Annotated in this window: 39 protein-coding genes and 1 pseudogene; 22 read left to right on the top strand and 18 right to left on the bottom strand. The window is 47.0% G+C overall.

Annotated features, from left to right (window positions below; genetic code table 11):
* Positions 1-198 precede the first annotated feature (198 nt).
* The 4 genes from ACCI51_RS17720 to ACCI51_RS17705 form a co-directional block, all read right to left on the bottom strand.
* On the bottom strand, positions 199-1,098 hold the full coding sequence (locus ACCI51_RS17720; RefSeq protein WP_371844750.1) for an alpha/beta hydrolase: 900 nt from the start codon (positions 1,096-1,098) through the stop codon (positions 199-201).
* 295 nt (positions 1,099-1,393) lie between these two features.
* Positions 1,394-1,723, bottom strand: a complete 330-nt coding sequence (locus ACCI51_RS17715) for a hypothetical protein (RefSeq protein ID WP_371844748.1) — start codon at positions 1,721-1,723, stop codon at positions 1,394-1,396.
* A gap of 203 nt (positions 1,724-1,926) precedes the next feature.
* Positions 1,927-2,220 carry a hypothetical protein gene (locus ACCI51_RS17710; protein ID WP_371844747.1) on the bottom strand — a complete coding sequence of 98 codons (294 nt, stop codon included), beginning with the start codon at positions 2,218-2,220 and terminating at the stop codon, positions 1,927-1,929.
* A 15-nt stretch (positions 2,221-2,235) separates the two neighbouring features.
* Positions 2,236-3,798, bottom strand: coding sequence for a VCBS domain-containing protein (locus ACCI51_RS17705; protein WP_371844746.1), 1,563 nt, complete (start codon positions 3,796-3,798; stop codon positions 2,236-2,238).
* 447 nt (positions 3,799-4,245) lie between these two features.
* Here ACCI51_RS17705 and ACCI51_RS17700 point away from each other — a divergent pair, with 447 nt between their 5' ends.
* The 14 genes from ACCI51_RS17700 to ACCI51_RS17635 all read left to right on the top strand — a co-directional run bounded on the left by ACCI51_RS17700 (position 4,246) and on the right by ACCI51_RS17635 (position 20,137).
* Positions 4,246-5,424 (top strand): hypothetical protein, encoded by a 1,179-nt coding sequence (locus ACCI51_RS17700; protein WP_371844744.1) that lies wholly within the window; start codon positions 4,246-4,248, stop codon positions 5,422-5,424.
* 7 nt (positions 5,425-5,431) lie between these two features.
* Complete coding sequence (locus ACCI51_RS17695; protein ID WP_371844743.1) at positions 5,432-5,770, top strand: hypothetical protein; 339 nt, start codon at positions 5,432-5,434, stop codon at positions 5,768-5,770.
* Between the two features lie 99 nt (positions 5,771-5,869).
* Positions 5,870-6,454, top strand: coding sequence for a sensor histidine kinase (locus tag ACCI51_RS17690; protein WP_371844751.1), 585 nt, complete (start codon positions 5,870-5,872; stop codon positions 6,452-6,454).
* Positions 6,442-7,203 carry a LytR/AlgR family response regulator transcription factor gene (locus ACCI51_RS17685; RefSeq protein ID WP_371844742.1) on the top strand — a complete coding sequence of 254 codons (762 nt, stop codon included), beginning with the start codon at positions 6,442-6,444 and terminating at the stop codon, positions 7,201-7,203. The genes ACCI51_RS17690 and ACCI51_RS17685 overlap by 13 nt, the downstream gene beginning before the upstream one ends.
* A 465-nt stretch (positions 7,204-7,668) precedes the next feature.
* Positions 7,669-8,730, top strand: coding sequence for an Ldh family oxidoreductase (locus ACCI51_RS17680; RefSeq protein WP_299586026.1), 1,062 nt, complete (start codon positions 7,669-7,671; stop codon positions 8,728-8,730).
* A 456-nt stretch (positions 8,731-9,186) separates the two neighbouring features.
* A complete protein-coding gene (locus ACCI51_RS17675) occupies positions 9,187-10,629 on the top strand; it encodes an amidase (RefSeq protein WP_371844741.1) in 1,443 nt (480 codons plus the stop codon).
* A complete protein-coding gene (locus ACCI51_RS17670) occupies positions 10,626-11,825 on the top strand; it encodes a pyridoxal phosphate-dependent aminotransferase (protein ID WP_299586020.1) in 1,200 nt (399 codons plus the stop codon). Before ACCI51_RS17675 ends, ACCI51_RS17670 begins: the two co-directional genes overlap by 4 nt.
* A 397-nt stretch (positions 11,826-12,222) precedes the next feature.
* Entirely contained in the window at positions 12,223-13,791 is a 1,569-nt protein-coding gene (locus ACCI51_RS17665) for an alkaline phosphatase D family protein (RefSeq protein ID WP_371844739.1), read from the top strand.
* Positions 13,792-14,764: 973 nt separating this feature from the next.
* Positions 14,765-15,118 carry a glutaredoxin family protein gene (locus ACCI51_RS17660; RefSeq protein WP_299586015.1) on the top strand — a complete coding sequence of 118 codons (354 nt, stop codon included), beginning with the start codon at positions 14,765-14,767 and terminating at the stop codon, positions 15,116-15,118.
* Positions 15,119-15,211: 93 nt separating this feature from the next.
* Positions 15,212-16,459 (top strand): gluzincin family metallopeptidase, encoded by a 1,248-nt coding sequence (locus tag ACCI51_RS17655; RefSeq protein WP_371844737.1) that lies wholly within the window; start codon positions 15,212-15,214, stop codon positions 16,457-16,459.
* A 342-nt stretch (positions 16,460-16,801) separates the two neighbouring features.
* Positions 16,802-17,413, top strand: coding sequence for a hypothetical protein (locus ACCI51_RS17650; protein ID WP_371844735.1), 612 nt, complete (start codon positions 16,802-16,804; stop codon positions 17,411-17,413).
* Positions 17,414-17,446: 33 nt separating this feature from the next.
* Positions 17,447-18,130 carry an ABC transporter ATP-binding protein gene (locus ACCI51_RS17645; protein ID WP_371844734.1) on the top strand — a complete coding sequence of 228 codons (684 nt, stop codon included), beginning with the start codon at positions 17,447-17,449 and terminating at the stop codon, positions 18,128-18,130.
* Complete coding sequence (locus ACCI51_RS17640) at positions 18,118-19,332, top strand: ABC transporter permease (RefSeq protein WP_371844733.1); 1,215 nt, start codon at positions 18,118-18,120, stop codon at positions 19,330-19,332. The genes ACCI51_RS17645 and ACCI51_RS17640 overlap by 13 nt, the downstream gene beginning before the upstream one ends.
* Entirely contained in the window at positions 19,325-20,137 is an 813-nt protein-coding gene (locus ACCI51_RS17635; RefSeq protein ID WP_371844732.1) for an outer membrane lipoprotein-sorting protein, read from the top strand. The genes ACCI51_RS17640 and ACCI51_RS17635 overlap by 8 nt, the downstream gene beginning before the upstream one ends.
* An 18-nt stretch (positions 20,138-20,155) precedes the next feature.
* Here ACCI51_RS17635 and ACCI51_RS17630 read toward each other — a convergent pair whose 3' ends face one another.
* Complete coding sequence (locus tag ACCI51_RS17630) at positions 20,156-21,175, bottom strand: tRNA dihydrouridine synthase (protein WP_371844731.1); 1,020 nt, start codon at positions 21,173-21,175, stop codon at positions 20,156-20,158.
* A gap of 574 nt (positions 21,176-21,749) precedes the next feature.
* On the opposite strand from ACCI51_RS17630, the gene ACCI51_RS17625 reads away from it, so the two are divergent.
* The 4 genes from ACCI51_RS17625 (at position 21,750) to ACCI51_RS17610 (ending at position 25,813) form a co-directional block, all read left to right on the top strand.
* Positions 21,750-21,983 (top strand): OadG family protein, encoded by a 234-nt coding sequence (locus tag ACCI51_RS17625; protein WP_371844730.1) that lies wholly within the window; start codon positions 21,750-21,752, stop codon positions 21,981-21,983.
* A 56-nt stretch (positions 21,984-22,039) separates the two neighbouring features.
* Positions 22,040-23,830, top strand: a complete 1,791-nt coding sequence (oadA, locus tag ACCI51_RS17620; RefSeq protein WP_371844729.1) for a sodium-extruding oxaloacetate decarboxylase subunit alpha — start codon at positions 22,040-22,042, stop codon at positions 23,828-23,830.
* A 19-nt stretch (positions 23,831-23,849) separates the two neighbouring features.
* A complete protein-coding gene (locus ACCI51_RS17615; RefSeq protein WP_371844728.1) occupies positions 23,850-25,166 on the top strand; it encodes a sodium ion-translocating decarboxylase subunit beta in 1,317 nt (438 codons plus the stop codon).
* 185 nt (positions 25,167-25,351) lie between these two features.
* On the top strand, positions 25,352-25,813 hold the full coding sequence (locus ACCI51_RS17610; protein WP_371844727.1) for a hypothetical protein: 462 nt from the start codon (positions 25,352-25,354) through the stop codon (positions 25,811-25,813).
* Positions 25,814-25,928: 115 nt separating this feature from the next.
* Here ACCI51_RS17610 and ACCI51_RS17605 read toward each other — a convergent pair whose 3' ends face one another.
* From ACCI51_RS17605 to ACCI51_RS17565, 9 genes and pseudogenes are all read right to left on the bottom strand, one after another.
* Positions 25,929-26,654, bottom strand: coding sequence for a YoaK family protein (locus ACCI51_RS17605; RefSeq protein WP_371844726.1), 726 nt, complete (start codon positions 26,652-26,654; stop codon positions 25,929-25,931).
* Between the two features lie 75 nt (positions 26,655-26,729).
* Positions 26,730-27,785 (bottom strand): NAD(P)-dependent alcohol dehydrogenase, encoded by a 1,056-nt coding sequence (locus tag ACCI51_RS17600; protein WP_371844725.1) that lies wholly within the window; start codon positions 27,783-27,785, stop codon positions 26,730-26,732.
* 355 nt (positions 27,786-28,140) lie between these two features.
* Positions 28,141-28,650 (bottom strand): hypothetical protein, encoded by a 510-nt coding sequence (locus ACCI51_RS17595; protein WP_371844724.1) that lies wholly within the window; start codon positions 28,648-28,650, stop codon positions 28,141-28,143.
* Between the two features lie 517 nt (positions 28,651-29,167).
* Positions 29,168-30,120 (bottom strand): annotated as a pseudogene (locus ACCI51_RS17590) (IS30 family transposase).
* A 202-nt stretch (positions 30,121-30,322) separates the two neighbouring features.
* Positions 30,323-30,835 (bottom strand): hypothetical protein, encoded by a 513-nt coding sequence (locus tag ACCI51_RS17585; RefSeq protein ID WP_371844723.1) that lies wholly within the window; start codon positions 30,833-30,835, stop codon positions 30,323-30,325.
* An 898-nt stretch (positions 30,836-31,733) separates the two neighbouring features.
* Positions 31,734-32,255, bottom strand: coding sequence for a hypothetical protein (locus ACCI51_RS17580; RefSeq protein ID WP_299585981.1), 522 nt, complete (start codon positions 32,253-32,255; stop codon positions 31,734-31,736).
* Between the two features lie 984 nt (positions 32,256-33,239).
* A complete protein-coding gene (locus ACCI51_RS17575; RefSeq protein WP_371844722.1) occupies positions 33,240-33,761 on the bottom strand; it encodes a hypothetical protein in 522 nt (173 codons plus the stop codon).
* Between the two features lie 1,019 nt (positions 33,762-34,780).
* Positions 34,781-35,320, bottom strand: coding sequence for a hypothetical protein (locus tag ACCI51_RS17570; RefSeq protein WP_371844721.1), 540 nt, complete (start codon positions 35,318-35,320; stop codon positions 34,781-34,783).
* A gap of 1,330 nt (positions 35,321-36,650) precedes the next feature.
* Positions 36,651-37,190 (bottom strand): hypothetical protein, encoded by a 540-nt coding sequence (locus tag ACCI51_RS17565; RefSeq protein WP_371844720.1) that lies wholly within the window; start codon positions 37,188-37,190, stop codon positions 36,651-36,653.
* A 455-nt stretch (positions 37,191-37,645) separates the two neighbouring features.
* On the opposite strand from ACCI51_RS17565, the gene ACCI51_RS17560 reads away from it, so the two are divergent.
* Positions 37,646-37,780: a hypothetical protein gene (locus tag ACCI51_RS17560; RefSeq protein ID WP_371844719.1), complete on the top strand. Its 135-nt coding sequence runs from the start codon at positions 37,646-37,648 to the stop codon at positions 37,778-37,780.
* A 575-nt stretch (positions 37,781-38,355) separates the two neighbouring features.
* On the opposite strand, the gene ACCI51_RS17555 is transcribed toward ACCI51_RS17560, so the two are convergent.
* The 3 genes from ACCI51_RS17555 to ACCI51_RS17545 form a co-directional block, all read right to left on the bottom strand.
* Positions 38,356-38,895, bottom strand: a complete 540-nt coding sequence (locus tag ACCI51_RS17555; protein ID WP_299585971.1) for a hypothetical protein — start codon at positions 38,893-38,895, stop codon at positions 38,356-38,358.
* A 462-nt stretch (positions 38,896-39,357) separates the two neighbouring features.
* A complete protein-coding gene (locus ACCI51_RS17550; protein ID WP_371844717.1) occupies positions 39,358-40,053 on the bottom strand; it encodes a type 1 glutamine amidotransferase in 696 nt (231 codons plus the stop codon).
* 1 nt (position 40,054) lies between these two features.
* Positions 40,055-40,702 carry a hypothetical protein gene (locus tag ACCI51_RS17545; protein ID WP_371844716.1) on the bottom strand — a complete coding sequence of 216 codons (648 nt, stop codon included), beginning with the start codon at positions 40,700-40,702 and terminating at the stop codon, positions 40,055-40,057.
* Positions 40,703-40,839: 137 nt separating this feature from the next.
* On the opposite strand from ACCI51_RS17545, the gene ACCI51_RS17540 reads away from it, so the two are divergent.
* Positions 40,840-41,721: a LysR family transcriptional regulator gene (locus ACCI51_RS17540; protein WP_371844715.1), complete on the top strand. Its 882-nt coding sequence runs from the start codon at positions 40,840-40,842 to the stop codon at positions 41,719-41,721.
* A gap of 43 nt (positions 41,722-41,764) precedes the next feature.
* Here ACCI51_RS17540 and ACCI51_RS17535 read toward each other — a convergent pair whose 3' ends face one another.
* A complete protein-coding gene (locus ACCI51_RS17535; protein WP_371844713.1) occupies positions 41,765-42,385 on the bottom strand; it encodes a hypothetical protein in 621 nt (206 codons plus the stop codon).
* A gap of 238 nt (positions 42,386-42,623) precedes the next feature.
* Between ACCI51_RS17535 and djlA the strand changes: the two genes are divergently transcribed.
* Both djlA and ACCI51_RS17525 read left to right on the top strand, forming a co-directional pair.
* Complete coding sequence (gene djlA / locus ACCI51_RS17530) at positions 42,624-43,406, top strand: co-chaperone DjlA (protein ID WP_371844711.1); 783 nt, start codon at positions 42,624-42,626, stop codon at positions 43,404-43,406.
* Between the two features lie 238 nt (positions 43,407-43,644).
* The gene (locus tag ACCI51_RS17525; protein WP_299585956.1) at positions 43,645-43,953 is read left to right on the top strand and encodes a BolA family protein; all 309 of its coding nucleotides are present in this window, start codon (positions 43,645-43,647) and stop codon (positions 43,951-43,953) included.
* Positions 43,954-44,123: the final 170 nt, after the last annotated feature.

The following is a 44,123-nucleotide window of genomic DNA, read 5'->3' as shown; positions in this document are numbered from 1 at the left end:
GCTAAAAAGCAAAGTGCTTTCTCACATGAGAATGTTACAAAAGAAACCTGCGCGTGTAGCATCCTACTTCCGGCATGAATCGATTAAATATGCAGCATAATAGAACTATTTGTCCGCCGAGTTAATAGTGCTAGATAGCAAGTAAGACCAGTAGTCAGGGCCCTGTAGCACTTCTCTGCTATAAGGCTCCATGATTGGTCAAAAAGAATACTTCCGTGGTAGCACTTTGGCTTTAAAAACCTGCTCAATCCCCTTGTCATAACCAGGGTTTACTACCGTATCATGGTTTTCGCCCTTAATGACTCGCCTGCGTAGAGTTAGATTTTCATAGTTACGGGACTTGAGTCGTTGGGCCAGGTCTCTGAAGTCCTGAACGCCACATACCTCTCCTTCCTCTAGGCAGACCTCCTCTCCTCCGATAAACATATACACACTCTTGGGTAGGTCGGCCTGACGTTCGGCGTAGGCGAACTCACTTTCGAGAATTTGCTTATCGGCCCACCAGATGCTCGGGCTTCCGATCACATAGCGATCAAAGCTATCGGTGTGAGAGAAAAGGGCATGTAGGGCTAAGAGTCCGCCGAGGGAGTGGCCAGCCAGCGTTTCGTCATTCTCATCACCCATAAAGGAGTTGTTAATGAATGGTTTAAGCTCGTTCTCCAAAAATTCTAGAAATTGATTGGCTCCTCCACCTAACGTGTTCCCCCGGATCTCTCCCGGTACTGGAGTAAAATCTGTTAAACGCAAAGTGAAGTTGGGGGTATCTAGGGGATGTGAGATGCCTACAAGAATAACTGGCGGGAGCTTGGTCTTACCTTGTTCATCTGGGACTTGTTCATGGATTAAGTTTGGTGCCACCATAGGGAAATTCATATAACCATCGGTCATATAAATCACTGGATATTTGGTGCTCTCTTCAGGGTTAAAAGAGAGAGGCAGTAGCACATCAATAACGAACCCTCGCCCCAGTAAATCAGAGTGAAAGTTGTAGGATAGAATGCCTTGGCGAGTAAACGTTCTGGGTTCAGCGGTGCCGGCTTGTACCAGCTGGGCTGCCAGAACAATTAAGATGGTCAGCAATACTTTAATTATTTTCATTTTGATCCCTTAATGAGCCACCCCTAGGTGTGCCCAGCCGCGTTATATGGCGGTCAAGACTGACAAGCCTATCAGATCGGGTGCGAAGTTATCTACCTTGAGTTTTGCCTGCGGTTGTAAAGATAAGTATATAGATCTGAGGGGGGAGTTGTGAGGGATAAACACTAAGGATGACTGGCGTAAATGGTATTTTTGTCGTCCCTATGTCTTGTGAAAATAGTTGATCACTATAACCAATGCACTACTAAAGTCTCAAGGGAGATAAACCTTCTCCCTTGAGAGTATCTATCTGTGATTAGTCTCTAATCATAATGGAACTCAGCTGGATTTTGCCCTCAATGCATTCGTAGTAACTAAAGTTAACTGAGGTTTTGGACATATAGGCAGAGAGTAGAAAAGAGACTTTGGTGTCATAAATTTCAGTGTCATCACTAACTAGCACAAAAGTCCTAGTGTCAGGGCATACCACTTCGGTATTGATGTTTTCAAAACCTTTTAGCCTAATGTTCACTCCCCAGCTGTGAACCTTGAGGGAGTCGATCCGTGCTTCCCCCGTCCAGGCGGCTTGGCCAGAGAAAGGGATAAACAGGACGACTCCCAGAATGATTGATATCAATTTTTTCATTCGCCACTCCCTGGTATTTACATCGCCAACGATTAAGGTTGGCAGTTTCCTTGGTGCAACTTATCAAAGAATAGCAAAGACCGGACGTCTTATTATTGTGTATGGAGCAAGGACTCTTTTCGTGTGGTTTTTTGTGCAGCCAGGGCTAGCTTGACGAATCCAGTGCCCTGGCGCTTTTTTTTAAATGGTCGGACTACCTAGATTTATTCTTCGAGGTGAATCCTCTGGGATTCCCTGATTCGAATTCTACGATTTTCATGCTTGTCCCCACGAATTCGGACTCGCTCACCAGATTTCATGCCTTTATCTTTGGCTTCCTTGGAATCTATAAAATAATATTTTCCTGTGGTCTCATCTTTAATAGAAAATCGGTGATCAATCTTTCCGGTTTGGAAATTTTCCGAAATTTCTTCCTCGAGTATACCGGTCACTGTTTCTTCCCCGTAGGCATAGGCTGCCAGGAAGAAAGTGGCTAATAAGATGGTTAGATATCTCATGTTTATACCTTCCTTTTAGTTGGAATGATTGACCGAAATCGTAGCGGTCTTATTGGTGCTGTCTCTGGAAATAAATTCAATAGTGATACCGGCAGAGGTGTCCGTGAAAGTACTTCCCGGTTCTTCCAGAGTTGCCACCTGGTTTGCTGTTCTGTCTTGAAGGTAATGTATCGTAACCTGATTGGCCTGCTGGGGTCGTGGATTTAAGGTGTTGTGGGCAATATGGTATTCCACAAAATAATGATTTCCCCCATTCGCACTGCCGCTGCTCTCTACTTTTAGGAGTTGTGGTAGGTTACTATTCAGTTCGCCGGCAGTCAGCTCGATAGCCTGCACTTGGATTTCTGAGGGGTTTCCTAGTGATCTGGCTATAGTCGTCGTATAGCCTGGGAATTTGTTATACCACCCCATGTAGTCCCTGTGGGCGCTACCAAATAAACGGGATTCCCAGCTGTTGCCCATAAAAACGGCACTGGCCCCGTATTCGCTTTCGCCACGATCGTTGGTATCCCCATCGTTGTTATCATCGTTGCCTGCGTGACCCAAGCCAATATTGTGTCCAAGCTCATGGCCCAAGATTAATTGATCGCTATCGGCGGTGATGATGCTCCAGCGGCCATTGACTGCGGCTACTCCAGAGCCAATTAATCCCGCTCGATAGGCGGCGTCTGGAAATATAAATACTCTGTGACGCCAATCACCCAGGTCCACTGGGCGATTATTGGCATCGACAAAATTGCTCTCAATCCAGGCTGTTGCATTATCTCGCCAAGTGTAACCACCATCGGAATATTGACCATCCTGCGAGTTTCCGGCACGTGCTTGCGCACTATCCAAGCTTAATATACCGCCATTTTGACTATCTGGAATGCTATATACAAAACAGTCAATCGAGCTTTCTTCCTTGTTTTCTTCGCCATAACAGTACTGTGCCAGGGTGTTGTTGTTACTTAGGTGGCGCTGAAATTTCAGTTGCCCCAGAGAGTTTTCTTTATAGGCGTTATCGAGAGAGTCTATATCGTTAAAGGTCATATTCGCGAGATCGGAAATACTGACGTCATCGGTAACGGAGGCATCTGAAAAATTGACTAGAACAAATACAATGCTGTTTTGAGTGGCCTCTACAGTCTGAATCGAAAAATTCACTGAGAGTCGATCACCATTGCTCAGGGGAAAGGTAAGGGTGTCTTGAACCGAAGCGCCGTTATTTAGTGTGTTGGTGTTACTGTTCAGCCGATATTCCCAATTACCACTCTCGTAGAGTTTGAAATCGCCATATTCCCCGGTAAAAGTGCCAGCTTGGAAGGAGGGACTTTTACTGTCAGTATTTTCAAGCTGTAAGGTCCCCTGTGCATACTCATTATTGCCTACCACCAATGTAGCCAGAGGAGTGGCGGGATTAAATGAATAGTCACCGGTATCAGTATCTGTGCTGCTGTCTCCTGACCCCGTGTCTGTACTGCTGTCATTGTTGTTTTGTTTGTTGTCTGAACCACCGCTACTGCTGGAGCCGCCACTGCAAGCTGTCAGAAAGGTGGCTAAAGCGACTGCGGTAATGATTTTTATTGAACCTGGCATTGCTCCCCCGATTTATCTCTATAAGGTATTGGCCGGTAAATGGATAAATGGTGGACTCCCACTAAGTGGTACGGTTCCATCAGTTGTGTTCAATGGGGGAATCTATGCCGTCTTAGTCGCTACAGGCTAAAAAGTATCACTCCTTAGGGCTGTCATATGGGATAAGTGCGTAACCGGGAGGTGTAAGAGTTTTTGCCGATTCCATGCGGTGAATAATTTGCATTGGGTGACAAATGGGTCAAGGTCAGGTTATTTATCTTTTATTGAGTTGCCTTCATCAACCTGATTCGGAGGTAATAAGCCAACCCCTAACTCAATGGCTCGGTAGTTATTCTTCACCACTTATCTGCTTCTGAGGCTATTGATCACATCTATGAACCATTAATATTTTGTTCCGGCGCTAGTGACACGCACTGTTAAATTGCCTTCATTAAATTGGAGGTTAAGATGAAATGGATTACTTTTGGGCTGTTGCCACTTACGTTTTATATGGGGGCGCCTCACGCTCAATCAATTTCCCAGCAATGGATACTGGCTATGGCCGTGAAGGCCGAAAGTAAATCCGATACTGCCATTTCCGATGCCGAATCCGGCTATGCTCGGCAGCTGAAATTACAGGGAGCCCTTCAATACGGCGATTGGGAGGGTCAGTTATCCTTTCTGTATGAGGCAGAAAGTGGTCAGGGCGAGAGTAGTGAGCTGGTTGTGGAGGAGTTGTTTTGGCAGGGCGACTGGTCTGGTTGGGATTTAATGGCTGGTAAGCGTCGACTGGATTTCGGTGTGAGTTATGCTCATCGTCCCGTGGATGTATTCCTGCCCGTGGAGCGTAACCCGGTTTATTTGCATACAAATGAAGGCGTTGCCGTAGTCTCTGCCAGCCGCTTTACAGAGAGTGGGGAGCTGAGCTTAATGCTGGTGGATGCCAATGCAAGTCGGTTCCATGATACAGGGTTACCCAGAGGGTTGGCGGTGCGCTGGTATCAGTTGGGGGGTGTAAACGAGTGGCAGTTACTCGGTTACCTGGATGATCAGCGCGGGCTGAGTATTGGGGGTAGCTTGGTAACGACCTATGGAGAATCTTGGGAGCTACACACAGAAGGGCGTTATCAGCAGCGTTACAAGCAATGGAAAGAGCCTAGCTTTCCGGAAGCCGCTGCCCCATCTATTGAGGAGGAGCGCCGCGATGGTTGGCAAGCCCTGTTGGGAATGACCTGGACCCATAGCGAGGGGCATTCGCTAATTGCAGAGTACTGGTACGATAGCCGCGCATGGCGGGCACAAGACTGGCAAGAATTGGTGAATAACGCCCATTGGTATCGTGATCAAGGGTCGCAGTGGGATAGTACCAGATATACCTGGGCTGCGGCTTTTTTAGGTGAGGGGCGCAACCGCCATAACCTGATGCTGCACTGGAGTGCATCCAATCATCGCTACAACCCAAAGCTAGATCTTTTATATTCTCCAGAAGACAGAGGTGTGGTTGTCACTGTCGGTTGTAGCCGTGAATTAAGAGGCTATTGGACTCTTGACGGATCAGTAAGGTATTTTGGCGGCGCGAAAAATTCTTATTTGGCACAATTACCGATTAAAACCCTTGTGACTTTAACTACGAATAGAACGTTTTAGAAAAATTATGCTGAAAGTATTGAGCGAGTATTTACGTACCCTGGTTCTTTGCGTTGCTGTGGCGCTGATTACTAAGGCGGTATGGAGTGGTAGTTACTATATGAATTTTGCTATTTCTCTGGCTTATGGCTTTGTTGGGTTTTCCTCCCGAAAATTAATTGAGCACTTAAAGCCAAGTTGGCCCCATAAATTGAAATATATAGTAATCGTTTTGGTAACAATTGTACTGGGTACCATCCATGCTTGGTGGTGGATTGCCGGCTTTAAGGCTTTTCCAGCGATTGATATTCTGATTAATTTACTGATCATTGCTGCTTTTGTTACCACTTTGTTGTACCAATTTTAACTCAATCGAGAACAGACGCATCAGCTGGAGACAGAGCGCAGGGAGGCGGAATTACGCCAGGCACAGCAACAAAAAGCGTTTGTACAGAGTCAATTGAAGGTGTTGCAGAGTCAGATAGAGCCGCACTTTCTCTTTAATACACTCGCTAATCTAAAAATGCTGATACGTCACGACCCACAAAAAGCCGAGTTGCTGCTGGATAATTTTAGTGACCTTTTACGTTTTAGCCTAAATAAATCCCGCTCTGATCATGTGTCGTTAAAGGATGAATTCAGTAGCCTCGAGAGTTACTTGGCCATTCAACAAATTCGCCTGGGTGAACGGCTTCAATATAGGATCGAAATTGCCAAGGAAATAAACCTCACCTCAGTCGTGCCTCCTTTACTGGTTCAGCCCTTAGTGGAAAATGCTATTTTCCACGGTATAGAACCCTCGTCCAAGTGCGGCCTGGTTTTTCTCAAGGTGGCTAGGGAGGAGGGGCAATGGGTAATAGAGGTCGAAGACAATGGTATCGGTTTGCAGTCTGACACCAACAGGCCCAAACTAGGTACACACAATGGTTTGGCGCTAAAGAGCATTAAGGAGCGGCTTGCCGCTCTTTACCAAGGAAAAGGTAAGTTGCAGATAAGTAATAATAAGCTGGGCGGAGTCACTGCCCGACTGGAGTTTCCATGCGCGCAATAATCGCTGACGATGAACCCCTGTTGCGTCACCATCTTGATAAAATGCTGGCCGATGTTTTTCCGGAGCTTGAGGTTGCGGGCAAGGCAGCCAGTGGCGAAGAGGTATTGGCTCTCTGTCAGGATGTGAAACCGGATGTAGTATTTCTCGATATCCGCATGCCTGGCTTGAATGGTATAGGCGTTGCCACCGCGCTCAATCAGTTGGTTAGTAAACCCCTAGTGGTTTTTATTACCGCCTACGATGAATATGCGGTAAGCGCCTTTGAGCAAGAGGCTGTAGATTATCTTCTGAAGCCTATTGAGGAAAAGCGTTTACAGCTTGCCTGTGACCGTATCAGAGCGCGGTTGGCCAATAGTGTCGAGGAAGGCGATCAAGAAAGCCTGGATATCGAAGCCTTGCTGCGCCAACTAAGCACCGTTAAGCCTGAATACCTGTACTGGATTCGGGCCAGTAAAGGGGAGGACGTGCACTTAATCGCCTGCGATGAAGTCTCTGCCTTTGTAGCAGAAGATAAGTACACCACTGTATATTCCAGTCAGGGCCAGCATATTATTCGCACCCCGCTTAAGGAATTGATGACTCAGTTACAGCCTGATCTTTTCTGGCAGATACACCGATCCAGCATTGTTTGCGTTAAACGTATTGAGAAAATAACTCGAGGTCTAACCGGGTCGGCAACTGTGATTATGAATGATGGACAGAAATTTACGGTTAGTCGCAGGGCTGCCGCTTTGTTCAAATCTATGTAGATTTTAGTTTTGTATCTGTAGTGTAGGAAATAGATCCGTATAGTTGCTCTTATTGGCCTGATGGTTATTTCTGAGTTTTCTCATGCGGCAACTTTGAAGTATCGAGGTGATATTTATTAAAATGCTCGAACCATTGTGGAAAGTGTTAATAACAAGCGTGATAAGGTACTGGATATCATGTTCGCAACAGGTGGAAATCGTGGTGTAATAAGAGAGAGTTGTCATGTTGAATCTTATGATTTAGTCGATCAAATATTAAGAAATCTCTCAGACTCCTCAGGCAATGCTGTATTTTATCTTAAGTGGATTGATTAATCAGGGATCAATGAGACATGCCCATTGTTCTGGGTGAGGTCATGAGTAGTTTGTAGGTTGGCAATAAAACTAGCCACTAGGTAGCCCTCCTTATCGAATGTCCGTTTATTAGTTCGCCATTTTTCAATTGGTAAATAACTTGGAGTCAATATGTCTGTTTGCTATCCCGCTAGAGAACTACAGCAATTCGCCAGCACTTTATTCCAGCGGGTGGGGTTGGCTGAAGAACGTGCCGACATCATGGCGGGTGTTTTTTTACAGGCGGATCTCCTCGGCTTTACTACCCACGGCTTACAGCGGGTAGTGAGTAATTTAGAGTGGCTGCAAAGTGGTGAATCCCGGATTAGCGGCGAACCATTGGTGCTCTCCGACCGCGGTAACTGCTTCAACTGGGATGCACAATATTTGCCGGGTCCCTGGGTGCTCACCAAGGCAATTGAGCAGGCATTGCAACGAATACCGGAATGGGGGGTGGTTACTGCCAGTATACGGCGCAGCCAGCATATCGCTTGCCTGGCGGCCTATCTGCCACAAATTATCGAGGCCGGTTATGTCGCTATTCTGACCTGTTCCACACCGGGGGAGAATACTGTTTCGCCACAGGGGGGGCTCGATCCTCTGTTCTCGGCTAACCCATTGGCATTTGCCGCACCGGCTGGGGATTACCCTCTGCTTTTCGATATCAGCATGTCTGTTACTGCTGGTGCCTATGTGGCCCGTGCAAAACGTGAAAAGAGAAATATGCCGTCAATCTGTCTTAAGGGCTCCGATGGCAAACTTTCCGACGACCCGCAGGTTTTCGAACAAGGCGGCAGTATTCTGCCGCTTGGTGGGGCTGACCACGGCTACAAGGGGGCCGCACTGAGTGCCATGTTGGAGGTGTTATCAATGGCACTGGGAGGATATGGGCGCGCAGATGAATCTGCCCGTGAGGATAAGGAGGCAAACTCGGTTTTTCTACAGGTAATCGATCCCCAGGCTTTTGGCCCTCGGGCTGATTTTCTGCGCCAGGCTGTGGCCCTGAGCGGCTTATGGGAGCAGAACCGCAGTGAGGATGCCAACCCGGTACGAGTGCCGGGCCAGCGTGCCTGGGCTATGCGCACGCGGCAATTGCGCGAGGGTGTGGAGCTTTACCCCTCAATTATGCGGGACCTGCAACCTTGGGCAGAAAAATTACAGGTGGGTCTTCCCGCTGTGATGCCCAGGGGGTGACTTCCGCCTAGCGGTCCGGTTTATCAATCCTCAACCATTCTAAGGGCTCAATAGTTTGACTGGTGCTCAAGCAGCGCCGCCTCTGCCTTACGGGCTTCCCTCGAGCTGGCTGATAATGACAAGTAGGTGAATGGGGCGAAATCGACTTCTTTTAAATATTGAGGGTCCTTTTGCCGCCAATCGATATTGCCGGGATGTCCTTTCTTTATTAGCCACTAAATCCGCTGTATACCGATATAAAGTCATTGCTAGGCAGAGGGGGTATCGCAGAATCACTCCAGAATATCTTAATTCTTGTTTCTCTATTTAAGTGAGATATCTCTTAGGCAAGAAATTGTGAATACCGTTTCAGAGGCATTTTAAGCTCGGGGCGGTTCAGTCCACGTGAATATACCAGGCGCCGTGTTGGCCGGTACTACGATAGGGGCATAAACGGAAAAATAAGAGGATGGACCGATGAATGATTTTGTCCGTATGACGGCCTTGGAATTACTGCAAGGATATAACGACAAGTCATTTTCTCCGGTGGATGTCACAGAAGCTCTGCTCAAGCAGATTGACTCTTGTAACCCCACAGTGAATGCCTACTGCCTGGTGGATAGGGAAATCACTTTAGCTTCCGCTCACGAATCGGCCCAGCGCTACAGTCGAGGTGAGACACACGGCGTGCTGGACGGCGTACCGGTGGCCATCAAAGATGTCTTTCTTACCCCCATGTGGCCCACGATCAAGGGCTCAAAAACAATTGATCCGAAGTCCACGCTGGGTAAAGAGGCCCCCAGTATTGCGGCTTTAAACCGCAATGGCTATATCCCCTTGGGTAAGACCACCACGCCAGAGTTTGGTTGGAAGGGGGTAACGGATAACCCCGTTGATGGCATTACCCGCAATCCCTGGGACGCCAGTAAAACCGCCGGTGGTTCCAGCGGTGGCAGTGCTGCTGCCGTAGTCTTGGGTATGGGACCTTTGGCCCTTGGCACCGATGCGGGTGGCTCGATTCGTATCCCCGCAGGGTTTTGTGGTCTTGTTGGGCTCAAGCCGAGCTTTGGTGAGGTGCCCCATTGGCCGGCGAGTCCGTTTGGCACCCTGGCACATGCGGGCCCCATGGCCTGGACAGTGTCCGATTGCGCGTTGCTGATGAACGTATTGAGTGAAGCCGATAACCGGGATACCAATGCGATTCCACGGCGTAATATCGATTACCTAAAGGCCATTTCCGGTGAGCCGCAAGAACTGCTTAAGGGTTTGAAAATCGCCTATAGCGCCACTCTGGGATATGTACAAAATGAGCGCGATGTGGAGCGGGCTGTTCAGGATGCTGCCGATCTGTTGCAGTCCCTCGGAGCCGAAGTTACCGAAGTGGCACCGGGATTTGATGATCCACTTGCCGCTTTTGGCCACCTGTTTTACGGCGGCGCTGCTAATGCCCTGCGCTCCATAAGCAAGCGTCAGCGTGCACTTATGGATACACAGTTGGTCGCTGTAGCTGAAAAGGCCTCGCAGCTTTCGATGCTCGACTATTTGGCCGCAGTGAATGAGCGTGCAGCATTAAGCGAGCACATGGCTCATTTTCATAGCAAGTACGATCTGTTAGTGACGCCGACGTTGCCGATCACCGCGTTTAAGGCCGGTTGCGAGGTGCCGGAGGGCTGGCCCAGCACTCGCTGGCCTTCGTGGACACCGTTTACCTACCCATTCAATATGACAGGCCAGCCGGCTCTTTCTGTGCCCTGTGGTTTCTCATCCAGTGGACTGCCGATCGGCCTGCAATTCGTAGGTCGACGTTTCGAGGATGTTAACGTTCTACGTGCGGGGCAGGCTTACCAACTGGCCGCGCCCCTGACAGAAAAGCGTCCAAAGCTCTTTTATGTTGATGTCGCGGAGGGAGAAAGCGCGTGAGCCGGCTGGAATTTGATTTTTATGAATCAGAAGACCCGGTCTGGAACCCGGCGCTATTGACGATTCCGGTACCCGGTATTCGTAAGATGGTGAATCTGGCCGCTACGATGGATGATGTGATTCACTTGTCCATCGGTCAGCCAGATTCGCCCGCGCCGCCCCATGTTATCCAGGCCACCGTGGATGCGGTGCAGGCCGGACAAACGGGCTACACCATGGATGCGGGTTTACCAGAACTGCTCGACGCACTGGCCGACTATAACGGTGAGCGCTATGGCCGTAAAATAACGCCGGAAAATATACTCGTTACCACAGGGGCAACCGAAGCCATTTATCTGGCATTAACAGCCATGTCGGCGCCGGGGCGCGAGTTTATTATGGCTGACCCATCCTTTTTATTGTACGCACCATTAATCCGTATGAACGGTGGTGAAGTGCACTATATTCCCACCCGCGCGGAAAATAATCACCAACTGGACCCTCAAGAGGTGATTGATGCTTTCGATAACAATACCCATGCCGTGGTCTTAAATTCACCCAGTAATCCCACCGGCACTGTGTACCCTCGTGAGACCGTTGAAACCATTGTGCAGGAAGCAGCTTATCGCGGTATTTTTGTGATAAGCGATGAAGTCTACGATCACTTGATTTACGATGACCGTGATTACGCCGGAGTACTATCCTGCTGTTCTGATTTAGATCACGTAATTATTATCAGCAGTTTCTCCAAAACCTTTAGCATGGCCGGTATGAGAATTGGTTGGATGATTGCCAGCCAGGGCGTGATACGTAAGCTACGTCGTTACCATATGTTTACCACCACGGTTGCGAATACACCCTGCCAGTGGGCTGGCGTAGCCGCATTAAAAGGTGATCGGAGTTTTATTGCCGATATCATTAAAACTTACAAAAAAAGACGAAATAGATTGGTGCAACTGGTGGAACAGACGCCCTATCTTGAGGGCTATATGCCGGAAGGCGCTTTCTATTTATTCCCATCGTTACCCGAAGGAGTGAATGGTAACAATGTTGCACTGCGAATGTTGCGGGAGACAGGGGTCTGTACCATTGCTGGCGATACCTTTGGTGAGTCATGCCGCAATGCACTTCGATTTAGTTATGCAACCTCCATCGAAAATATTGAAGAAGCCTTTGAGAGAATTATTCCATGGATGGAAAAGCAGGAGTTTTCCTGAGGTTATGAGTCGGTGGTCGTTCAATGGATAAGAATTAGATTGCTTTCTCTCAAAAACTAAACAAGATTTTTTGGTGGATTTATCTATGTAATAAATCCTGGGTCGCTTTGGTAGCTATAGGGTTTTTATATTCTCTTTAGGGCTTTTTCTGCCCTCTATATCGTTAATTCTTTGTTTTTACTTATCCTGTTTTTTCCATCGTCTCCTTTTGAGCGTTGTTTTGTAGCTGTTTGCCGAGTTTTTAGCGGTGTCCTTTAAAAGGAAATGTCTAGCATTGCTTTGTTGTGTGGTTGGGGTGAGTTGGTTGTGCTGGTAAAGCTAAAGTTTTTAATGGATGTCACTTCCCTGTAATGTGGGTTTGTTTAACTTGCTGGGCAATATTCTAAGATTCTGGTGAATGAATAAACTTATGAAGAAAATAGATCGACGGACTTTACTAAAATGGGGTGGGCTATTGACAGTATCTGCTATGGCGCCATCGGCTTGGGCGAATAGTGCTGGAAAAAGATACGAATATACGGGGGCAGTCAGCAATTCAGAACACTTTTTACACGGTGTGGCCTCCGGTGATCCAACCGAGAAATCCGCGATCATTTGGACCAGAGTAACTACTGAGGAAGAAACACCGCTGGTGTATTGGGAAGTTGCGCTGGATGATGCCTTTGAGCAGATCGTGTCAACTGGCTATGCGCAAACCGATGAATCAAAAGATTTTACTGTTAAGCTCGATGTAACCGAGTTGAACTATGGCCGAAATTATGCTTATCGGTTTAAATACCGAGATCAGATTTCACCTGTTGGTCGGCTAAAACTTGCGCCACAAAATAGTACGGCTGCCGATACCCTAAAATTTATCGTGACATCCTGTTCGCACTTTGAACACGGTGAGTTTGTCGGCTATCGGGATATGGTGGAAAGAGAGCAAAATATTGATGCGGTGATTCATCTTGGGGATTACTCCTACGCTTCCTCCAATTCTGGTGATTATCGTAAGTTTGGTTACTCCGATTTTAAATATGACCGTGAGAGTTATAGAGCCCGCTACTCCGAGATTAGGAAGGATGCATTCTTACAGCAGGCGCACCAAAAACATACCTGGATGGTAATCTGGGATGATGGCGATTTAAGAAATGGTGTTTGGCGAGAAGGGCCAGCAATAAATGGGGCAGATTTTCATGAGGCGATGGAGATTGCCGTGGAAACTTTCTTTCTGTGGATGCCCATCCGGTATATTGCCCCCAAGCGAATATGGCGCTCTGTGCCTTATGGTGAACTGGCCGATATATTCTTTTTGGATATGTGTTTTTATGATCGCGATGTGCCGATCAAAGATATGCCGGATAACCTCAGGAAGCGTCAGCCAATCTTTGAACAGTACGACTTTCCCGGTCGCAGTATTATTGGTCAGGAACAGGCCGTCTGGTTCGAACAGGCTATTCGTACATCAACAGCACGTTGGCGCATTGTCTGCTCGGGAGCACCAGTCTTTGAGTGGTGGGATAATTATTCACCCAGTGCCTGGCGAGCTTACCCGCAATCTCACCAATGGCTGCTGGAGCTCTTTGCGGAGTTGAATAACAATGTTGTTGTACTATCGGGAGGTTTGCATAAAGCGATGGCAGCTGGTTTAGCTTTAGATCCATTTGCCAGTGATTACAGTGCCGGCCGCGATAATGTTGCGGTCGAAATAACTGCGCCCTCACTTACCCGTGGCGATGGCGGCGCACTCTGGTATGAAGTCGCTGACAACCGCAGTACAGAGAAAGCCTTAAAGAAGAACCCTCATATGAAATTCCGCAAAGGTAATCGGGCGGGATATTTGATTACTAAATTCGAAAAAGACCAGTTTGTGGGGCGCTGGAGACTCTATGAAGATGTGCGGAAAATAAGTGGCCCAAGGGCTGATACTTATGGGGATGTTGTGAGTGAGCATGGGAAATCAAAAATTAAAGTAGTCGATAGTTAATTTCTTTAGTCACATTTAGCTACCTGAATTCCGGCAAACGAAAAGGGGGCAATAGCCCCCTTTTCAGGTTGTGAAGCTCTGCCATCATAAAATCCATGCCCTACGTCTTCTGGGACAGCTCTCTTGTAGCGGCAGCCTGTTCGTGTATTGATCTGTTTATTTTTGCTGTTATAGAGAGTGTTTTGCATAATTATGTGGATTTTTCTGCTTTTATAAAGAACTGTACCGATGGAGTTGGTGCCTACTGTTGGAGGTGTAGTGACCTTATGTCTATTCGCATCTCCTTTTCTTGTGCCTTTCTTAGACTCAAATTTTTCTAAGATGAAAATAGTTCTCTTTGGTTGTGCCTTCCTGCCTTGGGTTTCTTTGGTTCTATTCTTGGTCTTAACTAATGATTCGAAAGGGATTGGGTAGGTTTTTTGAGAGTGCAGCCCAGATAGTTATATGCTTCCTGGTTAGGTTTGTATCAAATCCATTAAAAGTTGTGGTTGGAGGTTTGCGCCATCATAGTTTTGTTTGCCCCTCTGCTTTAGATGTTGCTTTGTCAGCAATGGTGTCGTATATAGGGGGGGTAGTGAGGGCTGTCTTCATTTTTGACTGTTTTCAATTGGTATATGTGTTCGCGGGTTGAAGTTTTAACAAGTATTTATATGATTATATTTCTGGTGGGAGTATGAAGATAAAAATAAAGTGTGAACAGGAAGATTCGGATGCATTTCTGGTGTATTTGGAATGGGGGGTGACAGATTCCGCATGGGTATGGTATGGCCGATCATTGGTTTGATCTTATTGTACAGTTTATAGCTTCAATTATTTATATATTTCTACTGTCAAAGCTTGAAGGTTCGGGTGATTTTTATGGCTTTGTGAGCGCTTAATTTGCTAAAAAATGCAATCGAATTAATCATTGAAGGGTGGGTTTTTGATGGTGTGGCTTGTGTTTATTTTCTGGTCCATACTCGGCTGAAGATATATGAGAAACCTTTTACTATTAGCTGTAGCTTTAATGGTCTTCCAGAAGTGGGATTCCATTGAGCGCTACCTCAACCCACCGCCGGATTTCAGTTCGGCGCACTCTGGAAAGGTTGTTCTCTATGCTACCGAATGGTGTGGTTACTGCCAAAAGTCGCGTGAATTGATGAGAGAACACAATATACCATTTTATGAGTATGATATTGATAAATCTCGAGAGGGTAGGTCTCAGTATGATCGCTTAGGTGGAAGAGGTGTTCCTGTTTTGCTTGTTAATGGGGAGGTCATTCATGGATATAATGCTAAAAAAATATTGAAGGCTTTTTCGAAAATTCAGGATGCCAGTTTATTGTAGATAAGGTTAAAAATGATAGTTACAACATTGTGTCGTATAAGAACTCTCGCATTTTCTATGGCTGCAGCATGGTTGTGTTTAGGGAGTAGTTCAATGGCGGTTGCCTATAATATAAGTGCCAAGCTGGAAAAGAAGCAAAATAGTAACTGGTTTGTGACCTTTGTGTCAGAAAAGCCAATAAAGAGGCTTGTTTTTAAAAGCTCTCCCGATAACTCAAGAATCAAACGCTGGGTGTCTACTTCCAAAAGGTATCGGTTTGAGTTTGATGGCGAGGGAGAAAGTGTGTACCGTAGAGACGGTAGTGCATTTACCGAAGTTACCTTTCATCTTACCCCGACGTATACTGCTCTCCCCAAAGAATACGCCCCTTTCTCCCCATTTTCGGATGGAGGCTATCTGTTGCATACGGGAAGGTTTTTTGCTTGCGCGGAATCTTGTCAATCTAGCCTGAATCAGTGGCATTTATCGATAGCTGCCCCTGAGCCTGATAATATTATCTTGCATGGTAAGATCTATCAGGAAAGCGTTGAATGGGAGGCATTCGATGAGGGGAGTAAGGTCTATATTGGCTCTGGAGAACCGATACAGAGCGACCATTTTGTTAGTGTGATTGATGAACGCCTGCCAGAGAAACTCAAGCACCAAATGAGTATTCAGTTGCCAAAGTTGATGAATTTCTTCGCCGATAAAATGGGTGCACTTGGTTATAGGCCAGCATTGTTTGCTTCTTACAGCTCAACAGACGATGGTCGAGCTGGGCATCAAGGTGGAACTTTGCCCGGTCAGATATTTATGCATTGGTATGGTGAGGGGGCTGTTATTGAAGCCATTGATGTTGATGAATTGTTTTGGCTCTTTTCCCATGAAGTTGCCCATCTGTATCAGAGGGAGGGTGCCGATGTTAGCGATACGGCTGAATCCTGGTTACATGAGGGGGCGGCCGACTATTTTGCTGGCTTGGCATTCGAGAGTATCATTTCCAAAGGTTTCTTGTCGCAGAAAATTAAGCAGGCAGAGAAAAATTGCCTTGCTAGCTTGGAGGGGAATCCAGTTTACGTAGATGTATCACGTAAGAATCCACGCGTTCACTATGAGTGTGGAATGCTGATTATGAATGCGATAGACAAACGGTTAAAAGCCCAGGGCTCTCTCTCAGTTTATAACGTATGGAATCTCTATTCTTCTAAAGTTTCGGCAGGAGCGCCGGCTGGGGTAGATCAATTTCTATTCACGACTAAGCCCTATCTGTCACCAGAAATGGTTAAGAACCTAAAATTACTCAACAATCCTGAATTTTCTGCTTTTGATTTTATTAGCGAGTTGGCAGCGGAAAGTAATTGAACATGTCAGTTGCCTGGTGTTTTCATTGAATCCGAGATGGGTGAGTGTAGGCTTGCCCTTTAAACGGTTTTAATCCGGCATTATTGTAGTAGGTGTTTAAAATAATTGAATTCTTTACTCTAAAGCAGTATTTACAAATCAGTTCTACTGTACCACCTTCCTGGGATTAGCCTCTCGCACTGTCGTTTGTGTTTCGCTATTTACTGCTTATTCTCTATTTTTAATACCATTCATCCTCAACAACTTCCGTTTATTCCTTTCCTCTGCTCTTTATCACACGGCCGAGACCGCCTCCATAACCAGCGCTAATCTGCGCTCAACCTGAACGCAAGGAAAGAAAACATGAAGAAAATTTTCGCAGCGGTACTGATTCAGCTGGGCATGACAACTTTCGCTTTTGCCACGTTGGATGCGCAGCTGGAAGGGCTTTACAACAAAGCGGCGCAGCAGGGTGGGGATGCCATTGAGGCTTCTTATGAAGCTTTTAAAGTCGCTCAGCAGAAAAACCCCACAGATCCGGCTGCCTTGTTTTACCTGGGGGCCAGTGAGACGTTGATGGCTAAGGAGAGCTGGCTTCCGTGGAAGAAGGTGGGCTATGCGGAAAATGGTATTGCCCGTATGGACAAGGCCCTGCGGATGCTGGAGGAGCTAGAGAATCCAGGGCGTTCGGCTAAGGGAATGCCTCGTGACTTGCTTTTTAAAGGGATTGCGGCAACCACGTTTACCAAGGTGCCCGCTTTCTTCAATGCTTTCGATCGTGGTTTTGAGCTTTATGGTGAGTTGATGGGGGATCCGCGACTGTCGCATATGCCGGTACAGGCGGTGAGCTGGATTTACTGTGGCGCCCTGGAGGCTGCGGATTTGGGAGAAAAGTCTGAGCTGAAAAGTGAGTGGCAGGCAGAGGCCAAGACAAGAGGGGCGCTGCCCCTTTGTCAGCCGGATAAGGATCAGTAGTAGGAATCAGTAGTAGGAATTGGAGCAGGATCGATGTTGCAGCTGACACATATAGAAAAGACCTATAAGACCGGTGAAATAGAACACCAGGCTTTACGAGACGTCAACCTGGCCATTCGCCCCGGCAACATGGTAGCCCTGTGTGGGCCCTCTGGCTCCGGCAAGAGCACTCTGCTGAACATCTGTGGCTTGCTGGATCAGGATTACTCCGGTGCGGTGCACTTTGCCGGTGAGTTAATGACCCGAAACTACCAGCAGGCGATGAAGATACGTCGCACTCAGATGGGGTTTATTTTTCAAAAATTTAACTTGGTACCCGTGATGAGTGCCTTTGAAAATGTCGCCTACCCGTTACAGCTCAATGGGGTGGCTTCTGCAGAGGTAAAACAGCGGGTAATACAGATGTTGGATCATGTGGGTTTGGTAGAATTTGCCCGATATCGGCCCGATCGTCTCTCCGGTGGTCAGCAACAACGGGTGGCGATAGCTCGTGCATTGGTACACAGGCCCAAGTTGGTGATTGCCGATGAGCCCACCGCCAGTTTGGATAGTGTAACGGCTCAACAGATTATTGAATTGATGAAACATCTGGGTAGCGAACAGAAAACGACCTTTATTGTGGCCAGCCACGATGATCGGATGACCCGGCGCTGTGACAGAGTGATGAATTTACAAGACGGTGTGATTTTGCAGGAGGAAGCCCCATGCGCCGCTTAAAACTGGCAGTGTTGAATTTATTGCGTAATCGCCGCCGCAGCCTTTTGACCGTTGCTATTGTCTCTATTGTGGTGATGGCTTTGATGACTTCCGGAGGCTTTGGTCTCTACACCTATAAATCCCTGAAAGAAGGTGCAGCGCGCAGCGAGGGGCATCTGGTCTTTACCCGGCCGGGATATTTCAGTAGTGATGAAGAGTACCCATTGCAAAACGGTCTGGAAAATTCGGATGAATTGAGAAAACACTTAATGACCGATAGCCAGGTAAAGGCGGTGCAACCGCGTATCTACTTAAATGGCTTGATCTCCAATGGCGAGAAGTCGACCATATTTTTGGCGCAGGGAATTTTACCGAGCGAGTTTCGGGTAAAAGGGCCTTTTTTGAATATGACCGAAGGTGGCATTCTGAGAGAAAATGAAGACCCTAATGATCCGAAGATCCTGCTGGGTAAGGATCTGGCTAAAAATCTTAATGTAAAAAGGGGGGATTATGTCACCCTGATGTCAACCACCGTAGATGGAGCTTTAAACGCCTTGGATTTTAAAGTACAGGGTGTTTTTGCAACGGGCGTTCCTGATTTAGATAAGCGTCAGGTGTATCTCTCGATAAATTCCGCCCAATTTATTCTAAATAGTAAAAAGGTCAGCACCCTGCACCTGTACGGCTACGATCTGGAGGATACTGAAGCATTAAAGGCGCGTCTGGCTGAGCAGACACCAGAGTTGCAAATTACCACCTGGGAGGATCGTGCCTTCTTCTACCAAGGAGTAAAAAGCCTATACGACCGAATTTTTGGTTTGATGGGTGTGATTATGGCGGTGGTAATTTTTGTCTCTCTCTTTAACACCCTGGCGATGTCGGTTACCGAGAGAACTCGCGAGATCGGTACTCTCTCGGCACTGGGAACGTCTCGCACTGAATTACTGCTGGGTTTTGTGTTGGAGGCATTGGTGTTGTCCCTGGTGGGTGCGATCGTAGGCATCTTGCTGGCGGGTGCGGTGAGTGTGGGCCTGATGGTGTTTGACGTCACTATGCCGCCCCCTCCAGGTAAAACTGAGAGCTATCCTCTGGTGGTGTATTTCTCAGTGATTTTGGCTTGGATAATCTCACTGGCTGTCGCAACAATCTGTGTTTTGTCTTCCTTTATGGTGGCACGCACAGGTGTCAACAAGCCAATTACAGAGTCATTAGTCCATGTATAAATTAGCGAAAATAAAAAACATTTGGAAGCCGCTGGGTATCACTCTGGTAATAGCAGTAGTACCCATGGCATTGGCCAACCCACTAATTACCAAAAGCGGGGCCAGTAGCGAAATTAATTACACCACGCAGCAAGTGGAAGCCATGCTTGCCAAAGCCGACTTTTACCGTCTGCATGAGAATTCCGCGCGGGTAGTGACAGAGGTGCAGGTCTACAAAAATGGCGAGCTGGCTAGTATGGATAAATACCATGTGTACATCCAACCACAACGCAAGTCATTGGTGGTCTTTAAAGGCAAGGGAGAAGAGGGCACCAAAATGTTAATGCTGCAGGACAACTATTGGATGCTGATGCCACACAGCCGCCGCCCCATACGGATTACTCCCATGCAAAAACTGCTGGGCAGTGCGTCGGTGGGGGATGTGGCTACACTCGCCTGGAGTGAGGACTATCAGGGGGCTTTTGCCGGGCAGGAAGTTTTACAAGATCAGTTGGTGAATTGCCTGAATCTTACCGCCAAAACCAAAGGGGCCAGTTATCAGCACATTAATTTGTGGCTGAATAGCGAGAATAATTTTCCAGTAAAAGCAGAGTTGTATCTGAAATCCGGTAAGTTGGCGAAGATTTCGCACTTTACCCCAGGCCAAAGGGAAGGGCGGCAGGTAGTGGCAGAAATGCTGTTGCAGGATACGATCAATACTGGCATCAAGACACGGGTTATTTACGACATTGTCGAGGCTCATAATTTGCCGGAGAAGTATTTCAACCCGGCCTACCTGAGCCGCCAATCAACGTCTGAGCTTTAACGAACTCTGCAGCCGCTATTAAGCGGCAGCAAACGTTTTCCGCTTAGCGATTACCTGTGGGGACTCCAATTCCTGGAAAAAAACGGCTTCAATGGCCTCGGCCTCCCGCAGGCGTTTGACCTTTTCAAAAAATACCTGGGCTTCCGGAAAGGCGAGTTTTAGATAGGCGAGCCACTGCTTGATACGATTGCCTAAATATTTGGCGGGATAAATCTCTCGGGTGGTTTGATAGTACCCCCAGAGTAACTCGACGATTTGTGGCCACGCCATGGGCCGATATGCCTCCCCAGCGCAGAAGGCCTTGATTTGCAGCCCCAGATCGGGCCGTGCGAGCAGACTGCGGCCGAACATAAATGCCTGGCAACCAGTCTGTTCGCGGCAGCGCTGGAACTCGGCCAGTGTCCAGATATCGCCATTGGCGATCACCGGGATGTCCAGCTTCTCGCGAATCTCGCCGATATATTCCCAATAGGCCGGTGGCTTGTAGCCATCCACCTTTGAGCGTGCGTGCACTGCCAGTTCATTGGCACCACCGGCGGCTGCGGCCTGGGCGTTGTCCATATAGGAGGCGCGGTCGTTGAAGCCCAAACGGATTTTTGCGGTTACTGGGATATTTTCCGGCACAGACCGGCGCACAGCGCCGACAATGGCTTCCACTCGGTGTGGGCTCTGCAGCAGGCAGGCACCGCCATCGCTGTTGTTAACCGACTTGGCCGGGCAACCGAAGTTCAGGTCGATGGCTTTGGCCCCCACAGCCACGGCTTTTATTGCGTTAATTGCCATAGACTCGGGGTTGCCGCCCAATAATTGCAAGCGCACTGGAACACCACTCGCGGTGGCGGCGCCTTCCAGTAGTTCCGGGCACAACCGGGTGAATAACCGACGGGGTAGGCGTGTATCGGTGACCCGCACAAATTCGGTTACACAGATATCGACCCCACCAATAGCCGAGAGTAGCTTGCGCACGTGGTGGTCGATGACGCCTTCCATCGGGGCCTGGTAAATCTTCGGCTGTAGAGAAATTGTCTTATCGGTCATAAAGCTGGAGATAGAAAAAGTAGAGGGATGATTGGCGCATATTCTATCAGCAAGTCGCTGCTATTCCGTAAGAGTGATCATTCAGTCAGTGTATTTAGTAGGAGGTCCGAACTCTGTTAATGGAGTAATTGTACCGAATAGCAGCACGTTGATCGGTATGCCACCGTTGCCACTGAAACCATTAAGTGTTTGATTTTAAAAGCAACTTGTATTGATAATAGGAAATCGAGTGCGCTTCCGTGCTGCCGAAAAACCTTCTGACAGCAGATAGTATTGCAACTTATGGGAATGGGGTTCCCAAGATGGTTGTAATTGCCCGGTATGAGAATTAGATTGCCGAGCCAGAAGGTGTTGCCAACCGTGGAAACGGCAGTTCCGGGAAAAAAGCACAGCGCTCTGACGCTGCGAATATTCCACAATCGGCGCTTAAACCGAATTGGCTATGGTGAAGCAGCAAAGTGTGCGGAAGGGGTGGCGGCGATAATCCGTTACTCAAAAATCAAACGGTTACCAGCACGAGAGAAATCCGCCAAGTGGGGCGTTTTTAACCTCTGTTGGTTTAGGGGGATACACAGTGCAAGACACTCTTTTACAGCAGGGGTTGGACATTACCCTGTTCGGCATGGGAATTGTTTTTACGTTCCTGCTGCTACTGGTAATAGGCACCAGTATTATGTCCCGGATTATTACCCGACACTTCCCTGAGGCGGAGCCCATCACCGCAACGCCAAATACCAGCGCCGATGACAACGCCCGTTTGCATGCCATCATCAAGGGCGCGATCGATCAACATCGAAAAAAACGCTAGCCGCCCATTTTCGCTTCTGAACAACACCTAATAATTTCTGCCGAGAGAGAGAACCCATGACTGAGGTTAAAAAGCCATTGGGGATTACCGATGTAGTCCTGCGTGACGCCCACCAGTCACTGTTCGCCACGCGCTTGCGCTTGGACGACATGCTGCCGATTGCGGAAAAACTCGATCAAGTCGGCTTCTGGTCGCTGGAGTCCTGGGGCGGTGCCACCTTTGATGCCTGTATTCGTTACCTCGGTGAAGATCCCTGGGAGCGTATTCGCGAGCTAAAAAAAGCTATGCCCAAAACACCGCAGCAAATGCTGTTTCGCGGTCAGAATATTTTGGGCTACCGCCACTACGCCGATGACGTCGTGGAAAAGTTTGTCGAGCGTGCCGCGGTTAACGGCGTGGATGTCTTCCGCGTGTTCGATGCCATGAACGATATGCGCAATCTGAAGACGGCGCTGGCTGCGGTAAAGAAACAGAACAAGCATGCTCAGGGCACCATCTCCTATACCGTAAGCCCGGTACACACCATGGACCTGTGGGTGGACCTGGGACGCCAGATAGAGGATATGGGTGCGGACTCTATTGCCATTAAAGATATGGCCGGCCTGCTGCGCCCTTACGAGGGCTATGATCTGGTGAAGCGCCTGAAGGCCGCAGTGGATATCCCCATTCACATGCAGTGCCATGCCACCACCGGTCTCTCCACGGCTACCGCACTCAAGTGTATCGAAGCGGGCATCGACAATGTAGACACCGCGATCAGTTCCATGTCCATGACCTACGGCCACAGTCCCACCGAGTCTCTGGTCGCCATCCTTGAAGGCACCGAGCGGGATACCGGCCTGGATATTCATTTGCTCGAAGAGATTGCGGCGTACTTCCGCGAGGTGCGCAAGAAATATGTGAAATTCGAAGGCTCCCTCAGGGGTGTCGATTCGCGCATTTTGGTAGCACAGGTGCCCGGCGGCATGCTCACCAATATGGAGGGCCAACTGCGCGAACAGGGTGCCGCTGATCGCCTGGATGAAGTACTCGAAGAAATTCCCCGCGTTCGCCAGGACCTCGGTTTTATTCCTTTGGTTACCCCCACGTCACAAATTGTTGGTACCCAGGCGGTTTTGAACGTGCTAACCGGGGAGCGCTATAAGTCGATCTCCAAAGAAACCGCTGCGGTATTGAAAGGTGAGTACGGAGCCACCCCCGCCGAGGTGAATGAGGAATTACGGGTGCGCGTATTGGAAGGCGCAGCGCCAGTCACCTGTCGCCCTGCGGACTTGATTGCGCCCGAATTGGAAAAGCTCGCCCTGGAGCTACAAGAAAAAGCCGGGGCAGAGGATATTGCCCTGACCAAGGGGGAAGGCGAGATCGACGATGTGCTCACCTATGCACTCTTTCCGCAGATCGGTTTGAAGTTTCTGAAAAATCGCGGCAATGCCGATGCCTTTGAGCCTGTGCCCACCGGCAGGGAAAATGCCGCGGTGAAAAATGAAAATGGGGAAGAGATTTATACGGTCACCGTGGAAGGGCAGCGCTATACCGTTGCGGTGACCGATGGTGGCGACCTCACCAATGTAACCCCAGCGTCTGCTGCCACCACTCCGGTGGCCGGCTCTGCGCAGGCTACCCCGGCTAGCGGCGGTGAGCCGGTCAATGCGCCCCTCGCCGGTAATATCTTTAAAGTCATGGTGAAGCCCGGTGATAAAGTCACCGAAGGGCAGGCCATTATTGTGCTTGAAGCCATGAAGATGGAGACCGTAGTGAGTGCGCCACGCAAGGGCAGTATTGCCAGTGTGGCGGTAAAAGAGGGCGATTCCGTGGCGGTGGGTGATGCCCTGCTGTCCATCGCTTAGACTGAGGTAGGAGTCGCAAGTGGATAATTTAATCAGTCTTTGGCAGTCATCCGGCGTCGCACAAATGACGCCGGGACAGCTGGTCATGATCCTGGTGGGATTAGGGCTATTGTTTCTCGCCATTCGCAAAAAATTCGAGCCGCTATTACTAGTCCCCATTGGCTTTGGCGGCATTCTGGCAAACATTCCAGGCGCGGACCTGGCGCTCTCCGCGGCCGAGACCGCGCTGGCTCAGGGGAATATCGCAATTCTGGGGCAAATGACCCAAATTTTGGGGCTCGATAGTGGGGCCAGCCTCAGCGATTTAAAGGCTGCCTTGGGGAGTGCGCCGGCGGCAATACAGGTGCAGGCTGCGGAGTTCGCCAAGGATGCCGGTTTCAATAACGGCATGTTGTACAATTTTTACTCCGTGGCCATCGCCTCGGGTGTCGCACCCCTGGTGATCTTTATGGGGGTGGGGGCCATGACGGACTTCGGCCCGTTGCTCGCCAATCCGCGCACTCTGTTTTTGGGCGCCGCCGCCCAGTTCGGCATTTTTGCCACAGTACTGGGTGCCGTTGGGCTCTCCGCGGCGGGCCTTATGGATTTCTCTATCGCCGATGCGGCGGCCATCGGAATTATCGGTGGTGCGGATGGACCCACGGCGATCTATGTCTCCAGCATACTGGCCCCGGATCTGCTCGGTGCGATTGCGGTAGCAGCCTATTCCTATATGGCATTGGTGCCTATGATCCAGCCACCCATTATGCGCGCACTTACCACAGAGCAAGAGCGTAAAATCGAGATGGTCCAGCTGCGTCACGTGAGCAAGCGTGAGAAAATCACCTTCCCGCTGCTGCTGTTGATTCTGGTTGCCCTGTTCCTGCCGGCGGCTGCACCACTGCTGGGCATGTTCTGTTTCGGTAACCTGATGAGAGAGTGCGGTGTGGTGGCTCGCCTCTCGGATACCGCCCAGAATGCATTGATCAATATCACCACGATTTTCCTGGGGCTTTCGGTAGGTTCCAAACTGGCCGCGGATAAATTCCTGGACCCAAAAACCCTGGGTATTCTCGCCCTGGGTATCGTCGCCTTTGCGATTGGTACCGCCGCCGGCGTACTGATGGCAAAGTTGCTGAATGTCTTCAGCAAGCACAAAGTGAACCCCTTGATTGGCTCTGCTGGTGTGTCCGCCGTGCCCATGGCTGCGCGGGTATCCAACAAAGTAGGACTCGAATCCAATCCGCACAACTTCTTGCTGATGCACGCCATGGGCCCGAATGTGGCTGGGGTGATTGGCTCTGCGGTTGCGGCGGGGGTTATGATCAGTATGGTGCGCAGCTTAACAGGCGGTTGATTAAGTCAATCAAAAGTTACTATCGAAAAGGCGAGCTTCGGTTCGCCTTTTTTCTTATAGGGCTTAACCCCTTGAGATTAGCTGACACCCTCCCTCGATAAGATTCATTTTGAGTTAAGGTTATCTGCGCTATATTCCTCCCAGCATATTGACTTGTGATAAGAAATTTTACTGGAAGTAAGACCATGCGTAGTTTGCCCCTTTTGATTTCCCTCGCTCTTTTCTCCACCCCGCTACTGGCCCACGACAACCATCGCGCCGCTGAAGACATCCACGAGATCAAAAGAGAGGTGGTAAAACTTCGCAGAGAAGTCCATGCCCTGAAGAATGAAAATGAAGAAGCGGCTGAAATGCGCAAGCTCAAAAAAGAGGTTGCCAGGTTGCGCAAGGATATCCGCTCTATGCAGGATCTGATTCTGGATTTGCAGGCTTCGGTTGAAGCACAGTCTAAAAATACCCATCCTGATGTGGTTCTCCAGCCAGTGAAGGAGCGCCCCCGATGGGCCTGCTATATGAAAGATGTACGCGCTGGTGGAATGCACTCCAAGGGATTTTCAGAAGTAGAGGCAAAAGGCAAGTTGCTTGAAACCTGCTCCACACGGGGTGGAGTTTGTTTTGAGAATAGAATTACCTGTTCAGCGGAATAACTCGGGCTTCGATACGCTCTAGGCTAATGGGAGAGGTTTTCGGGCATAGTCTTCTATTTTTCCCTGCGCCTCTCCAGTATTTTCTGGTGGATATCCCTGGCCATCTCCCAGGGCATCAGGAAGTCGCGGTGGGAGGCCTTTCTGCTTTCAGGCTTAACAGGGCTGTCAGTAAAACCAGCAATACAGGCAATAAGAGAGAGGGAAATCCCCACAACTTGTAACCCACAGTGCCAAGCGTTACACCAAAGATAAAGCAAAAAATCACCCCGAAATAATATTTTGCCTTGGTAGATGCCTGTGGATATGGCGCTTCCCCAATGCTTTTGTATGCTCGATGGTTGTCCAGCATTTCAAGGGCGGCAGCGAAGAGGTTGGTGGAATTGCCTGTCATAAAGTGAGTAGGCGCTTTTTTATTGAGCACCCTGAAAAAGATGGTGCTGTGTAGAGACATGGCGGCAACCGCGAAGAAAGAAACCAAGAAAGTATTTGCAGCGTAGGGTGACGTGAGTGTTCCCACATAGCTGCCCAAAATGAAAAATAAAAACATCAAACAACTCTCTATAAACAGCATGACAGTTACTGCATTCCTTTTTTGCTTGTTCAAAATCTTAATGAGATAGATCCAAAAAATTTGCAGGAAAATAAAGGCTGAGAGAATAAATAGCTTGATAATGTAGTTTGGATTGTTACTGGCAAAGTCGGTAATTGAGAGCACAATTGTGCCGGTGATAAATGTGGTAAAGCTGGTAAACAAGCCCAAAACACAGGCAGCCTCAGCAAAACCAGCTACAAATGCGAGAATATATTCAATGTTCATTGTGGCATGAGGCGTTTCATTCATGCTTGAGCACCCTCTCAAGTATATGAGAAGCACCTGGTGATATTGTCTGTTTCAAGAGGTTCCTAGGTAGTGGCGCTAGGAAAACCGCACCACAGGTTTTAAAGTTAACCCCTTCTCGCTGTCTTCAGCGGCTTGGTTAATCTGAGAGAAATCGTAGAACTTTATAAGCTTATCGAATGGGAAGCGGCCGGCCATATAAAGGTCGACCATAGTGGGAATCAACTGATCCGGTAGGCTGTCTCCTTCAACCACACCTCGCCGAATGCATTGGTTCAGCAGGTCCATGAGGTCCAGAGTGAGCTTCTCGCCGGGTTTCGAAAGACCGATAATCGCTCCCTCGCCGCGGCTGCGCAAACAGTCAATCATGGTATTGATCACTGTGGGGATTCCTGTGGCGTCAAGGGCAAACTCCACGCCCTTGCCGGTAATTGCCCTAATTTTTTCTGCAACCTTGCCCTGAGTACTGTCGATTGTGTGGGTGGCGCCAACTTCCATTGCCGGTTTCAGCCTTGAGGGAAGGATATCCACAGCGATAATCGTAGTGGCACCCGTTGCCGATGCGGCCATCACTGCAGCCAAACCCACGGCGCCTGCCCCAAAGGCAGCAAAGCTCGAACCGGGGCTCACCTTGAGTGAATTTAAAGCGGTGCCGGCACACGTTTGAATGCCACACCTTAAAGGACCCAATAGCGCCAGGGGAGTATCTTTGCGCACCTTAACTACGTTTTGCCCATTGGCTACCGCGTACTCGCCAAAGGAAGACTGACCAAAGAAGCGGTCGTTAAGCGTCCCTCCCTGTTGATCGGCAAGAGCGTGGCTGCCAGCTATGCGATGCGCGGAGAAGCTTCGATCGCGAAAGTTTTCGCAGCAGGCTGGGTGGCCGGAAATACACTCCCTGCAACTACTGCATGAGAGAAAAGTTAAGACAATATGATCCCCAGGGGTCACTTTAAGTACGCTATCACCAACCGCCTCTACCACTCCTGCGCCCTCATGCCCTAATACAATAGGGTGTGGAACCAAATAGTCCTGATCCCGGGCAATCATATCTGTTTGGCAGATACTGGTGGCAACGATTTTAACCAGCACTTCATTTTCAAGTAGCTCGGTTTGCCTCACTTGTTCTAACACGAAAGGGCTGCCGGGTTTCCTTACTACTGCTGCGGTGAATTTGTTGCCAACTCTATGAGTGCCTGTCATCTTTTCTCTCGCTTAGGGGTATTTCTTGTGCAGTGCAAAGATTTGGGCGCTGATTCCATGCCGCTTTTATCGGGTTAGGTGTTTTAAGACTAGATGGGGAGGAGGGGGTCGCCAAGTTAGTTAATTTACATCGTAAAAAGAGTTATTCAACCTGAGGGGGATAGTGAAAGGTTTGATTGGTTGTTTTTATAGCCTACGTCAGGTGTCGGCCTGACGTAGGTAACGTTCGAAGCTTACTTGGTAAGCACTTGTTTAAAAGAGAAAAATTAATTGCTTTTTTAATAAATTACTCTGATGCGACCATTATCGATAGGATACCAGTAAAAGGTCCCTGGTTTTGCACAGGTTGCCACTCTGCTGCAGGGATGGAGACTTCAAAGGCAGCATTATCAGATGCGCAATCGCTATTCTGAATCATCTGCCCTGGAATAGGTACACCGGCAAATGCCTGAGTTATTATACCAGAAAGGTCGTTGTCAAAGAATACGTCGTAATTAACTATAAAGGTGCCGTTTGAAAGTTCAAAAGGCATGGTTGTGCTACCAAATGTAATACTAAAGGTTTGGAACCCAGTACCGGCGACACAAAAGAGATCCAGCCCTGTAGCAGGTTGGTTGGGACCTGTTGGGGTTATATTGAGGTCGTTGACATTGTCGATCACAATGGACTCAACAAACGACAGGGTGATCATGCTTTGCGCGCTATCTGTGACTTGGGAAAGCGCAGGGATAGATGAGCCAAGTGCTACGCTCAGTGAAATTACAGATATCAGAGTCTTTGGGGTGGGAAACTTCATCAGATACTTCCTTGCATTAAAACTCAACAACGCTTCTGTTGAAAAATCCAAAGCGAAAAACAATTTTCATTTTGAAAATGCCTTGGTATAAAAAGAATAGTCAGTAATCAGAGGTTGGACCTTTGCCAGCTATTATTTGGTGGTTTAAAGTGAAGCCTTATCGCTTATGAGAAAGTTTTCCTATTTTCGATGAGTTTTTTTGTGAGCTTAGATGACGGCTAGGTGGCCTAATTGGGGGGGGTAAAAGAAGCGAAAGCTTGATTGGGCTCCCATTCATTTTCAGGGATGACTATGTCAAAAGTGGCATTATCATCTGTTCAATTGGTTGCTTGAAGTCTACTTTGGGAATAGGTATTCCTGCCATCGCGTTCTCGGGAACCCTTTCATCATTTTTTTAGAGTATGTCAGGAGTCTATTCTGCGTAACTTGTGGAAAATGGTCCGAGAGAGAGTTAATTGATAATATTAAATATTAATTTTTTAATAGGGTCTGATTTTAAGTAATAACTGCAATGCTTTCATGCTGTAAGAAGATTGTCTTGCAGTCCCATAAATAGCTCATTCGGTGACCTTCCACCCAGACTTGCCCTTGGCCTACTGTTTAGGCGATCCATTACAAATTGAACCTGCTCGCCTGTTACTTTATTGAAATCTGTATCCTTTGGGAAATGCTGCCGAATGAGGCCGTTAATATTCTCATTAATTCCTCTTTCCCAAGATGAGTATGGGTGAGCAAAATAAATATCAGCTTCTAAGCCCTCCGCAATCGTTTCATGGCCAGCGAATTCAAGAACATTGTCGAAGGTGATTCTTTTGATTTTATCTTTGGAGCTCACCATATGGCTAACGGCGGCTTCAGCCACTAAGTCTGATCGTTTGCCAGTAAACCTAATAATAACTGTAAATAACGTTTTGCGCTCAACCATAGTCAGCAAGGCTCCGCCACGCCCCTTGCCTATAACGGTATCACCTTCCCATTCGCCAATCCGATTCATTCGGTCTACAACAGCTGGTCGATTATCTATGCATACTTTGTTTTTGATCTTTCCGCGTCGATCATACTTACCGTATCGCTTGCGATAAGGTTTTGATGCAATCCGAAGATGCTTGTATAAGTCTCCACCATTTCCTGATCTAAATAAATTAGTTGGTAGATCGTCTCATGATGTAACGATACACCGGTATGTCTCTTTAAATAGCTTGCAGATTGCTGGAGACTTAATTCTTTCCGGGTTAGAGTTTCTATTTGTTGCCGCAGGCCATTAGTCACTTTCTATGCCTTATGCGCTTGCTGACGCCTTAGTTCTGCAAACTAATGTGCTTGCCCTGGATGATATCCTTACAAGCCTATATTGTGTCGTAGCTCTCGGCTGATCGTCTAGGGATGCCTCTCTAACAATTGTGCTATTGCTTTCTGAGAGTGTCCGACTTTTCTTAGGCTGTAAATCTGGTATCGTTCGTTCTCGTTCAGTTGTTAGTGGCTCATCAGTGCCTTTCTCCTAGTCGGGAGAGGTGCCGACTCAACCAGCTGAGTCCTCCTTTACCAATTGCACTTATTATCCGAAACCAAGCCTGATTTGAATGGCCTACGCCAGCCGTTTATCCTGGCGTAGGCAATAGAATAGTTAAAATGGTTGAGTGTGCACTTTAAATAATTACTGCGCTTTAAAACTTTATTCGGAAGCAACCAGAATCGACAGGGTGCCGATAAAAGGTCCCTCATTTTGCACGGGCACCCACTCTGAGGCTGGAATCGTAACTTGAAAACGCGCGTTATTCAGAGCAGTGCAGCTAGCAACTTGGATTGTCTGGTTTGGAACGACAACACCGGCCATTACGGGGTTAAGCGTGCCAACAAGGCTGTTAGCGAAGTCGACATTATACGCAAGCGGCACGCCATTGGCGTTCGCAAGTATGAAGGGTTCAGCTGCGCTACCAAATGTAATACCAAACGTGGGGAAGCCGCTACCGGCAACACAAAAATCATCCACAGCGGTCGCATCATTGGTGCCCACCGGGGTGATGTCGAGATTATCAACATTAGTGATATCAATAGATTGAACAAAGCTCAGAGTGATCTGACTTTGTGCGCTAGAGAAGATTTGAGAGGACGCAGGCATAGTAGAACCGAGCGCCACGGCAAGTGAAATTACAGAAACCAATGACTTGGTGGGAAAAAAATTCATCAGAAACATCCTTGTGCTGAAAATCAATAAATCTTATATCCTAAGCAACACCAAGGCAGTTGTTAGTGAGTTAGCTTGGTGGTAATGCTTTGGTCTGAAGATGATAGCTGTTTAATTTTAGAGTTATATCGCAAGGCGAAATTTTCCTTAAATTCGGGAAAAAAGTACTAGTTATTGGGAGGAAATTACTAATTGCTGTGATGAAATTCTTGCTTTTGGTTGAGTCGTCTTTAGAGGTTATATTCTCTGTAGTAAATTTTTAGGCGTTTTTTATTGCTTGAATTTGTATGGCTTGGCTTAATTTCTGAGGTGTATCCGTTGGCAAGGTAGAGAAAGAGGCCGGCTACAGGTAGCTTTATTCGTATCTTTCCAGTAAAAAATGCAGGGGCGGGTAAGCGCTAAAAAGAGCTGAGCTATTCGTAAATATGTCAGTGTTGTCAAAAGTGGTTTGAGAAAAAAGGAATAGCTGTATACGTAAGTTAATCAACCATCAATAGGGAGCTGATCAGCGGTGCTGGTGAAAAGGGATACCATCCAAGGTTGGCACAGAAAAAAGGGGGGGTGCAGCTTTTATGGAAAGGGGGAATGAAAACCAAACAGTTTGCCACGCTAATACTTTCGAAAGAGACAGGCTTAAAGAAAGTTACGCAAGCCAGGGTGAGAAGCTCTTAAGAAGACGAAATCCTCACCCAAGAAAAAAGGCTGTAATAGAAAACGCCAAGTCAGTTAATGAACGGCTAGGGGTTGCGCCAGCGGATTAGGCTGTGATGTGCTTCAGAATAAACCCAGGTGGTTTTTTAATTAGGTTTCTTTTTGTAGTGTATCGAAAGTGTGTTTTGCTTTATAGCCACACTGGAGCTTTTCAGGTGCGGCTATAAAAGAATTCTATGCAGTGCAGTTATTCAGATTCCACTGTGATCATGAGCGTTCCTATAAATGGGCCATCGGCTTGTCTGCCGTCCCAAATAGAAAATGGGATGAAGATATCAAATCTGGCGTTGTCATTTATACAGTTGCTTGAGTTCAATGTGTTTCCTGTTAGAGGTACTCCAGCTAAAGCAATTGTGCCTTGTCCAGTAACGCTGTTTGAAAAACCAACATCATATGGAATTTCTGGAGTGCCATTACTACTCAGGAGAAAGAAAGCTGGGTCTGTACCCGCATTGGCAAATGTGATACTAAAAGTGCTGAATCCGCTGCCTGAAACGCAGAAAGCATCTGACCCCATAGCATCAGTTCCTAAGATAGGGTCCGTAATGGTTACTGCGTCAACATTAGCAATATCAATCACTTCATTAAATAATAAGGTGATCATACTTGTCGCACTATCGGTTGCTTGAGATAGTGCGGGTGTGGCTGTTCCAAGTGCCAGGCTGGTGATAATTGCAGATGTTAAAAGTTTTGGGTTAAAAATATTCACGACAACCTTCCTTATTTTGAAAACATTATCTCTAAAAGAACGTGGCGAAAGCCAAGTTAAAATAAGATGCTCGGAGATTAATTTGGCCTGAAAATATTAGCCGTATTTGTTTCTGGAGTTGATTTTTTTTTTGAATTAGAGAGTAAATTACTAGTTGTTAGGAATAAATTCTCATTATTTGGGGGGTGGATTGTGGATTGTGGATTTAAGTGTTATTTTTGATCTGTTATTACTGCTCCTTGATGTGATATTTTAGGAGTGAGAAAAATTCACTAGTATTTGAAATGAATTTACTATTGAAGAGCACGGGCCAAGCAGGCTCTTGATTTTGCAGGGGCATGTATGGAGGGGTTCTTTAACTTAGCTAAAACCTTCTTTCTTGGTGGTTTCTGGTTCTGACTACACTTCGGGATTAAAGGTGTGAGTTTTTGTTATTTTCGCTCTGGATGGCGCTGTAAATAAAGGGTTTTATTGGCGTATATAGACGCTCAGTTTGTAATAAGTATTACTGCTTGTAAGTACGTATCTTGTTTCTGTTCCAGTAGTATGAAATATGATGCCAGAGGCATTAAATCTATTTTTTCGGGGTTGCAAAAAGCCTCCAAGTCCGTTGATGGGCATTCTTATGCGGAATCCGTAAGCGTGGTTCCTGTTGTCAGCAATAATCACATTCGGAAATGCCAGCTCAATTGCACTTACCCTAGGCGACATGAAGTAAAATACCGGTATAACTAAACCTCGCGTGAAATTCAGGGCTGGTAAAGGTGCAAAAAATATAGATGCATTGGTTTGGAGGTATTGCTTAGGCTACTGAAGAATGCGTTATGGTTATCGGAAGGAGAATATCTTGATTTCCTTCAGGTATAATTTTTCAAGTTGTGCTTGATTCGGGTCTTGCCACTATCGTAATTATCACTTTGGGGTTCTGCGCCAGATAGGACTTCTGGCGCAGGTAAGTTAAAATACCACGGGGTACTGAGGAATTTATTCCGACTCCACGGTGATCATCAAAACCCCTGTAAATGGGCCGTCGAACTCTCTGTTTTCCCATTCGGCGGAGGGGATTTCAATATCAAACCTTGCGGTATCGTTAGAGCAGTTGCTGGCCTCTATAGATTGCCCCGGCAAGGGATCATTGGGAAAGACTTGTATAGCTGTCCCCGTTGGGTTGTTAGCAAAGAAGACTTGATATGCAATTGGTAGGCTACCGTTGCTGCTCAACAAAAGAAACTCTGGAATGGCAGGGTCATCAGTGGAAAATGTGATGCTAAAAAAATTAAAGCCACTTCCTGCGACACAGAAAGTATCTGACCCCGTCGCAGGACTTCCGGCTGCAGGGTCTGCAATAGTTACAGAGTTCACGTTGTCTATTTCAATGAAATCGCTAAATGTTAATGTGATCGTGCTTTGAGCCGTATCTGTGGCGGAAAAAGCTGAAGTGGCTGATCCAAGTGCGAAGGCTAAGGCTATCGCAGATAGAATAGATTTTGAAGAGAATGAAATCACAAGAAACCTCCTTGTACTAAAAGCAATACTGCGAGCGCTAGTATTGAAGGCGTTACCTAAGGTAAACGTGAGTGAAATTAAACGGCAAGAATACCTTGGTTTAAAAATGATAGTGGAAGGCTTGGCTGAGCGTTGCTCGCAGGGTGGATTCAGGTAAAATTTACTAGCGGCTGAGAAGAAATTGTTACCTTCTCAATTCTAGCTAAATCAAAATATGTATTTGAAGGGATTTTGTGGTTATGGTGAGTGTATTGTTAATTCCCTAGTTGGATATCTCTGTCGATATTTTTATAGAAAACACAAGATGAATCTCGGTTCTTAGCAGGAGGTTTGGTAGGGCCCTGTCATTATGGTGTCCAGGCATAAAAAGGTGCCACTATGAGCCGAAAATTTTATTGCAAGAAAGCCTTTGCAAGACTACCAATGGCAAATCCTCGCTGAGTTTTAAAAAGCGTATGGAGTTAGGTATTGAGCATCCTGCCCATGGGTTGCTGATGATTCCACCGAAATTTTACTGATCAATATTTCTGTACGCGGTATGACTGTGTCAGTATAGGAATATAGGGATATAGGGATATAGGGATATAGGGATATAGGGGTATAGGTGAGCTGGGGAATCGAGAATTTATCTGGAATCATAGAGATGAAGCGAGTCGTTGGGTGTGAATTTTTTAGAGCCGTGATCAGACTCCTGTGGGGTTTTTGTCTTATTAGCCGCTTTTGCGAATACGTGTTGATTTGGCGTTGAATTAACAGCAGTAATGCTCTAATTGGAGTGTTTCGGTTGTGATAAAAATCTAGGTTTTTTTGTATAAAACTTGTATGTAATGCAGGGTTTCACTTAGTCGCTATAGATGTCGATGTTCCATACTCTTATAGAGCTACGCCAGCAATGAATTCTGGCGTAGCAAAAACGTAATAAGGTAGGGCGTAAGAACCTATTCAGATTCCACTGTGATCAATAGGACGCCTGTAAATGGTCCATCGGTCTCCCGATTTTCCCATTCTGAGCTGGGAACTTATTCAGAGACTACGGTGAGTTCCAGCATGCCTGTAAATGGGCCATCACTTTCTCTCCCATCCCATTCTGGAAAAGGAATTTCAATATCAAATTTTGCATTATCATCAGCAGGCGATGTGCAGACACTTGCTTGGATTACGTTTCCCAGGATGGGTGAGTCGGGTGCAACAGGTATCCCCAAACCTGGGCTAAGATCGTTTTTAAAGAATACTTCATAAAGAATTGGGGCGGTGCCAGCCACTGCAGGTTGTAGCACAAATCCTACTGCTGCAGGATCGGGATTCGAAAAAGTGATACTGAAACCGGAAAAGCCGGACCCGGCAACGCAGAATGTATCTTCACCTGTAGCAGGCATTCCAGGAGTGGGGTCTGCGATGGTTACCGGATCCACAAAAGCGATGTCAATAGTTTCCATAAAAGTTAGTGTGATCATACTGATTTCGCTGTCCGACACTTGGGCGAGGGCCGTCGTAGCGGAACCAAGAGCCAGGCTGGCTGCCGCTATCGATGTTAATAGTTTGGGGGTGAAAATTTTCATGCGTACCTTCCTTGAAGAAAACAGACAGTCTTGTGTAGATAAACAGAACCAAAGCAATTTTTGGGCGGTGGCGCTCGTTGGGATGCGTTGGCCTAAAAATGATAGCCGTTAAAATTTAAAGGTGAAGATACTGAGATGTTTTCGAGTCGAATTTGGGAGTTAATTACTATCTGCTGAGAATATTTGCTTATTTTTTATTGGTCGTTTTTTACGTTATTTGCTTACCGTATGGTTTAAACGCTTTTCATTGCTTTAAAGGTGATCGTGATGGTTTGTGTAGTTGTGTAATTTCCTGCGCCCTATTCGGATTTGTATCCGCAAAAAGTAAGCTTTGTCCTCGCATGCTTCGACAGCCACTTAGCTAAGGTTTGTGCTGGGATTTATATAATAGATAGTGTTAGCCCTCTTAACTCTATTTAAAAGAATAAAGGTTTAGTTATAAAGAAGTGTGAAGGTTTCCTCGGATGTCTAGGAAGAATTTACTAGCCAGTGAGATAAATTTCCTATTGTTTGAGCAAAGACCGGCCGCCTATTTTTTGCTGTTTTAAAAGTAAGATGATTGATCAGTAGCTTAAAGCGTGTGTCACGGTTAGATGTATGGTTTTTCACTCTCTTGGGGGAGGTATTTGGGGAATAGTCGTACGACATTATATTGTTACCAATCCAGATGAAATGGCAAGCCGAGGATATTGTTCCCTTGGAGGAATACCTGGTTTGGGCTGGGTGGAATACCATTGCCTACTCTCTAGGGTAGAGCACAGAATTGGTGCTCAAATTAGAAAGTGTGATGCTAAAAATCCTAATACCATTTCTAAGAGCGCAGAAGTCATTGCCATGAATATAGGCCGTATTTTGAGTGTTTATGCTATCTCCTGAGGTTGAGCTTGAAGAGATTGTGTTATTAATGCTATTTAAATCACTATGAACCTTTAATATCCATGTGATTGTATTTGATGCCCTATCCAGGTCGGAAAATGCCGGCATAGCAAAGTCGCAGGCTTGGGAGGAAGCGGATGTCTGGGGTTTAGAGATGAAAAGAGTTACCTAATGTTCTCTTGTGTTAAAAGCTGTAAAATTCCATTGAAGCTAACCGCGAAGAGACCAGTCGACAAAGATATCTGGTCAGAGTGCCTTGGTTTAAATGTGATAACCGTTAGTTTTTTGGGGAGCCTAGAATGAAAAGCTGTCAATCTAGACCAGGAGATAACCTACGAATAAAGAAGGTTATCTTAATTTAGAGGACGATAAAATCCCTGCTGTGCATTATCAGAGAGTTGCGCCACAAATAGATTCTGGCGCAACGCATAGTAAATTATGTTGTGGAGTTAGTTTACTCAGAAACCACGGTGAGCTCTAGCATGCCTGTAAATGGGCCATCGCTCTCTCTGCCATCCCATTCGGGAAAGGGAATCTCAATATCAAATTTCGCATTATCATCGGCAGGTGCTGCGCAGACGCTTGTTTGGATTGGGTTTCCCGGAATGGCCATGCCGGGGGCAACAGGTATTCCCGGTCCTGGGGAGGTGTCGTTCTTAAAAAATACTTGGTACATGATTTGGGAGGTGCCAGCCACTGCGGGCTCTAGAAGAAAGTCTGGGCCTGTACCCGTAGGATTTATAAATACGATGCTAAAGTTGCTGAAGCCAGTTCCGGCAACACAGAAAGTATCTTCACCTACAGCTGGAAATCCAGGGGTGGGATCCGCGATCGTTACGGGGTCCACAAAAGCGATATCGATATTCTGCATAAAGGTCAACGTGATCATGCTGATTTCGCTATCCGACACTTGGGATAGGGCCGTCGTAGCGGAACAAAGCGCCAAGCTGGCTGCCGCTATGGATGTTAATATTTTGGGGGTAAAATTTTTCATGTATACCTTCCTTGAAGAAAACAGATAACCTTGTGTTGTTCAATAGAGCAAAATTAATTTTTAGGTGGTGTGGCTTGTTGGGAGGCCTTGGCCTAAAAATGATAGCTATTAAAATTCATGGTGGATAATGTGGAGTTGTTTCGAGAGTGGATTCAGGAGTTAATTACTAGCTGTTGAGAGTAATTTCTTATTTTTGGTTGGTTGCGTTTTTAACGTTGTTTGGCTGTGGTGTGTTTTGAAGATTTTTTCTTTGGGGTGGTCGTGACTGGTTGTGTAATTACTTGCGCTCTATATTCATATAAAGTAATTTTTTGTCCTTTTGCAAAGGCCGAACTAAGGTTTGTGTCGGGATATATAATTAATAGCAATGAATCTCTTGGTCTAGCTTAAAAGGTCAAATATTAAGACATAAAAGGCATAAAAATTTTCTGGAGCATCTTGGAGGTATTCTGGGAGTGGCTGTACGACTATATGTTGTGGATAACCCAGATGGAATGGCAAACGAGGATATTGTTTCCATACCGGAACGCCTGGTTTGGGCTGGTCAGGATACCATTCTATATCCCTGCCTAGAGCAGGGCACTGGGTGAGTGAAAAAATTAGAAAGCGTAATACTAAAGATCCTAATGCCATTTCTAAAAGCGCAGAAGCCACTGTTATACATAGGGGGGTATTTTGAGTGGTTATACTCTCTCCTGAGATTGAATTTGAGATTGAATTTGAGATTGAATTTGAGATTGATACTACTTAAATCAATGCCACCCTTTAATGTCTATGCAACTGTATTTATATCGTATCCATATTGGATAGTACGGGCATAGTGATGTTGTAAATTTTGGAGGTAAATGATGCGAGAGAGTTAAACGTGAAGAGAGTTGCCAATACTTTCTTGTGTTAAAATTTACGCCGTTTCCACTGAGGCCAATAGCAAAGAGATTAATTGACGAAGGTGTTTTGGCAGAATGCCTTGGTATTAATGTGATAACCGTTAAATTCTGATGGGTTTTGAGTGATCTGCTGTTAATGTGCCGAAGAATAAGCTCACTAATGAAATAGGTGAGCCCCTTATTTGGAAGATGAATCAGACACAATATTTATTGCATGTATAGAGAGCTGCGCCAGAAATGTATTCTGGAGCAGCTCATAGTAAATCTGGGTGGAGAGCTTATTCAGAGACTACGGTGAGTTCTAGCATGCCTGTAAATGGGCCTTCACTCTCTCTACCATCCCATTCGGGAAAGGGAATTTCAATATTAAATTTTGCATTATCAGAGGTAGGGTCTGCGCAGACGCTTGTTTGGATTAGGTTGCCTAGGAGGGGCGATTCGGGTGCAACAGGTACCCCGAAACCTGGGCTAAGGTCGTTTTTAAAGAATACTTCATAAAAAATTGGGGGAGCGCCAGCCACTGCAGACTGCAGCTCAAATCCTGGTGCTCCGGGATCAGGATTCGAAAAAGTAATACTGAAAGTGCTAAAGCCAGTTCCGGCCACGCAGAATGTATCTTCACCTACAGCTGGAAATCCAGGGGTGGGATCTGCGATGGTTACCGGATCCACAAAAGCGATGTCGATATTTTGCATAAAGGTCAGCGTGATCATACTGATTTCGCTGTCCGACACTTGGGAGAGGGCCGTCGTAGCGGAACCAAGAGCCAGGCTGGCTGCCGCTATCGATGTTAATAATTTGGGGGTGAAAATTTTCATGCGTACCTTCCTTGAAGAAAACAGACAGTCTTGTGTAGATAAACAGAACCAAAGCAAGTTTTGGGCGGTGGCGCTCGTTAGGATGCGTTGGCCTAAAAATGATAGCCGCTAAAATTTATGGGAGATAATGCGGAGTTATATTCCGGGTGAATTCAGGAATTAATTACTAGCTACTGAGAGTAATTTCTTATTTTTCGCGTTTTTAACGTTTTTTTTGCTGTGATGTGTTTCAAGGGTTTTTCTTGAGGGGATGTGATGGGTTGTGTGGTGTGGTTGTGTGATTTCCTACACCCTGTATCCACTTAAAATAATTTTTTGTCCTTGTATGCTTTCAAAACAACTTAACTAAGGCTTGTACGGGGAGTATATATAATGCGTGGTAATAAACCTCTGAACTCGGATGAAAGAAATGATTTGATATGTAAGGCATGAAATTTTACTCGGGGAGCTAGGAAGAATTTACTAGTCGCTGAGATAGATTTCCTGCTTTCTGAGTGAAGGTTCGGAATTCTTACTTTTTGTTGTTCTATAGAGAAAGTGGTTGTTCAGCAACTGAAAGAGTAACTCACGGCTAGCCGTGTGGTCTTTTACACTTGATTCGTATTCCTGGAGATATTCTGGGAATAGTTGTGCGACTTTATGTTGTGACCACTCCAGATGAAATTGTAAACCGAGGATATTCTTCCCGTAGGAGAAAGCCTGGTTTGGGCAGAGTTTGGAGCTTGCCAAACGTTTGGCTCCTTCTGGAATGTCAAAATAATAGTTGTGAGCCTGGAATACCCTATCTATGGTGAGAGCTTGTGTTAGTGTCCAATTAATGGAGTGCCAGCCCAATTCTTCCTGTTCCATTGGCTTAATTTCGGCTCCCAGTGCGTGGGCGAGGATTTGCGCACCCAGGCAAATCCCGACAATGGGGGTCTTATGGTCGATCGTCTTCCTTACCCATTGCAGTTCGCCGGTAAGCCAGGGTAGTGCTTTGTGGTCTTTCACATTCATCATTCCTCCCAAAATAATGACGCCACGAAAGCCAAGCTTTGGCAATGCCGTTGTTTGTGGGTTGATGGTTTTTATTGGAATCTTATATTGGCGAGCCCAGTCGTAAATATACCCTGGGCCTTCATTTTCTTCGTGCTGGATAATAAGGATTGGTTCCTGCATTTTATTGGAAGTCCTGTGTTTCAAAATAGAGCTGTTGACGAAACGTAATACCCGCCTCTTTGAGACTGTCTGGCCAGTGGGTTATTGAAATGGGAAGTTCACTGCGAGTATTGATGGATTTGGGGGTCGATGAGTCTGCGGTAACTGCCAGTATCTGGTCAAAGCTGAGGGGGGCGGCGATTTCGTGGATAAGCAGATTTTCTTGTCCAAGGTTTAACAGCCGATAGTGACCATTTCTTTGCTGTTTAAGGGGGGAATCCAGTAGTTTATTAGCAACCCTGAACCTTATAGCTTTTAAGTGAATTTTGCCTTTTCGTTCAAAATGGCCTTTGAAGACATCCCCTCTAAAGGTATTGAGGCTCCCATTACGCAAACGATTTAAAGAGAAGGTTTCCGGTTTTAAGGTAACGCGTTGCGCGCTCTGGATCAGCTTGATGATTTCTTTATTATTGTCCGACTCTAAGGTCATGATTAGTTGGCGGGCGTGTTGCCCTCCGTGAAGCGGCATATGGGAGGCTACGAGTTGACCATCGACTGAAAACAGCACCATGCCGTGGGTGCCGACTGAATCGTCTGAAAAAGCGGGTAAAGGCATTAGAGATAAAACGGAATAGAAAATAAAAATCCAGGGTCGATAGAATTTGTGCATAAGTATTCAGTTCTTGTCATTGAGAGGCCAAGCTTTCTGCGATTGGGATTGCGATAGCCCCTAAAGCTTGGATTTTCTCGATTCTAAACGTACATTAGTGATCAATCGATTCATTAATGGCTGCATTTGATTCCAAAATGGAAATACAAGATCTTGAGAAATTCCTCGTTATTGCTGCAACGGAAAACCTGCAGCGCTCTGCAGACCGTCTGGATACGACGCCGGGTGGATTGAGCAAGGTTTTGCGCCGTCTGGAAAGCGCACTGAATACCCGTTTATTTGACCGAGTAGGCAAGCAAATCAGGATTAACGATGCTGGGCGCCGCTTACAGGGGCGAGCGGCAGAAATCACAGCAATCGCACGACAAACTCAGGCAGAAATTGCCGGCTCCAGTCATTTTCCTGAGTGTAGGGTGGCGGCTCCGGCAGTCCTGCAGTTGATCTGGGCGGCTTCCATACAGACTCTGCTTACTGATACTCACCCTGAGGCATGCCTTTCATTGACCTCGGCCTATGAATCGTTGGCCCTGAAAATGTTGGTTAGAGGTGAAGTGGACTTGGCGCTGATTACCGGGGCGGTTTTGGGGCAGGTGCCAGATAGAATTTCAACGCGCAAACTGGGTACTGAAAGGATGTGTGTTACAGCGGGCGCCACCCACCCACTGGTGGCTGGCTATAAGAGCACCGCGGAGGTGTCAGTGGAGGCGCTCCAGTGTTACTCATTTGTGGCGCCACGAATTTCTCCCTTCTGCGGTGAAGAGAGGGGGCTTACGAGTGACGGTTGGGGTGAGGGGCTGCCACTACGCAAGGTCCAGGCTGTCGTGAATGATTATGGCGCCCTTACGAGCTTGGTTAAAAATGGAAAATTTCTAGCTTTCTTGCCGGAAACTCTTGCTGAGGATATCGGTGGAATTAGGGTAAAAGTGACAGGAATACCGCCTCAGGCTGAGGAGGAACTCTTTATTGCTTGGCGTGGAAACGATGAGAGTTGGCTGAAAGGTCTGGTAATGGCTCTTTAAAGGATTGAGGCGGGCTTGGTGAGAGTCCGCCAGGATAGAGACATTACTGTGACGGTGGTGTTCCGGGTGGGCAAGGTGTTCCTGCGGCTACCCATCCCTGTAGTGCTGTCACCAGCTTGTCATGGGGAATATTTACCGGTTCTCTGTTACCGCCGGGATTCCAGCCCCAAAGTGCCAGTGGATTTTCACTCATAAACTGCATTAGTTGCGCTGGAGAGCGGCCGCCATTGTCTTGCGGGGTGGTCAGTAATTGGCATATCTGCGCCGAGGATTTTTGGGACCAATTAAGGGCGATTGGCGCCATGGCCCAGCCTGGTGCACCTGGCGCACCGGTCACAGCATTGTTTTGATTGGAGTGGCAGTTGCTACAGCGCATTGTTCCCAGGCCCATATTGTCTGGGCCGCGCTCTACACGGGGTACATGGGGTGAGCCCTGTTTGATCAGGGGCATTTCCATTTGGTGACAGTTCAGGCAGCGGGGGTGGAGGAGAACTTCTACGATCGTCTCCCAATCCTGATGGCCAGTAGTATCCACTTTGGAGGCCTGAGACTCTGGCGTTTGACCAGTCATATCCTGCCGGTTTTCACACCCTGTCAAAACCAGCAATATAAATGCGCTTATTGTCAGGTGGCGCAATAAGCCTGCCGCTCTTCGCAGTTTCATTTAGCCTTTCCCCACTTCCTAAGAGAATGCCCTGTACATAATTGTGGCAGATCGCTGGAGACTGCTAAGAGGACAAATGTGCCGGACAGAGATCGCGATGCCATTCCGGTGAGAAATGGTTTTGACTATCTGGTCATAATTTTCGACTGACGTTCTCTTACACGTGGTAAGATAGCTGAGTTTTAGTTGATCGATTTACCTGATATTGGAGTGCTATTTGGCGCTCGGAGGAGAGAGTATGTCCTGGTTAGGGGCGGGAATAGGTGCCGGTTTCGGTTTTATGTTTGGTGGGCCCATTGGGGCGGCACTGGGTGCCTGGGTTGGAAGCTCCTTCGGGTCGGGTTTGAGGCGCCTGGGTAATGCTGCCGCGGTCTTGAATAAAGATGGTGCTCAGAAGGTATTTATCGTCACCTTATTTTCGATGCTGGCGAAGATGGCCAAGGCCGATGGGCAGGTATCCAAAGCAGAAGTCCAGCTGATAGAGGACTTTATCCAGAATAATTTACGTTTGGGCACTGAGGATCGCAAACACGCAATCCAGATTTTTGAAAATGCTAAGACCGATAAATACAGCATCTATGACTACGCGAAACAGTACCGGATGCTGGTCCAAAATCAGGCGATGCGGGAAATGGTATATCGCCTTTTATTCGCGGTTGCCTATGCAGACGGTGAGTTGCATGCCTCTGAAGAGGCTATTCTCAGAAAAATAACCGCAGATCTGGGTTTGCATGCGTCTCTCTTTGATGCCATGCAAAATCAATTTGGACATGCCAGGGGGACTAGTGTTTCTGATCTTCAGCAACATTATGCAGTACTTGGTTGCTCTCCAGAAACCAGCGATAAGGATTTGAAGTTGGCTTACCGCCGTAAAGCGGCAGAATACCATCCGGATAAGATGGCCTCTAAGGGGCTGCCCGAAGAATTTATGCGTCACGCCGAAGATCAGATGAAGAGTATTACCGTTGCGTATGAAGCTATCGTTGAAGTCCGCAAAAGCCAGGCTAAAGTTGTTAGTTAATTTGGGGGTTTTACGCACCTGGCAATGTAACGGGTGAATCTCTTTCTGTTTTATTGCTGCCATGTAAAACATGGGGACAGATTTGCAAAGCCGATCATCTGATTGTTTGACAGGTAGTGCCAGTCTTATTGGTTGGTGATATTGCCACCATTTCTTGCTGTGTATTAATCCCCTTAGCTTACGTATTAGATTGCTAACGCCTATTTATTTATTAATAAATACCTATTGAAGGAAATGTATGAGTCTTGCAAGCCAGATTGAAGAAAAATTAACAGCCACTTTCAGTCCTCAATTTATTGATGTTCAATGTGAAAGCCATTTACACAATGTGCCAGCTGGGTCTGAAATGCATTTTCGCGTGGTACTTGTTAGTGAAGTCTTCGCTTCAATTCGAAAAGTTCAGCGTCACCAGAAAGTTTATGCTGCCCTTGCGGATGAAATGGCTGGTCCAATCCATGCGCTCGCTCTGCATACCTATGCCCCAGATGAGTGGGATGGTGAGGCACCTGTTAGCCCTGAGTGCCAAGGTGGTAGTAAGGAAGGGTGAGTGTTAGGGTTTCCCGCGCCTTTAAATAACACATTGGTTTATACGCGGGCACACCTACAGAGCGTATTTGTGCTGAGTAGAAACAGTGTAAGTTCGTGAAATGTTGTTAGGGAAGCTCTGAAAAATAGCTTTCTAGCTCTAAATTAGGTATCACACAATAAAAAAATGAC

Source organism: Microbulbifer echini (genome assembly GCF_041447225.1).
Lineage (GTDB): Bacteria > Pseudomonadota > Gammaproteobacteria > Pseudomonadales > Cellvibrionaceae > Microbulbifer > Microbulbifer echini.
This window is presented reverse-complemented; position numbering and strand designations above follow the sequence as displayed.

Coding starts and splice junctions, on each gene's coding strand:
- ACCI51_RS17570 (WP_371844721.1), bottom strand. CDS start 35,320: ATGAAAATTTTCACCCCCAAACTATTAACATCGATAGCGGCAGCCAGC.
- ACCI51_RS17700 (WP_371844744.1), top strand. CDS start 4,246: ATGAAATGGATTACTTTTGGGCTGTTGCCACTTACGTTTTATATGGGG.
- ACCI51_RS17650 (WP_371844735.1), top strand. CDS start 16,802: ATGAAGAAAATTTTCGCAGCGGTACTGATTCAGCTGGGCATGACAACT.
- ACCI51_RS17605 (WP_371844726.1), bottom strand. CDS start 26,654: ATGAATGAAACGCCTCATGCCACAATGAACATTGAATATATTCTCGCA.
- ACCI51_RS17610 (WP_371844727.1), top strand. CDS start 25,352: ATGCGTAGTTTGCCCCTTTTGATTTCCCTCGCTCTTTTCTCCACCCCG.
- ACCI51_RS17685 (WP_371844742.1), top strand. CDS start 6,442: ATGCGCGCAATAATCGCTGACGATGAACCCCTGTTGCGTCACCATCTT.
- ACCI51_RS17660 (WP_299586015.1), top strand. CDS start 14,765: ATGAGAAACCTTTTACTATTAGCTGTAGCTTTAATGGTCTTCCAGAAG.
- ACCI51_RS17585 (WP_371844723.1), bottom strand. CDS start 30,835: ATGAATTTTTTTCCCACCAAGTCATTGGTTTCTGTAATTTCACTTGCC.
- ACCI51_RS17705 (WP_371844746.1), bottom strand. CDS start 3,798: ATGCCAGGTTCAATAAAAATCATTACCGCAGTCGCTTTAGCCACCTTT.
- ACCI51_RS17665 (WP_371844739.1), top strand. CDS start 12,223: ATGAATAAACTTATGAAGAAAATAGATCGACGGACTTTACTAAAATGG.
- ACCI51_RS17540 (WP_371844715.1), top strand. CDS start 40,840: ATGGAAATACAAGATCTTGAGAAATTCCTCGTTATTGCTGCAACGGAA.
- ACCI51_RS17630 (WP_371844731.1), bottom strand. CDS start 21,175: ATGACCGATAAGACAATTTCTCTACAGCCGAAGATTTACCAGGCCCCG.
- ACCI51_RS17710 (WP_371844747.1), bottom strand. CDS start 2,220: ATGAGATATCTAACCATCTTATTAGCCACTTTCTTCCTGGCAGCCTAT.
- ACCI51_RS17545 (WP_371844716.1), bottom strand. CDS start 40,702: ATGCACAAATTCTATCGACCCTGGATTTTTATTTTCTATTCCGTTTTA.
- ACCI51_RS17720 (WP_371844750.1), bottom strand. CDS start 1,098: ATGAAAATAATTAAAGTATTGCTGACCATCTTAATTGTTCTGGCAGCC.
- oadA (WP_371844729.1), top strand. CDS start 22,040: ATGACTGAGGTTAAAAAGCCATTGGGGATTACCGATGTAGTCCTGCGT.
- ACCI51_RS17675 (WP_371844741.1), top strand. CDS start 9,187: ATGAATGATTTTGTCCGTATGACGGCCTTGGAATTACTGCAAGGATAT.
- ACCI51_RS17550 (WP_371844717.1), bottom strand. CDS start 40,053: ATGCAGGAACCAATCCTTATTATCCAGCACGAAGAAAATGAAGGCCCA.
- djlA (WP_371844711.1), top strand. CDS start 42,624: ATGTCCTGGTTAGGGGCGGGAATAGGTGCCGGTTTCGGTTTTATGTTT.
- ACCI51_RS17680 (WP_299586026.1), top strand. CDS start 7,669: ATGTCTGTTTGCTATCCCGCTAGAGAACTACAGCAATTCGCCAGCACT.
- ACCI51_RS17645 (WP_371844734.1), top strand. CDS start 17,447: ATGTTGCAGCTGACACATATAGAAAAGACCTATAAGACCGGTGAAATA.
- ACCI51_RS17640 (WP_371844733.1), top strand. CDS start 18,118: ATGCGCCGCTTAAAACTGGCAGTGTTGAATTTATTGCGTAATCGCCGC.
- ACCI51_RS17525 (WP_299585956.1), top strand. CDS start 43,645: ATGAGTCTTGCAAGCCAGATTGAAGAAAAATTAACAGCCACTTTCAGT.
- ACCI51_RS17535 (WP_371844713.1), bottom strand. CDS start 42,385: ATGAAACTGCGAAGAGCGGCAGGCTTATTGCGCCACCTGACAATAAGC.
- ACCI51_RS17635 (WP_371844732.1), top strand. CDS start 19,325: ATGTATAAATTAGCGAAAATAAAAAACATTTGGAAGCCGCTGGGTATC.
- ACCI51_RS17715 (WP_371844748.1), bottom strand. CDS start 1,723: ATGAAAAAATTGATATCAATCATTCTGGGAGTCGTCCTGTTTATCCCT.
- ACCI51_RS17655 (WP_371844737.1), top strand. CDS start 15,212: ATGGCGGTTGCCTATAATATAAGTGCCAAGCTGGAAAAGAAGCAAAAT.
- ACCI51_RS17695 (WP_371844743.1), top strand. CDS start 5,432: ATGCTGAAAGTATTGAGCGAGTATTTACGTACCCTGGTTCTTTGCGTT.
- ACCI51_RS17595 (WP_371844724.1), bottom strand. CDS start 28,650: ATGAAGTTTCCCACCCCAAAGACTCTGATATCTGTAATTTCACTGAGC.
- ACCI51_RS17565 (WP_371844720.1), bottom strand. CDS start 37,190: ATGAAAAATTTTACCCCCAAAATATTAACATCCATAGCGGCAGCCAGC.
- ACCI51_RS17555 (WP_299585971.1), bottom strand. CDS start 38,895: ATGAAAATTTTCACCCCCAAATTATTAACATCGATAGCGGCAGCCAGC.